43 protein-coding genes are annotated in these 55,730 nt (G+C 40.9%); 11 read left to right on the top strand and 32 right to left on the bottom strand.

Annotated elements, in window-relative coordinates:
* Positions 1–89: 89 nt before the first annotated feature.
* Positions 90–1,346 (bottom strand): lipoprotein-releasing ABC transporter permease subunit, encoded by a 1,257-nt coding sequence (locus AC4E96_RS08340; RefSeq protein ID WP_490255486.1) that lies wholly within the window; start codon positions 1,344–1,346, stop codon positions 90–92.
* Positions 1,347–1,441: 95 nt separating this feature from the next.
* Here AC4E96_RS08340 and AC4E96_RS08335 point away from each other — a divergent pair, with 95 nt between their 5' ends.
* The 8 genes from AC4E96_RS08335 (at position 1,442) to AC4E96_RS08300 (ending at position 11,334) form a co-directional block, all read left to right on the top strand.
* Positions 1,442–2,080, top strand: coding sequence for a PilZ domain-containing protein (locus tag AC4E96_RS08335; protein ID WP_490255485.1), 639 nt, complete (start codon positions 1,442–1,444; stop codon positions 2,078–2,080).
* Positions 2,077–3,117, top strand: a complete 1,041-nt coding sequence (locus AC4E96_RS08330; RefSeq protein ID WP_490255484.1) for an agmatine deiminase family protein — start codon at positions 2,077–2,079, stop codon at positions 3,115–3,117. The genes AC4E96_RS08335 and AC4E96_RS08330 overlap by 4 nt, the downstream gene beginning before the upstream one ends.
* On the top strand, positions 3,114–4,004 hold the full coding sequence (locus AC4E96_RS08325; protein WP_490255483.1) for a carbon-nitrogen hydrolase: 891 nt from the start codon (positions 3,114–3,116) through the stop codon (positions 4,002–4,004). Before AC4E96_RS08330 ends, AC4E96_RS08325 begins: the two co-directional genes overlap by 4 nt.
* Before the next feature lie 11 nt (positions 4,005–4,015).
* The gene (gene mfd / locus AC4E96_RS08320) at positions 4,016–7,528 is read left to right on the top strand and encodes a transcription-repair coupling factor (protein WP_490255482.1); all 3,513 of its coding nucleotides are present in this window, start codon (positions 4,016–4,018) and stop codon (positions 7,526–7,528) included.
* Between the two features lie 81 nt (positions 7,529–7,609).
* On the top strand, positions 7,610–9,232 hold the full coding sequence (locus AC4E96_RS08315; protein ID WP_490255481.1) for a CsiV family protein: 1,623 nt from the start codon (positions 7,610–7,612) through the stop codon (positions 9,230–9,232).
* Between the two features lie 12 nt (positions 9,233–9,244).
* Positions 9,245–10,054, top strand: a complete 810-nt coding sequence (locus tag AC4E96_RS08310; protein ID WP_488032534.1) for a purine-nucleoside phosphorylase — start codon at positions 9,245–9,247, stop codon at positions 10,052–10,054.
* Between the two features lie 4 nt (positions 10,055–10,058).
* On the top strand, positions 10,059–10,835 hold the full coding sequence (gene deoC, locus AC4E96_RS08305; RefSeq protein ID WP_490255480.1) for a deoxyribose-phosphate aldolase: 777 nt from the start codon (positions 10,059–10,061) through the stop codon (positions 10,833–10,835).
* A 43-nt stretch (positions 10,836–10,878) separates the two neighbouring features.
* Positions 10,879–11,334, top strand: coding sequence for a hypothetical protein (locus AC4E96_RS08300; RefSeq protein WP_490255479.1), 456 nt, complete (start codon positions 10,879–10,881; stop codon positions 11,332–11,334).
* Positions 11,335–11,397: 63 nt separating this feature from the next.
* On the opposite strand, the gene chrA is transcribed toward AC4E96_RS08300, so the two are convergent.
* Together chrA and AC4E96_RS08290 are read right to left on the bottom strand one after the other, a co-directional pair.
* Complete coding sequence (gene chrA, locus AC4E96_RS08295) at positions 11,398–12,606, bottom strand: chromate efflux transporter (protein ID WP_490255478.1); 1,209 nt, start codon at positions 12,604–12,606, stop codon at positions 11,398–11,400.
* Positions 12,607–12,670: 64 nt separating this feature from the next.
* On the bottom strand, positions 12,671–13,213 hold the full coding sequence (locus AC4E96_RS08290; protein ID WP_488032538.1) for a carboxymuconolactone decarboxylase family protein: 543 nt from the start codon (positions 13,211–13,213) through the stop codon (positions 12,671–12,673).
* Between the two features lie 185 nt (positions 13,214–13,398).
* Here AC4E96_RS08290 and AC4E96_RS08285 point away from each other — a divergent pair, with 185 nt between their 5' ends.
* Complete coding sequence (locus AC4E96_RS08285) at positions 13,399–14,010, top strand: TetR/AcrR family transcriptional regulator (RefSeq protein WP_490255477.1); 612 nt, start codon at positions 13,399–13,401, stop codon at positions 14,008–14,010.
* Here the strand turns inward: AC4E96_RS08285 and AC4E96_RS08280 are convergent.
* Positions 14,007–15,185 (bottom strand): sensor histidine kinase, encoded by a 1,179-nt coding sequence (locus AC4E96_RS08280; RefSeq protein WP_490255476.1) that lies wholly within the window; start codon positions 15,183–15,185, stop codon positions 14,007–14,009. The two genes, AC4E96_RS08285 and AC4E96_RS08280, sit on opposite strands and share 4 nt — an antisense overlap.
* 87 nt (positions 15,186–15,272) lie before the next feature.
* On the opposite strand from AC4E96_RS08280, the gene AC4E96_RS08275 reads away from it, so the two are divergent.
* Complete coding sequence (locus tag AC4E96_RS08275; RefSeq protein WP_490255475.1) at positions 15,273–16,817, top strand: DUF3369 domain-containing protein; 1,545 nt, start codon at positions 15,273–15,275, stop codon at positions 16,815–16,817.
* Positions 16,818–16,927: 110 nt separating this feature from the next.
* On the opposite strand, the gene AC4E96_RS08270 is transcribed toward AC4E96_RS08275, so the two are convergent.
* From AC4E96_RS08270 to AC4E96_RS08235, 8 genes are all read right to left on the bottom strand, one after another.
* Positions 16,928–17,887 (bottom strand): sensor domain-containing diguanylate cyclase, encoded by a 960-nt coding sequence (locus AC4E96_RS08270; protein ID WP_490255474.1) that lies wholly within the window; start codon positions 17,885–17,887, stop codon positions 16,928–16,930.
* A gap of 107 nt (positions 17,888–17,994) precedes the next feature.
* Positions 17,995–18,378 (bottom strand): SMU1112c/YaeR family gloxylase I-like metalloprotein, encoded by a 384-nt coding sequence (gloA2, locus tag AC4E96_RS08265; protein WP_490255473.1) that lies wholly within the window; start codon positions 18,376–18,378, stop codon positions 17,995–17,997.
* Positions 18,379–18,509: 131 nt separating this feature from the next.
* Positions 18,510–20,726, bottom strand: a complete 2,217-nt coding sequence (locus AC4E96_RS08260) for a TonB-dependent receptor (protein WP_490255472.1) — start codon at positions 20,724–20,726, stop codon at positions 18,510–18,512.
* A gap of 418 nt (positions 20,727–21,144) precedes the next feature.
* The gene (locus AC4E96_RS08255) at positions 21,145–21,561 is read right to left on the bottom strand and encodes an ACT domain-containing protein (RefSeq protein WP_490255471.1); all 417 of its coding nucleotides are present in this window, start codon (positions 21,559–21,561) and stop codon (positions 21,145–21,147) included.
* A 63-nt stretch (positions 21,562–21,624) separates the two neighbouring features.
* On the bottom strand, positions 21,625–23,256 hold the full coding sequence (locus tag AC4E96_RS08250; RefSeq protein WP_490255470.1) for an amidase: 1,632 nt from the start codon (positions 23,254–23,256) through the stop codon (positions 21,625–21,627).
* Between the two features lie 97 nt (positions 23,257–23,353).
* Complete coding sequence (locus AC4E96_RS08245; RefSeq protein WP_488032547.1) at positions 23,354–23,959, bottom strand: HD domain-containing protein; 606 nt, start codon at positions 23,957–23,959, stop codon at positions 23,354–23,356.
* 83 nt (positions 23,960–24,042) lie between these two features.
* The gene (locus AC4E96_RS08240) at positions 24,043–24,621 is read right to left on the bottom strand and encodes a thymidine kinase (RefSeq protein WP_488032548.1); all 579 of its coding nucleotides are present in this window, start codon (positions 24,619–24,621) and stop codon (positions 24,043–24,045) included.
* A gap of 151 nt (positions 24,622–24,772) precedes the next feature.
* A complete protein-coding gene (locus AC4E96_RS08235; RefSeq protein WP_490255469.1) occupies positions 24,773–25,867 on the bottom strand; it encodes an esterase-like activity of phytase family protein in 1,095 nt (364 codons plus the stop codon).
* 209 nt (positions 25,868–26,076) lie between these two features.
* On the opposite strand from AC4E96_RS08235, the gene dld reads away from it, so the two are divergent.
* Complete coding sequence (dld, locus tag AC4E96_RS08230) at positions 26,077–27,774, top strand: D-lactate dehydrogenase (RefSeq protein WP_490255468.1); 1,698 nt, start codon at positions 26,077–26,079, stop codon at positions 27,772–27,774.
* An 11-nt stretch (positions 27,775–27,785) separates the two neighbouring features.
* Here dld and AC4E96_RS08225 read toward each other — a convergent pair whose 3' ends face one another.
* The 20 genes from AC4E96_RS08225 to AC4E96_RS08130 all read right to left on the bottom strand — a co-directional run bounded on the left by AC4E96_RS08225 (position 27,786) and on the right by AC4E96_RS08130 (position 55,667).
* Positions 27,786–28,586 carry an SIMPL domain-containing protein gene (locus AC4E96_RS08225; protein WP_490255467.1) on the bottom strand — a complete coding sequence of 267 codons (801 nt, stop codon included), beginning with the start codon at positions 28,584–28,586 and terminating at the stop codon, positions 27,786–27,788.
* A gap of 19 nt (positions 28,587–28,605) precedes the next feature.
* Complete coding sequence (locus AC4E96_RS08220; RefSeq protein WP_488032552.1) at positions 28,606–29,826, bottom strand: phosphopentomutase; 1,221 nt, start codon at positions 29,824–29,826, stop codon at positions 28,606–28,608.
* The gene (locus AC4E96_RS08215; RefSeq protein WP_488032553.1) at positions 29,823–30,356 is read right to left on the bottom strand and encodes a cell division protein ZapC domain-containing protein; all 534 of its coding nucleotides are present in this window, start codon (positions 30,354–30,356) and stop codon (positions 29,823–29,825) included. Before AC4E96_RS08215 ends, AC4E96_RS08220 begins: the two co-directional genes overlap by 4 nt.
* A gap of 73 nt (positions 30,357–30,429) precedes the next feature.
* A complete protein-coding gene (gene pyrD, locus AC4E96_RS08210) occupies positions 30,430–31,437 on the bottom strand; it encodes a quinone-dependent dihydroorotate dehydrogenase (RefSeq protein WP_490255466.1) in 1,008 nt (335 codons plus the stop codon).
* Between the two features lie 116 nt (positions 31,438–31,553).
* Positions 31,554–36,383 carry an NAD-glutamate dehydrogenase gene (locus AC4E96_RS08205; RefSeq protein WP_488032555.1) on the bottom strand — a complete coding sequence of 1,610 codons (4,830 nt, stop codon included), beginning with the start codon at positions 36,381–36,383 and terminating at the stop codon, positions 31,554–31,556.
* A gap of 226 nt (positions 36,384–36,609) precedes the next feature.
* A complete protein-coding gene (locus tag AC4E96_RS08200) occupies positions 36,610–38,916 on the bottom strand; it encodes an efflux RND transporter permease subunit (RefSeq protein WP_490255465.1) in 2,307 nt (768 codons plus the stop codon).
* Positions 38,917–38,929: 13 nt separating this feature from the next.
* Positions 38,930–39,955 (bottom strand): WD40/YVTN/BNR-like repeat-containing protein, encoded by a 1,026-nt coding sequence (locus AC4E96_RS08195; protein ID WP_490255464.1) that lies wholly within the window; start codon positions 39,953–39,955, stop codon positions 38,930–38,932.
* A gap of 82 nt (positions 39,956–40,037) precedes the next feature.
* The gene (locus AC4E96_RS08190) at positions 40,038–41,402 is read right to left on the bottom strand and encodes a DUF1329 domain-containing protein (protein WP_490255487.1); all 1,365 of its coding nucleotides are present in this window, start codon (positions 41,400–41,402) and stop codon (positions 40,038–40,040) included.
* 11 nt (positions 41,403–41,413) lie between these two features.
* Complete coding sequence (locus AC4E96_RS08185) at positions 41,414–43,492, bottom strand: DUF1302 domain-containing protein (protein ID WP_490255463.1); 2,079 nt, start codon at positions 43,490–43,492, stop codon at positions 41,414–41,416.
* Between the two features lie 153 nt (positions 43,493–43,645).
* Entirely contained in the window at positions 43,646–43,879 is a 234-nt protein-coding gene (locus AC4E96_RS08180; RefSeq protein WP_488032559.1) for a DUF2835 domain-containing protein, read from the bottom strand.
* Positions 43,880–43,910: 31 nt separating this feature from the next.
* Positions 43,911–46,511 (bottom strand): aminopeptidase N, encoded by a 2,601-nt coding sequence (gene pepN, locus AC4E96_RS08175; protein WP_490255462.1) that lies wholly within the window; start codon positions 46,509–46,511, stop codon positions 43,911–43,913.
* 65 nt (positions 46,512–46,576) lie between these two features.
* Positions 46,577–48,010, bottom strand: coding sequence for a Na+/H+ antiporter NhaC (gene nhaC / locus AC4E96_RS08170; protein ID WP_490255461.1), 1,434 nt, complete (start codon positions 48,008–48,010; stop codon positions 46,577–46,579).
* A 26-nt stretch (positions 48,011–48,036) separates the two neighbouring features.
* Positions 48,037–49,419, bottom strand: a complete 1,383-nt coding sequence (locus AC4E96_RS08165; protein ID WP_490255460.1) for a sodium-dependent transporter — start codon at positions 49,417–49,419, stop codon at positions 48,037–48,039.
* A 117-nt stretch (positions 49,420–49,536) separates the two neighbouring features.
* The gene (gene prc, locus AC4E96_RS08160; RefSeq protein ID WP_490255459.1) at positions 49,537–51,594 is read right to left on the bottom strand and encodes a carboxy terminal-processing peptidase; all 2,058 of its coding nucleotides are present in this window, start codon (positions 51,592–51,594) and stop codon (positions 49,537–49,539) included.
* Between the two features lie 8 nt (positions 51,595–51,602).
* Entirely contained in the window at positions 51,603–52,223 is a 621-nt protein-coding gene (gene proQ / locus AC4E96_RS08155) for an RNA chaperone ProQ (protein WP_488032564.1), read from the bottom strand.
* Complete coding sequence (locus AC4E96_RS08150) at positions 52,223–52,507, bottom strand: hypothetical protein (RefSeq protein WP_488032565.1); 285 nt, start codon at positions 52,505–52,507, stop codon at positions 52,223–52,225. Before AC4E96_RS08150 ends, proQ begins: the two co-directional genes overlap by 1 nt.
* Before the next feature lie 4 nt (positions 52,508–52,511).
* Positions 52,512–52,985: a GAF domain-containing protein gene (locus AC4E96_RS08145; protein ID WP_490255458.1), complete on the bottom strand. Its 474-nt coding sequence runs from the start codon at positions 52,983–52,985 to the stop codon at positions 52,512–52,514.
* 147 nt (positions 52,986–53,132) lie between these two features.
* Positions 53,133–53,957, bottom strand: a complete 825-nt coding sequence (locus AC4E96_RS08140; protein WP_488032567.1) for a LytR/AlgR family response regulator transcription factor — start codon at positions 53,955–53,957, stop codon at positions 53,133–53,135.
* 27 nt (positions 53,958–53,984) lie between these two features.
* Complete coding sequence (locus AC4E96_RS08135) at positions 53,985–55,055, bottom strand: sensor histidine kinase (protein ID WP_488032568.1); 1,071 nt, start codon at positions 55,053–55,055, stop codon at positions 53,985–53,987.
* A gap of 132 nt (positions 55,056–55,187) precedes the next feature.
* Positions 55,188–55,667 (bottom strand): Mpo1 family 2-hydroxy fatty acid dioxygenase, encoded by a 480-nt coding sequence (locus tag AC4E96_RS08130; protein ID WP_490255457.1) that lies wholly within the window; start codon positions 55,665–55,667, stop codon positions 55,188–55,190.
* Between the last annotated feature and the right edge of the window lie 63 nt (positions 55,668–55,730).

Below are 55,730 nucleotides of genomic sequence, written 5' to 3'. Positions count from 1 at the left end.
AAACCTTTTAGGACTTGCGTATCTTGAACCCCCGGGTAGCGCTTTACTAGGTTTCTACATTCTATTACGTGCATCATATTTCCATTTTATTATTCATAGCGCAGGACATCTGCAGGCATCAATTTTGATGCCCTATAAGCAGGATAAACACTGGCTAACAAAGCAAGTCCGATAGCCATAATGCCAATTGATAATGACTTTCCAACACTATATTCAATCGGTAACCCGAGCCCAGGCACACCTAAAATATTAATCTGTGTTATTTCCATAATGGGATTTATAGCCAAGCACAGTGTCGTGCCAAGAGCAAAGCCCCAACTGGCTCCAACAATGCCATTTAATGCACCTTGGACCGTGAATACTTTGGCAACGTTGCTATTGGTTAACCCTAGAGTTTTTAATATGGCAATTTCTCCCTGCTTCTGGGTCACCATCATGACTAGAGCAGAAACTATATTAAATGCGGCAACGGCAACGATTAGGCTCAACATTAACCACATCATATTTTTTTCCATTTTTACTGCATCAAATAACTTGCCGTGGGTATTGTGCCAACTCGTTATGGTGTAATCGGTAAACTCACCACTTTCTTGCATAGCGGCGATGACCTGTTGTGCTTTAAAAGGGTCAGACAATACCAACCTAATTCCTTGATTGGACGTCGCTGACTTTTTTAACAGACGATTTAGGTTAGCACTTTTGGTAAATACCATTTGCTGATCAAGTTCACTTTCGGTTTCAAAAAAACCAGCAACAACAAATGACCGTTGAGACGGCATTCTCCCTAATGGGGTGTATGAGCTCGCTCCAGAGACGATCAGTCGAACTTTATCACCGATGGTTATGCCTTTTTCTAATGCTAAGAAACGTCCAACAATAATGGCATATTCACTTTCCAAAAATGCCGGCCATTGTCCCTGCACTAGGACACCTTTTACACCAAGAGGAATATGATCAATATCCTGAATACCTTGCACCATCACGCCTTTCAAATCATTTGGAAGCTGCATAATAGCAGTGCTTTCAACTAAAGGCAGAGCTTGGATTATATGAGGTGAGAATGCTTTTATTCGAGTAAGTTCAGGGCTATTGCCTGGTGCATTATTTTGATTAGAGACTGGTCGAGTTTGGCTATCGGGTGTCAATACAATATGTGGTACAGAACTAAGAATGCGCTTTTTTAATACACCCTCGAATCCATCCATTACAGATATGACTATAATTAACGCCATTACGCCTATAGCTATACCGGCTTTTGAAAAAAGAGAAATTAATCCAACGAACTTGCCTTCTTTGGATGCTTGAGCGTATCGCCGAGCAATGACTAGGCTTATAGGTAAATTCATCTAAGAGCTTGAATCTTTTTAATTAAATTAGTGAAGGAAATGCTAAGGTTCGATAATATGTCTTTAACAATAAAAGTACAAGCAGAGTGCTTATCATGAATGCAGCAGACCAAGCGATATTTGAAGAGTATTTTCAATTAGAACATCAAGTTGATATTAATATTCAGACTGGCAATCTTATTTCAGAAACGCCGACCCAAGAAGAATTTGAAGCCATGATGCCATTACCCTTTAAATTGGCATCAGATATGAAAGGCGTCGAACAAAACATGTTGCGGCCTTTGCGACAACTTGGCGACGTGATTGAGCCTTTGGCCGACTATTTAAAAGCTCAAAGTCGAAAAATTGACTTAATGATGAGTTATATATTACAAGCCCAAGATGACAACGACACCAAGCTAAAGACAGACTCATACGGCGGTGGTGGCTTTACTGTCACAAGTGAAGAAGAGTTAGACCCAGACCGTTATTATATCTGTAAATTGTTTTTTTCAGACGAAGCTTCAGCCATTTATTGCATTGGTCGAATCATTGATGTGGTTACTTTAGACAGCACTTTAGAAGACACAGAGCCGACTAATCACGACAAACCAAGGCGTTTTCAACATAAGTTAGTTTTTCATCGAATTCGTGAAGAAGATCAAGAGTTAGTTGTCCGAGCGTCACTGCACCAACAATCTAAACAATTATTGAAAAAAACCAAACAAAGACAGAACGAGAAAGAACAACAATGACGTTTACTTTGCCCGCTGAGTGGTCACGACAATCTGCGGTTTTACTAACATGGCCACACGTTCATACCGATTGGCGTCCAATTCTGAATGACATCGAATATGTCTATTTAGAACTAGCAAAATCAATCACTCAATACCAAAAGTTAGTTATCGCTTGTCACGACGAACGAATAAAGCTTCGCGTTACTGAGTTACTCTGTGATGAAGATGTAGACATGCATAACGTCAGATTGTTTATAGCGCCGTGCAATGACACTTGGGCACGAGATCACGGACCTATTACTTTGGTTAATCGCCAAAATGATCGTCAGTTGAAGGTATTAGATTTTACTTTTAATGCTTGGGGCGATAAGTACAGTGGAGAATTGGACAATGAAATCACCGGTCATTTGATGAGCCAGCCATTTGCTCATTCAGATGTAATTGAATCAAGTGATTTTATCCTGGAAGGTGGCAGTATCGAAAGTGACGGCAACGGAGTATTAATGACCACCACTCGGTGCCTCCTTAACCCCAACCGAAATTTACACTTGTCCAAAGAACAAATTGAACAAACACTAGTGCAAAATTTAGGTGTCAATAAAGTACTTTGGTTAGAATATGGTTACTTATCAGGTGATGATACTGACGCCCATATCGATACATTGGCACGATTTGCACCTGAAGGCATTGTTTATGTTAGCTGTCGTGATGAAAATGACCCGCACTTTCAAGAATTGAACAAAATGGAAGATGAGCTCAAAGGCTTCACTGACGTTGAAGGAACACCCTACCAGTTATTTGCGCTTCCAATGCCAAAACCAATATTTGATGATGATGGTGAGCCATTACCTGCTACTTATGCAAACTATTTGATCATTAATGGCGCGGTGTTGGTTCCAACCTATAATGATGTTGCAGATAAACAAGCCTTAGCTATAATCGGCGCCGCTCACCCAGGCAGGAAAATAATTGGCATTGATTGTCGTGCCGTAATTAAACAATTTGGCAGTTTGCACTGTTTAACCATGCAACTTCCAGCAGGATTAATATCATGACAACAAAACAACTTAAGGTTGCTGTTGTTCAGCACAGCAACACCCCAGATTTACAACACAACACCGATAAAACCATCGAGGGCATTCGAGAAGCCGCCGCCGAAGGGGCAAAATTAATCGTTTTGCAGGAACTTCATCGGTCCTTGTACTTTTGTCAAACCGAAGAGACCCACCTATTTGATTTGGCGGAGCCCATCCCAGGTCCATCAACCGATTTATATGGAAACTTGGCAAAAGAATTAAATGTCGTATTGGTTTTGTCTTTGTTTGAGAAACGTGCCGTAGGGATTTACCACAATACGGCGGTTGTCATTGAGTCTGACGGTACGATTGCGGGAAAATATCGCAAGATGCATATCCCTGACGATCCAGGCTTTTATGAAAAATTTTATTTTACTCCAGGTGATTTAGGCTTTGAACCGATTCCTACCTCCGTCGGAACGTTAGGTGTTCTTGTATGCTGGGATCAATGGTTTCCAGAAGCCGCTCGATTAATGGCTATGGCCGGTGCAGAAGTACTGATCTACCCTACCGCCATTGGCTGGGATACGCGGGACGACAAAGACGAGCAAGCACGCCAACTCGACGCATGGGTCATTTCACAACGCGGCCACGCGGTTGCCAATGGCTTACCTGTGATTTCATGCAACCGCGTTGGGCATGAAGGTGACCCAAGTGAACAAAGCACAGGGATTTTATTTTGGGGAAATAGCTTTATAGCTGGACCACAAGGTGAAATTCTTGCTCATGCTAGTGACAAAGATGATCAAATTTTAACAGCAAACGTATCATTGTCTCGCAGTGAAGATGTGCGCCGTATTTGGCCGTTTATGCGTGATCGTCGTATTGACCACTATTCTGATCTAACCAAAATCTACCGTAAATAAATAGGACTGTTGTGCTTCCGCAATTACTCAATCTACCTTTACCAAAACCAAATTCCGAATCCACTGCAAACAAAAAAGCAGACAAAATAACGTGGGCAAGACTTGCTGGTAGTAGTAAGTCGTTGGCAATTGCGGAAGCGGCATATCATTCAGATCACGTCACCGTTATCGTTACAGAAAATACGCCGGCAGCACATCGTTTAGAAACCGAATTAAGTAGTTTAGTTGACCCAGCGGCTATTCCTGTTTTCACATTCCCTGATTGGGAAATTTTGCCATACGATACATTTTCACCGCATCAAGACATTATTAGCCAACGTCTCTTAACACTGTATCAATTGCCGCAGATGAACAAGGGGATCGTGATTGTTCCGGTTAACACCCTTTTGCATTTCATTGCACCCAAATCTTACATTTTGGGTAATAGCTTTGTTTTTAAACCAGGTGATAAGAAAGACATTCAGCAATTAGCGTTGCAACTTCAAGAAAATGGATATCGCAACGTTGAACAGGTCATCGAGCACGGTGAATACTCTGTTCGTGGTTCAATTTTAGACTTGTACCCAATGGGTAGTGAAATGCCCTACCGGATAGACTTTTTCGATGACGAAATTGATACCATTCGTTTATTTGATACTGAATCTCAGCGCAGTAAGGACAAGGTCGAAGAAATAAACCTATTGCCAGCGCATGAATTCCCTCTTGATAAAGACGGAATTGAGTTGTTTCGCCAAAACTATCGCGAACAATTTACCGTACGCAACGAAAAAGACAGCCTGTACAAACAGGTATCTGAAGGCAGTTTTCCTGCTGGTATAGAGTATTATTTACCGTTATTTTTTGCCGAGACTAATACACTATTTGATTATCTACCGAATAATTGCCATCTCGTTCTCGACGGCGATATTCAAGCGCAAGCAGAACTGTACCTTCGAGAAACCCAAAAACGACATGAAAACTTAAATGTCGATCCACTTCGCCCACTTCTCAGTCCTGAGTGTTTATTTTTACCAATCGATAAATTGTTTTCACAGATAAACAAGTGGCCTCAAATTAGCTTACAACATGGGGTGGTAAATGGTGCCGGGAAGTACAATGCGAATACGGTACTAATCGAAGATATCAATATCGACTCACAGCTTAAGCAGCCGTTTACTAAAGTCACAGACCATTTGATCGAGATTAAAGAGCAGCAAGGTAGGATCCTGTTTAATGTCGAATCCGCTGGGCGGCGCGAGACCTTGCTAGAACTGCTAAAACAAGCTCAAATCAAGCCAACGCAATTTAAAACAATTCAAGAGTTTATCGAATCAAACGTCGACACCGGCATTGTGATCAATAGCTTGGAAAATAGTTTTGGTATTGTGACCGAGCTTGAAGGTCAGTCAGTGCCAGTTTCTTTTTTAACTGAGACTCAATTACTTGGTGGCCGTGTAACCCAACGTAGAAGAAACAAACGTGACAAGTCCGTGTCGAGTGATGCAATTGTCAAAAACTTAGCTGAGTTAAAAGTTGGCCAAGCCATCGTCCATATTGAGCATGGTGTCGGACGTTATAAAGGACTTGAAACCATTGATGCAGGTGGGCTGACCTCAGAGTTTGTTACGATAGAATACGCCAATGAAGCCAAGTTATACGTTCCCGTCGGTAACTTACATTTATTGACTCGTTATACCGGTGGCGAATCTGAATCAGCTCCAATCAATAAGCTAGGCTCCGACGCCTGGGAAAAAGCGCGTAAAAAAGCCGCCGAAAAGATTAGAGACGTTGCAGCTGAACTGCTTGATATTTATGCGCAGCGAGAAGCAAAACCTGGCTACAAATACGAACTAGACCGCGATGGTTGGCGTCAGTTCTCCGCCTCCTTCCCGTTTGAAGAAACCGAAGACCAGCAAACGGCAATCAACTCTGTCGTCAATGACATGAAATCACCAAGAGCGATGGACAGACTAGTCTGTGGTGATGTTGGTTTTGGTAAAACCGAAGTTGCCATGCGTGCCGCCTATATTGCGGTAAACGATGGTAAGCAAGTAGCTGTTCTTGTGCCGACAACCCTATTGGCTCAACAACACTATGAAAATTTTGCTGACCGATTTGCAGATTGGCCAGTTAAGGTAGAGGTCCTCTCTCGCTTTAAGACAGGTAAGCAACAAACCAAAGTGTTAGAAGAATTAGAAAATGGTCAAGTTGACATTATTGTCGGTACCCACAAACTGATTCAAGAAAACATAAAGTTCAAAGATTTAGGTTTGTTGATCATTGATGAAGAACACCGTTTTGGTGTGAAGCAAAAGGAAGCCATCAAAAAGCTAAGGGCGAATGTTGATATTTTGACATTAACCGCAACCCCAATTCCGCGTACCCTAAACATGGCAATGTCAGGCATGCGAGACTTATCAATCATCGCAACGCCGCCAGCCAAGCGCCTCGCAATCAAGACGTTTGTTAAAAATTACAGTAGTGATTTAATAAAAGAAGCCATCATGCGTGAAACGAACCGCGGTGGTCAGGTTTATTTTCTGCATAATAATGTCGAAACGATTGAACAACGCGCTCGAGAAATTGAACAATTAATGCCAGATTGCCGTGTGATTGTTGCACACGGACAAATGCGTGAGAAAGAACTCGAACGCGTTATGAGTGACTTTTACCACCAGAGATATAATGTTTTGGTATGTACAACCATTATCGAAACAGGTATCGATGTCCCAACCGCTAACACAATTATTATGGAGCGTGCCGACAAACTAGGCCTTGCTCAATTACACCAACTACGCGGGCGTGTCGGTCGTTCACATCACCAAGCTTATGCCTACTTATTGACTCCACCGCCAAAAGCAATGACCAAGGATGCCGTTAAACGCTTAGAGGCTATTGGTTCATTGGAAGACCTTGGCGCTGGTTTTGCTCTGGCGACACATGACTTAGAGATCCGTGGCGCTGGTGAATTGTTGGGTGATGACCAAACGGGTCAAATTCAAACGATTGGATTCTCACTATACATGGATATGTTGGAACAAGCCGTAGAAGCATTAAAACAAGGAAAAGAGCTGAGTCTAGATGCATTAACCAATAAACAAACTGAAATTGAACTTCGCTTACCGGCATTATTGCCAGATGGTTATATACCTGACGTAAATATGAGGCTAAGCCTTTATAAACGCATAGCGACTTGTTCTGATTCAGCACAGCTCGATGACATCAAAATAGAACTCATAGACCGATTTGGCTTATTACCAGATGCGACTAAGAACCTATTTACGATTAGTGAGTTTAGACAGCGTGCCCAAGCATTGGGTATCACCAAAATTGAAGCTGGACCAAAAGGCGGTAAAATTGAGTTCTCGGACACCACTTGTGTCGATCCTGTCTTTTTAATTAGTCTCATTCAGCAGCACCCTTCAGTTTACAAACTTGAGGGCGGTCAGACACTTAAATTCGTCATTGACAATAAAGACTCTGAAGACCGAATAAAATACATCAATGCCATGCTTAACGACTTTGAGCACAAACAAAAAACATAGAACAAATGATTGGTCTCAAGTACACTATTTTTAGTAGGCCTGTCATGTTCAATCCAAAAAACAAGGAACGCCCAAAACAGTATGCATCAAGTTGTATTGGAATATTTTAAAAGTAAATCTGCAGTGAAGTCTCTGACCGCAATCTCATCGCTAATGTGTGCCGCTTTGTTAGGTGCGCCATCGATTGTAATAGCGAATGATTTTCAGTTTAACAATACACAAAGCAACGAAGTAAACCTGGACGATGGCGAACCGACAAGAGTACCAACTGAAGAATTGATTGAAGGAATTAAATCAGCAGACGGTCGATGGTTTGACGTCGAAGTTATAATTTTTGAACGCACACGTGAAAAGGCCGTAAGAGAGCGATTCGAAAACCAAGTAGAAAACAAAAAACCACGCTACCACTGGGATGTTCAGTTACCTGTTTTATATCCTAATATACGCCCTCTTTTGGCAAACTTACCGTTATGCCATGCAAATAGTGACCCTTTCGTCAAAGCAGAACTCAGAGCAAACAATGCGTCTCGGCCGCAATATCAAAGTGAAGGTCAGGACATAGAGACACAAAACGCTGCAGCATTTTATCAGGATTATGTCGACTACGAGCAAAAAATCGACGTTAAGTGGCAGATAGCTGATGAACTGTGCCTGTTGCCGTCAGAAGCGCGAGCACCATACTGGGCGTTGTTAAAACCAAACGTTGATTTTCTTTCCAAGCAATCGTCAACAAATAGCGCTTTCACACCTAGTGCTGCGCCGTTGTTTGTTCACCATTATTTTGACAGCGTAAATTTCGCCTCGTTTCCCAAGCGCCCAACCGGTTTCGATTATGATGATTACCGCGGAGTTTACTTGCTAGATGAGCAAAACTTAAAGCTTAAAGAGCAAGCGAACAAAATAGATCAGCATTGGACGACTCGAGTTGTTTTACATATGGGCTGGCGCCAGCCAGGATTATCTCCGAACAAAGCAGTGCCAATGTATGTGCGTGCTGGAAAAAACTTCACCGACTCTTTCCGCTACGATGGTAGTGCCAAAGTTTCTCAGCAAGAGTTATTAGAATCATTAGATCTCGAAACCAAATGGCAACAAGACCAACCGAATACTGCCGATTTATTACAGGTTCAAAACTCCAATAACGTACAACAAGGCATTGAATCTGGGCGCGACTCTGGTCAGTCGACGTTACTTAAACAGGAACTGAACAACGTAAGTGCTTTCTTAGCTGACTTAGAAAATGGTGCAATAATAGATAAAGCAACGCAAACGATCATATTTCCCGACCGTAGCAAATTACCCAAAGAAACATGGGAAATAGACGGTACGATCAAAGTTATTCTCGATCATTACCTGTATTTTGATGCTGATTTTAACTACAGAGAAAAACAATCAAAAACTTATAACATTGATCAATTTGTCGCCAATCAAAGCGACATTTTAGCAAAAGACTCTACAAAACCCTTGACCTTAGATTCGCAAAACGTCTTAATAAGCGCAGCAAAAAAGGACCAATCAGTCTCAGAGTTCGACGAATTTAAAGCAGGCACGTTGACAGAAAACAACGGTGACACTTTATTGGAAGTAGAATACCTACAAAATTTCCCATTCAAACAACTAAGACGTACCTATTCAGGTGATCTACACTATTTAGATCATCCTAAGTTTGGCGTACTTTTCCAAATTAGAAAATATCGACACTAACGGGATTTTATCGTGAAAGATTTTGAAATCAGTGCAAATTATATAAAAACTCAATTAAATGGCTTTTCGCCAGAAGTAGCAATTGTATTAGGTAGTGGCCTAGCCGACCTAGCCGACCAGATCATTGACCCTATCAGTATTCCATACGCTGATATTCCAGAGTTTCCGCAAAGTACAGTCGCCGGACACACTGGACGTTTGGTTGCAGGCACACTCGGTGGCAAAAATGTTATCTGTATGCAAGGTCGTTTCCATTATTACGAAGGTCATTCGTTTGAAAAAATTGCGATTCCAGTCAGAAGCTTCAAAGCACTTGGGTGTGAGTCAGTAATTTTAACCAATGCGGCAGGTTCATTGAATGAAGATATGGGTCCTGGCAGCATCATGTTAATTACAGACCATATTAACTTCTCTGGTTTCAATCCGTTAATTGGTCCAAATGATGACGAAATTGGTCCTCGCTTTTTAGACTTAACCCAAACGTACGATCGTGAGATTGGCGAACGAGTAGAAAAAGCAGCGTTAAAATCTGGCCTCACCTTATACCGTGGTACTTATATTTGGGTATCAGGACCGACTTTTGAAACGCCAGCAGAGATTCGTGCTCAACGCACTTTAGGCGCTGACGCAGTGGGTATGTCAACCGTACCTGAAGCAATCGTAGCTCGTCATTGCGGTCTAAAAGTAACGGCTATTTCGACCATAACCAATTTGGCAGCGGGTTTATCAGCGACTAACCTTTCTCACGATGAAACATTAGAGCAAGGGCAGCTTGCGGCTCAACGACTTACTACGCTTTTGACTGACTTTTTGGCAGACTAATACCATGAATGAACTCCAGCGATACGCAAAACAAGCACTTAGTTTAATTGATTTAACCTCTTTAAACTTGGATGACACAGAGCAAGACATTATTAAATTGTGTCACAAGGCACAAACACCTTACGGGCATGTTGCTGCAGTCTGTGTTTACCCTCAGTTTGTTAGTGTCGCTCGGCGTTCTCTCAACGACTTAGGTCTTGAAAACGTTAAGGTCGCAACCGTTACTAATTTCTCACATGGAACAGACAGCATTGATGAAGTTATTGCTCAAACTGAGCAAGCTATTAATGATGGTGCCGATGAAATTGATGTTGTACTTCCCTATCAAGCCTTTACAAATGGTGACTTAGATCACTGCGAGCAAGTGCTGATAGAAAGTAAAAAACGATGCAATGGACCAACCTTGTTAAAGGTTATTATTGAGTCTGGTGAGCTTGCTGAACCAAATCTAATTAAAGCTGCGAGTGAGTTTTGCATCGATTGTGGTACTGACTTTATAAAAACTTCAACTGGTAAAGTTAAGGTCAACGCGACGCTTGAGTCGGCTGAAATAATGCTGACAGCGATTGTAGAAAATGACACAAAGGTTGGTTTTAAAGCCGCAGGTGGTATTAGAACGGCCGTTGATGCCATGGCATATCTAAAGTTGGCTGAAAACTTGTTAGGTAAAGAATGGATAAGCCCTATGCAATTCCGATTTGGTGCTAGTGGTCTACTTGCCGATATTGTCGCAACACTTAATGGCGATACTGCTAAAGACACAAACAGTAGCAACTATTAACCCCAAATGTGCTTTAATTCTAGGCAGATTATAAGGAAATAACATGACAGTGATTGACTCGAACATCGAAGCTCACGCCAATAGCTTAGGACTACCGATAACCGTCAATGTTAAGTCCTTATTTGATACAAGCGACCATAAAACGGCAGCAATGTTGGAGCGTGTTAACGCATGGATAAATTTTAAAGCACTTGGCGCGAATTGGTTTTGTGATGAGTCCAAAATCACCACTATCGAAATTACTCTATTTCCAGAATCTCACTACCTTAAAATACCAGAGCTAGCTGATCCTAATTGGTCCAAAGTACTTAATGGTGGATTCACAGGGGTGCAAAAAAACAATACGGACGCATTATCGTTTATTTGTATTGCGGCTATTGCTAACGCCGACATCAAAGAAATGATGGATAATGGCCAACTCGTAGAACAAAACCTCCAACAACTATGCCGCACCATTTGTAATTATCTTACTATCAATCAGCCACTCGAGCGTCTCTAATTTAAGAGATTGTTTCTAAATTTAAGTTCGCGAAATACTGTTCAAAACCCCATCGACCCTAGGCTAACTAAAAAACAAGCCAAGTAAAACATAACAAAGTACCAAGTATAAAACCGGTGTTTTGTGTACACGTAGAGCCATAACCCCTAAAAGTGCTAGTCCCAAGTCTATGCTTGTGTTTATACCACTTTGAACCACTGGCGTGTAAAACGCAGCCATTAAAAGACCAACAACACAAGCATTAATACCCGTAGTTGCACCCGATAATTTAGGGTTAGAAGCCAATGATAACCATGCGTTTTTAAATACTAAAATCAATATAAAGCCTGGCAGGAAGATCGCACTCGTCGCTACGAGCGCTCCAAACCAAGGAGAACTAGGTTGTAATTCGGAGCCAAGAAATGAGGCAAAAGTAAACATCGGCCCTGGTATTGCTTGGGCTGCTGCATATCCTGTCAAAAATCGATCGTTTGTTATTGAATCCGCCACTAGTTCTTGCAGTAATGGTAAAACAACGTGACCGCCCCCAAACACCAAGCTTCCTGCGTAATAGAAATCAGTAAATAGCTTTAGCCAAACGTTTTCACTACTAAATAACGGCAAACCAAACGCAAGCAGAACAAATAAAAACGCGGCGGTCCAATTAAACTTATTTAATTCGTTCAAAAGGCCATTTTGTTTATTTTCAATTATTAACTTAGGATTGTTTTGTTGCTCACTATTATTAGCGCCAGTTAAATTACGGAAAAATAACAGTCCCACTAAGCCTGCTAACACAATGAGGGCAAGTTGATGACTGATAGAAGGTTGTAAAATGAGAATAACGGCGCTAACAAAGGCAATCGACGCGGTAAGTCGTTTTTGGCAAAATGACTGATACATGCCCAATAACGCATCAGCTACTACAACCACTGCCAGTATTTTAAGACCACGGATAATACCGTCTAACGTACTTTCGTTAAGTAAATGTGAGGCTGTCAGAACCGCAAAAAGAACAATTAAAATGAAAGAAGGAAGCGTAAAGCCTATGAAGGCAGCAACGGCACCTGGCAAGCCTCCTTTTTGATGACCTATAGCAAACCCAACTTGGCTAGAACCAGGACCAGGCAAAAACTGACTTAACGCCACCAGCTGTGAATAATCATGATCAGACAGCCACTTTTTGTCTTCTACAAAAGCTTTTCGAAAATAACCAATGTGAGCAGCTGGGCCGCCAAAGCTCATCAGACCCAATAAAAAAAACTGCCAAAAGATATGAAATGTCGTTTGCATCTTGCTCTTTGTTTTCTTTGTACAAAGAGCAAGAATAAAAGACCTGTGTTTTAACTACAACAGGCTATTTAACAAATTTCTTAAATGGTTCGTCGACTGGTGTGTCCGCAAAGTGATTTACATAATTACTCATCACTTTTTGCGCTAATCCAACGACAATTTCGAGTAAATGTTTTTGGCTATAACCTGCTGCATAAAAGTTTTCCAAAACGCTATCTTCGACAACACCACGTCCTCTTACCACAGCTAAAGTGGTTTCGTGCAATGCCTGTAGCTTTTCGTTTGGCATCGACTCACGGTTTGATAACGCATCAATTAGCTCATCACTTACTCCCATAGACTTTGCTATTCCTGTGTGAGCTGGAACACAGTAATGACACTCGTGCTCAACATTAATTGTCTGCCAAACCACGGTCTTTTCATCAGCATCAAAAGAGGTATTTAAAAAGTTTTCGTGAAGTTGTTGGTATGACTTTAATGAAGTCGGAGCTTCAGCCATCACTGCGTGTAAGTTAGGTAACATACCGAACGCTTCGACAGAGGCATTTAATAACGGCTTACTATCCTCTGGTGCTGTTTCTTGTGTGTGTAGTTTAAATGTTGTCATTTGAACTCCTTATTTGAGCAACTGTTCAAGAAAGGTAAGCTTAGTTATATTTGAGCACTCGTTCAAATAACTATAAGCAGTACAATATAATATTCCGATATAAATACGTTCTATTTGTTTGTCCTAAATATAGGTTACACTCGCAAGTTAATTTAATGTCTCTGATTTGAGGAATGTAGTTCAAGGTGAGCAACGTAATAAAGTTTGATCCTATTGAAGTTATGTCTAATGCTAAAAATGTGTTTTGGCAAAAAGGCTTTTTAGGAACAAGTACACGTGAATTACAAAAGGCGACAGGCCTGCGGCCAGGTAGTTTGTATTCATCTTTTGGTAGCAAATCAGAACTGTATAAACGGGTTTTACAATCCTATGTTGACGACTTAACAAATACGCTAGAAGCTGAAGTGAGTACCGCTAAATCAACTTTAGAGGGCATAGAGCGTTTCTTATTGCGTTGTTTATCAGCGGAGGTCATCAAACAAAATAATGAATTGTGCCTATTGGTAAAAACAATTTCTGAGTTGCAATATCAAATTGATCAAGACGGCCAAAACCCCTATCAAGACATAATTGACTTTGCATCTGAGCAAATAAAAGCGATTGAATCGAAGTTTGAGGATTATTTTGAACAAGCAGTAAAAAAACGTGAAATATTTGGTGATCCTAATGCTCTCGCAAAAACGTTACAGGTACAGTTTATTGGATTGAGGCAATATGCTTGTATTACGAAAGAACCAGATTTCATTAAAAGTCAGATAGAGAACCTTTTAAAATCTATAGCTAAAATAAATAGTTAAGGGTTTACGTTTGTATTATGCAGTTCTCTATCTTTTGGTATCTGTATAACAAAATCTGAACCGCCTTGATCGTTTGCTCTAAAGAAAAGTTTACCTAGTAAGACCTCTTTACATATATTATACGCTAAGCTTAAGCCTAATCCGCTCCCTCCTTTTCCTCTCTTTGTTGTATAAAATGGTTCAAAAATCTTTTTTCGATGTGAAACAGGAATGCCAGTTCCATCGTCTTTTACGACAATAAGTACTTTTTTATCAGTCGTTTCGATTTCAATATAAACAAACCCCACATTCCTATCTTCAAATGCATGCTTAAGTGCATTTTGAACTAAAATCGTAATGACTTGCGACAACGCCCCCGGACAGGTGACTATTGATACCGGTACAACTTTAGAAACTACTAATTTATATGGACTTCTTTTAAAAAGTGGCTGAACGGTCGATATGACTTTTTCAATGTAGTCGCTCAAGATAATTTCGCGAGTGACGGGAGACGTTTGATCAACGGCAATTTGTTTAAAGTTTTTAATAAGGTCCGCGGCTAGATAGACTTGATTTAAGACTAGTTCAATTGACTTATCTGCATCATGTAAAAATAACTTGAGATCTTTTGCCGAAATTTTGCCTGCCTTTAATAACTCCTCAGTTTTAACCTTTTGTGTTTGTAAATGAGTCATGCCCGTCACTGCGATTCCTAACGGGGTATTTATCTCATGAGAAACACCAGCGACTAGCCGCCCTAAAGAGGCCATCTTTTCCGTTTCTATAACGTCCTCTTGGTTTTTTTTAACCTGTTCAAATTCAGATTTTAGGTCCGACAACTCTAAATTAAGGTTCTTCCAATTATAGTTAAATTCATCAATGACTTGATTGAAACTGTTATATATAAGTCTGTGCTCTTTATCTAAGTTATTGGTTACCTTAATTCGTTCCTCAAAATCTAGGTTTTGGACCTTATAAAGGGTTTCTAATATTTCATTAGCGTCGTCTGATTGGCCTATTCTAAGCCAGGCATAACAGCCAAAGACGAAAATCAATTGAATTGTTACGACGCTTGCCAATACAATTACCTTCGTTTCATAGCTCCACTCCATAAACCCTTTGGATTGTTCATCCACAAAAAACAAAATGATAAGCGCCACTGTCCCTACTACAAATAGTAAGTTTCCTAACAACATCGAATTAAGTTTGTTCCTATTTTGCATCTTGTGACTTTAATAAACTGTGACTACCTTTAAACGTAGATGATTTTTGAGGTATTGGTAATGTCTAATAGTGATGAATCCCCGCTATTTTCGCTTGAAGAGTTAACTGAAGAGTTAATTGAAAATAAAATAGAACATACAGGCTGGAAAATTCTTATTGTTGATGATGAAGCGTCAATTCATAACGTTACTGAACTAGCGTTAAGTGGATTTACATTTGTCGATAAACCATTGACTTTTTTGCACGCATATTCGGCGTCTGAAGCGGAGGAAATCATCAGTAATACACCTGATATCGCCATTATCCTATTAGACGTGGTGATGGAAAGTGAGTCGGCAGGGCTAGATTTAGTTGACGTAATTCGTACAAAACTAGATAACCACCACGTTAGAATTATACTGCGCACTGGACAACCGGGCCAAGCACCAGAATATGAAGTCATCAAAAAATACGATATCAATGACTACAAAGAAAAAACCGAACTAACAAATCAAAAGCTTAATACGGTGGTTTATTCTGCTTTGCGCTCCTATCGTGATATTACCGCCATTAATCGAACTCGTATTGGCCTAGAACAAATCATTGATTCCACCGCCTCTCTATTACAAATTCCGAGTTTTAAAGGGTTTGCCCGTGGTGCCCTGCAACAGATGGCAGCAATGATGCATATTGATGCAGAGGTCGTTGTCGCACAAACTACGTCTGCATTCGCTGAAAAACAAGCATCTGATATTGAACTCGTTGCGTGTATAGATCACGGTGTCGTTAAAGACGCTCACGATAAAATTACCAATAAATTACTCCAAAAATTTAGGAGTGGTAACTATCCTCGTAACGAAATGGTCGTCAATAAAGAGGAAGCATTTTATATTTCAACCCATGGTCAAAAAGAGCTTATCCTATACTTAGAGGGCCAAACTGACCTTTTAACCTTCGATCCAAATATTCTGTCTGTATTTTGTAAAAATATAGCGATAGCGCTAGAGAATATTCGACTAAATAACCAGTTAAGTAAAACCCAAGAAGAAATTGTTTATTCTATTTGTGAAGTGGCTGAGACACGTTCCAAGGAAACCGGTAACCACGTTCGTAGAGTCGCTCTTTACTCCAAAGAATTGGCATTGCATTTAGGCATTAGTGAAGATGATGCACAAGAGTTATTTCTCGCCGCCCCCCTTCATGACGTTGGAAAGATCGGTATTCCAGACAACGTATTGAATCACCCGGGACGACTTGAAGGCGAAAGTTGGGACGTTATGAAGACTCACGCAGAGATAGGAAAAAACGTATTAGCCCAATCAGATCTCCCTATAATGAAAGCGGGAGCAATAATAGCCGCTGAGCATCACGAGAATTGGGATGGAAGTGGCTATCCAGCCGGGAAAAAAGGCGACGATATCCATATCTATGGTCGTATAGTTGCTTTAACTGATGTGTTTGATGCGTTGATGACCAAACGGTGTTACAAAGACGCGTGGAGCTTTGATGAGGTAAACAAATTTATTGTCGAGCAAAAAGGCAAGAAGTTTGATCCTGATGTGGTGGATGCGTACACCCAATTAACCGACAAATTTATAGAAATTTTTGAACATTATACTGATTAATTGTTTTTTCGTTTAACAACTGAAAACTCCAATCACAATACAAAAAACAAGCTTATAATTTGACTCTGTTAAACCCGTTGTAAAGCGTTTTAAAATGTAACAGTTCAACTCTATCGTTCTGAAGCTTTTTGCTTGTACATCTCATTATCTGCCTTGGCTAGTAGTTGTTCGATCGTATCTCCAGGCATCGGTTTTAAAGACACGACGCCTACACTATATTCAAGTTGCCAATCTGCTTCATTTTGCTCATTAAATTGTTCTATTTCTTTGTTGAAGCGTTCAAGCACAATTTCTGTCTCCCGTCGGTCGGCATTTGTTAAAAATGCAACAAACTCATCACCACCAATTCTTGCAACTGCATCTGATTGCCTAAACACAGTTCGCATTGCATTTGAAAATGCAATTAATGCCCTATCACCTTCAAGGTGACCATATTTATCATTAATTGGCTTAAACTTATCAAGATCGAAAAAAAGCATACTAACGGGTTGTTCACTTCGTGTGCACGTCGCCATTAGATGATTGGCCATTGACATAAATCCACGACGGTTGTTTAAAGCGGTTAATTCATCAAGGGTTGCGAGCTGAATAGATGCAATTTCTTGCTCAACCATCAAAGCCAAATCACGAAGTAACAGTTTATCTTCTTCCGATAGTTCCCGCGGCTTTTCATCTATTAAACAAATGGTCCCTAATTTGAGACCATTTGTTGCCTTTAGCGGACAACCTGCATAAAAACGAATATGTGGCGCATCTGTGACTAAAGGGTTGTCGTAGAAACGCTCATCTTTGAGTGCATTAGGAACATCAAAAATATCATCACCTAAAATTGCATGACCACAAAAAGAAATATTTCTGGGCGTCTCTTCTGCCCCTAACCCTTGTTTCGACTTAAACCATTGCCTATCTGAGTCCACCAAACTTACCAGTGAAATGGGCACTCCGAACATTCGCTTTGCCATTCTTGTTAATCGGTCAAAACGTTCTTCTGGTGCGGTGTCTAACAATTGCATGGCATGTAATGTTTCAATGCGCTTTTGTTCTTCTACCGGAATACGTGGTTCTATCATTTTTGCCTCTTTCAAAACACGAAGAGTTAACTAACTAATGTTAAATATAGTCAATTATTGCAAAAAGTTATCTTTGAGGTGGCTTTTATTTTGTTATTTACATTTCCTCATCTTTCATAAAGCTCAAGAGGTAACTCATCAGGATCATTAAAGAAAACAAAACGGCGGTTGGTAATAGAATCAACTCTTATTTGTTGCGTTGAAATGTTATTGTTACTCAACCATTTTACTGCAGCGTCAATATCATTGACGCGAAAAGATAAGTGCCTCAACCCCTGCGCTTCAGGAAAACTCGGTCTTTCAGGTGCTTCTGGAAAGGAAAACAATTCGAGTTGTGAACCATCCGGTAAAGCCAAGTCTAGTTTATAAGAGTCTCGCTCTGTTCTGTATTCCTCGTGGATGATAGGCAGACCGAGTAATTCAGAGTAAAAGTGTTTGGATTTAGGATAATCCGAACAAATAATGGCGACATGATCTATCCCTAAAAGCATTTCATTTCCTTTTATAATTTGGCGTGAGCTTTATTCTAACGACGTGTATTTCAAGTCGTTCTTATCGAACCGATAATAACAAAAAAGCGCCCTAAGGCGCTTTTTCAAACAAGATTATTTTCTAATTCAAATTAGAAAGAGTTTGTGTAACGAACACCAAACTCACTTGCATCGTTGCTCTTAATCACTAGAAGGTAATCACCAGTGTTTAAACGTGCATCGTCATAACGCTCATCAGTGATGTTGCGACCGTAGAAAGAAACAGTCCAATCTGCATCAACTGGAGAGTATGACACGTCCAAATTAACTAAAGTGCGAGCTTCAACTACAGTATTACGCGCAGGGTCTGAGCTTGGCTCACCGTACATGTCGTCACGGTATGAGAAGTCAATACGCGTGTTGATTGTTGAACCGTCTTCTAATTCAAACAAGTATGATGGGCTGATTGATGCTGTTAACTCAGGAGTTAACGGTGCTACCGGTTTAACACCTGCTTGCTCTTCAACATCTACGTCAATGAAACCTGCGCTTGTGTGAAGTGTTAAGTTGTCAGTGACCAACCATGTGCTTTCCCATTCGATACCACGAGACGTTTGTTCAACGATAAGGTTCTTAGTGTCAAAACCTGAATCAGTTACTGTGTTAACTTGGTAAGGTAAGTCTTCGTATTCAGTGTTAAAGAAAGCAACGCTCATATTGAAGTCACTTGTAACTTGACCTTTAAGACCTACTTCGTAGTTAACAGCAGTGATGTTATCAGAAGCAACGAAACACTCTGGGTTGCCGAATAAGCAGTATGGACGAGCTGGGAACTGACCACCTTGATAGCCACTTTGAATGCTCGAGTAAAGGTTTAAACCGTTTTCCATTGTGTAGTTAGCTGAAAGGTCGAAAGAAACCTGGCTCCAATCGTCTTCTGCATATGCAGGGCCAGTTGCTTGACCAACAAATGCCGTTGCTTTTTTCTCATCGCTTGTGTGACGTAAACCACCAGAAACACGTAGCTCATCCGTTACGTCATAACCAACGTTTACGAATACGGCACGACTTGTCGTTTCTTGATCAAGTTGAAGTGTATTTGACCAACCGTTAAAGCTAGAGTCTTCACCCTGACGGTTTTTACCTTCTTCTTTAAACCAGTATAAACCAGAAACAAAGTCTACTTCACCTAAGTAGCCGTTAAGTTGTAATTCAACAGACGTTTGGTCTGCTTCACCACGCTCTGGGTAATGGTCCATGGCATAAATCGTTGCATCATCGTCCAAACCAGCTTTGTACTCAGAAGTACGGTTACTGATAATGAATTTAGCGCCTAGGTCAGCATTAATGTCGTAGTCAGCAGTGAAAGATAAACCACTTGCCTTGTTTGTTACTTCAGTAACCTCGATAGTGCCTGTTGCATTATCATAAGGGTCTGCAGCGACATCGCTATTGCGAAGTGGGCCAGCTGGCGTTGGAGAACCAAAACGCATGCCTGTGTAATAAGCACCATTTGGGACTTCGTTAATTTTAGTTGTGTAAGGACGTAAACCACCTTTACCGTCGTTTGCATCTGCTGTTACAACAAAAGACAAGTCATCCGATGCTTCAACTTTAACCGAGAAACGACCATACATTTCTTCGCTTTCACCTACATCCCATTTCGCTTCTGGAAGGTTGATGAATTTGCCTAGACCGTCACGGCGGTTGTAGCCAGCATTAAAGTTAAAAGCAACGCCTTCAGAAATTTCACGATTAACAAATACGTCACCTTTTAAGCGACCACGTGTACCAACTTCAGCAGATACTTTAGTTTCAGCTTTCGCGTTAGGCTGTTTTGTGATGATGTTGATCGCACCACCAATTGAGTTACGCCCGTATAGTGTGCCTTGAGGACCACGTAATACTTCGATGCGGTCGATGTTGTTTAGGTTCCAGTTTTGACCAACTTGACGGCCTAGATAAACGCCATCAACGTAGATGCTTACGCCTGGATCCGTTGTGATTAAGTGATCTTGCAGACCAATACCACGAATAAATGGGTTAGCTGAAGAAGTGTGACCGGCTGAGAAGCCCGTGATGTTTAAGTTAGGAACAAACTTACCTACATCTGTGATGCCCGTAATACCTTGCTCAGCAAGTGCGTCACCACTAAATGCACTCATTGCAATTGGCACCTCATAAATAACTTGAGAGCGCTTAGTTGCAGTAACTGTGATCGCCTCCATTTTTGACTCTGTTTCTTTCGCTTGAGCTTCCTCTGCGAAAGTTGGTGCCACAAATGCAGACGTAGTTAATGCAAATACCGTAGCCGCTGCTACCGGGTTTAATACTCGCACACGTGCGCTCGAACCATTATTTGAGTTCATTTTTGTTCCTCATTTAAGACGATGATTACAATGTTTGTATCTCAGATGCTCGTCAGTCGTTACTGAAGGAACGCCCAACCTGAGATGACAGTATCAATGACTAAACACTCAAATCTGCATAAATCACGCGCACAAAAAAATACCATCCATAAGAGGTGGTAGGTAAAAATCATACATTTGAAAAATACAGACGAGTAGCCTAGAAAACCTTGCTACTGTTCGGTTGGGCAGACATTTTAACACCACTTAAAAAGAGATCGCAACAATTATTAACAAAAATGTCACATTTACGTTAATTAAGTATTTTTAAAGGAACCTGTTTTTAAAGATAACGTTTCTAAAAACCTTATAATTTTAAACTCTTATTTTAGGTTCGATAGACAAACTGGAAAATGTGGAACTCCGCTGAATGAATCCATTAAATCGGCTTGGTGTTATTTTTACTCGCCAGCTCATTTAACACTTTTAATGCTTCTTCTGCCCTGTTTGTTGGCACAAAAATATGGTCGTGATAATACGCCGCAATGACATTAGCGCTTATATTGGCATTGGTCAGTGCCGCCGAAACAGCCGCAGTCAGACCCACCGCCTCTAAACTGGAGTGAACCTGTAGGGTGAGCATACTAAAGGTGCTAGTTGTGTCATGACCTAACTGTTTGGCTTGTTTGTCAGTTAACACCACAGTTAGCCCTTCTTCTTCATAAAACAATGCTTTTGGTTTTATGCCTGTGGCAAAAAATGCATCTCCATCAAAACAACAGAAAACAAACTTTTCATCGTGTAAAACGGGATTTATATTAGTAAGTAGTGAGTTTAGGTTTGTTTCACCTGACATTGTGATCCTTAATAGTCCAGTGCAGAGAGAAATCTGCACTGGACTTCAATAAAAAAATAAGCGCTACTTCTTAATTAGCGACGCTAAAGTAGCTGCAACATTTAACGCTTTTTCATCTTCACCGTGATTAGTCATAACTGAAATGCCTAGTGGTAACCCATGAAGCTTACCCATCGGAATTGTCACATGCGGATAACCCGATATAGCCGAAAACGTTGACACACCACCATTACTGTTGTCGCCATTAACTTTATCAATCTTCCACGCAGGTCCTCGTGTGACCGCAATTAACGCATCCAAATTATGTTTTTCAATGAGTTTAGTGATGTTCTCTTTTCCAGTCACTCTTTGCAATTTAGCCTTTAAGTTTTTAAATCTCTGTGTATTCATTCCGTCTGTCGCTTGCGATTTTTCAAATATCTCTTGTTGAAAATATGGCATTTCTAACGCTTTATTAGCGTTGTTAAATTCAATCAATTTTTTTAGTGTTAATGTATTGAACTCATTTGGAACATCGCCCGGCAAGGTAGAAAAATAATGATTTAGAGATGTTTTAAACTCTCTTAAAAGTTGCTGATAAGAATCCGCCCAAAAGCCATCATAACTTTCAAATTTTAAATTAGGCTCGAGTTTTACGCCATTTGTTGTGAATGTCGTCAATATCTCTTGAAACACGTCGTCAACTTGCTCGTGACTTTGAGCAGATGAATAGACTACACCAAGTCGTAGGCCATCTACTGGAAGTGTTTTAACATTTTCTGTTACCTTTTTTATTCCCTCTGCAGCCGTTTGTTTATCAAGTTTGTCTCTTCCTTGCATTGCAAAAAGAATACGTTTTGCATCGCCTACAGACTTAGCCATTGGACCTGCAGTATCTTGTGTTGGGGAGATAGGTACGACACCGAAGCGGCTCACTAAGCCAACGGTAGGCTTCATTCCTACAATACCATTAACAGCAGCAGGACAAGTAATTGAGCCATTGGTTTCGGTCCCTATTGCAGCTATTGCTAAATTGGCGGCCACCGCAGCTCCAGAGCCAGAACTAGAACCGCAAGGTGTTCGACTGACATCATGAGGGTTCTTTGTTTGGCCACCGATAGCTGACCAGCCACTAGAAGAGCGTTCTGAGCGAAAGTTTGCCCACTCACTTAGGTTTGTTTTACCGAGAATTATCGCCCCATGCGCTCTTAAATTTGCCGTTAAGGTGGCATCGCGTTTTGTGAAATTATCCTTTAAAGCAAGTGAGCCAGCTGTTGTCGCATTTTCTTCAGATTCAATATTGTCTTTTAATAAGATTGGCATACCAAATAATGCAGGTAACTTTTTACCTTTGTACTGCTCTAACGCTGCATCCAGTCTTGATGCGATGTTAAGTGCCTCTTTGTTGACAGCTATCACCGCATTATATTTATGATCTTCGTTTTCTATTTTATTTAAATAAAACTGAGTAAGTTGCACACTCGTCAGCTTTCCTTCCAACATTAAAGATTGAATTTCTTCGATGGATGACGTCTTAGTTAGGGCTTCTAACTCTGTTTGTGTATATGTCTGTGCTACAGACACTGGTGCAACAAATAAAGAGGTGGTCAACATCAATGCCACACTTTGAGCGATAACATTCATTCGACGACCTAGAGTGAAAGGCGCGGAGTTATTCTTTTTTTTCTTAAAAAAGTGAGTTTGGTTTACGTTCATGTTGAGACCATGTTGTTATTATAATTAAAACCAAAATAACAACTGTCATGGCCTCGTGCAATTTTTAATCAAGGGTTACTAGGATGAACGACTTGAATTATTCGTCAGTTAACCAACCTTTCTCACAGGCGATCTCAATTTGTGACTTAGCAAAGGTCCAAAGTTTTGGTGCTAATTCCTCAAGATACTGATTACGCGCCAAAACTTGAGATTTTTTAACACTATGTTGAGCCCAGCTACCACCTTCATTTTGCATATTTTGAATGAGAGGTAAGATTCTATCGATTGCTTTAGCAAAGCGGCCATCTGCTGTTTTACTCTCTTCAAATTCGATAAACAACGCTTTAAAATATTCAAATTGACCACCCGGTAGCAAACCGAAAATGCGATTTGCCGCCGCTTCTTCTTTCTCAGCTTGTGCGTCCAAATCCACTTGTTCTGCAAACGCAAACGTATCACCAGCGTCTATTTCTACAATGTCATGGATTAGCAGCATTTGGGTAACGCGTGACAAATCCACTGGCTCTTCTGCATATTGGTGAAGTACTTGAGCAGCCATAGCAATATGCCAACTGTGCTCTGCGCTATTTTCATATCGATTATCATCGCATTTTATCAATGCTTTGCGTTTTACTGCTTTGAGCCTATCCAACTCTGAAATAAACTCGAGCTGTTGAGTCAGTCTTTCATGCACAGTCGTCATGTCGTTAAATTACTCCGAAGAAATTAAGTGTTTATAAGGGGTTATTCCTGACCTGATTCATAAGAAAAGCGAACCAATATCAACTAATTCCCTAATGCTTCTTTGTAGTGCTTGCGACACATAGACACATATCGGTCATTGCCACCAATTTGAACTTGGTCACCATCAGCGATTGCATTGCCGTTTTCGTCAGTACGTAGGACCATATTTGCTTTGCGACCACAATGACATACCGTCTTAAGCTCAATAAGTTTGTCTGCCCATGCTAGCAAATATTGAGACCCAACAAACAACTCGCCTAAAAAGTCAGTGCGCAAGCCATAACACAAAACAGGAATGCCAAGTTGGTCAACTACGTCCGTCAGCTGCTTTACTTGTTCTTTAGCTAGAAATTGACACTCATCTACCAATATACAGTCGATTTTACGGCTCTTGAGCAATCGCGATACATCATCATACAAATTGGTGTTTTCACTGAAGACTTGGGCTGGAGCTTCAAGTCCGATTCGCGACGTCACTTTTCCGACGTCATAACGGTTGTCTATGGCCGCTGTATAAATTAGTGGCTCCATGCCTCGTTCTTTGTAGTTGAAAGACGACTGTAATAATGTCGTAGATTTACCTGCATTCATTGCAGAGTAGTAAAAATATAGCTGGGCCATGAATTACTCTTTTTTGTTTTTATTCGAGAATTTAATTTGCTGATGAGGCGATGATGCTACTCAAAAATAACTGTCTTTAAAAGTGGTTTAGGTGATCTTGTTCTATAAGTCGCCTTATTCTGTCCAAATAAGGCAAATGCTTTAGTGGTATTTAATTTCTATTCAGGAGTCGGTTTACTTCAAAACCGACTAACAAAGTCTTTTGTCTTGGGATCCCTTTATCTTCAAAATGCCGACGAGGCCAATCCCCATTGTCATCTGAAACGATAAATATCCACTCTTTGTTGTTCATAGTACAACTCGCCATTCCCTCAAAATTATCATAAAGAACTGACGTATGATCGAAGTAATTGGTTTGTTCCATTTTGTCGATATGTAATTCGCTTAGTCGTAATCGTGAGCCTTTTTTACCTAACCAATCTTTTTCCAATACAATAACGGTTCCATCGTTAAGTACCGTGAGGTCTTTTGGACTAGAGATGGCCGCATATTCAGTAAACTTGGATGCCGTTATTGCAACATTTTTATCCGCTTTACTTATTTTATGAATGCTAACTGGGACACTATCACTGCTTTTTTTATTCTTTTCCCACACTGACAAAAAAGTGCCGTCAGCAAGTCTAGCAATAGATTCCAAGCCAGCATTGCCTTCACCAAAGTTGGGTTGTTGGATAAAGAGAGTCGGAGTTTGGTTTAGAGGATGATTTGATGCGTTAAAAGAACGAGAATGCGGTTCCATATTAGTTGTTGGAGCATTGTAAAACCACAAGTCACCGGTATCATCAAAAGATATTACAAAGCCCTCTTCGAATGTTGTTATCGACTCTGCTGCACCTTTCAGGTTAGTCGAATTCAAATGCTTTAACACACCTTGATGCTTTATATCGAGCTTGATTAAGCGACCATCTTCATCAAACACATTTTGTGTGTGATACCACCCCGAACGTTTTACCGGTTGCGCTAGTAATTCTGTTTCATTCACTTGGCTGTAATCAGAAACAAAAATAAACTCACTGCAATCCGCGCTGGCCCACAACGCAGAAAACCCTCCAGATTCGACCCTGTCTTTATGAGTAATTTGGGTTGCGTATTTAATATGTGGTAGCTGAATGTGTTCAATTGAAAATATTGGGTCAGCTTTATCTTGGCCTTGTTCACTTTTAGCGATTACCTCGGGACATAGAGTTGCTAAAGAAAGGTAACACAGCCCTAACTTTGAGTAATCTAACCATCTGCGCTTTAACATTCTTATACGACCTATTATGACCCAACATTGTACGAGTGCAGCAAATATTACACTTCTGTTTGAATATACAATAATCAAACGTTAAGAAAAATGAATAATTGATGACAATTAATTTTACCCTTTTGTTTTTCGCTAAAACAGGAAAAAGTTATCACTTAGCACCATTTTAAATTAGCATGGGTGCAGAATAAAAACGATTGAGTCAGATTATGGAAAACCCTAAATTAATTAAACGACTAGCTGAGAAATTAGGTCCTTCGAGGCTAATAACAGGCCATAATCAAAGCAAACACTTTCGTCAAGGCTGGCGCTCTGGTGAAGGCGATGCTTTGGCCGTCATTTTTCCTGACACGCTCTTAGACTGTTGGCATTGTTTACAGATATGCATTGATGAAAATGCAATCATCATTATGCAAGGTGCAAATACCGGCCTTACGGAGGGCTCGACGCCAAGTGGCGTTGACTACGACAGGCCAATTGTCATCATCAATACACTCGCTATGAACAAGTTGTTTACGCTTGGAAACGCCGAACAAGTAATAAGCTTTGCGGGTGCGACGTTAAATCAACTAGAGAAAACGTTAACAGCCTATAACCGAACTCCTCATTCAGTCATTGGTTCTTCTTGCTTAGGTGCATCCGTCATAGGTGGAATCGCGAATAATTCAGGTGGAGCTTTAGTAAAAAGAGGACCGGCTTACACTGAACTTGCTCTATACGCCCAACTTGACGAGCAAAGGAATTTGAAACTAGTTAACCATTTAGATATTGAACTAGGTAATGATCCAGAAACTATTTTGACCAATTTAGAAAACGGCGAATTTGATATGTCAGTCACCGTTTCGGACAAATGTGCAAGCGCTCAGGATTACGAAGCGACACTTAGAGATATAGATGCAGATTCACCAAGTCGATTTAATGCCGATCCGAAAAGACTTTATGAAGCAAGTGGTTGCGCGGGCAAATTAGCCGTCTTTGCCGTTCGATTAGATACATTTAAGAAACCACAAAAGGAACAAACTTTTTATATTGGTACAAATGACGCTACCGTTTTGACTAAATTACGTCGTCATATTCTAAGCGAATTCGAACACCTACCTGATATAGGTGAGTATCTGCATAGAGATATGTTCAATATAGCGAAAACGTACGGTAAAGATCTCTATTTAAGCGTAAAGAAACTGGGAACAAACAAGTTACCTTATTTGTTCAAATTAAAAAATAAAATAGATGGTTTACTGAATAATATAGGTTTATTTCCAGCAAACACTACAGATAAGTTTTTCCAGTTTTGTAGCCGATTACTCCCTACGCACCTTCCCAAGCGTCTCATAGAAATGAATCAAAACTACGAACATCATCTTATCCTCAAAATGACTGATGATGGGATAACAGAGGCACAACGATTCTTAACGGAATTCATGACTGAACACCATGCAACAAGTCATTATTTGATTTGCGATCAAAAGGAAACGGATGCAGCCTACTTGCATCGATTTGTTGCCGCGGGAGCGGCAACTCGCTATCAGCAAATTCACACAAAAGAAGTTGGTGAGATACTAGCCTTAGACATTGCACTTAAACGAAATGAACACAATTGGGTCGAAAATCTTCCTGAGCACATTACCAGCCGTCTTGAACAGCGCTTGTATTATGGTCATTTTTTCTGTCACGTTTTTCACCAAGACTATATTTTAAAAAAAGGAGTCAATCCCGAGCGACTAAAAGCCGACATACTTAAGCTTCTGGATGAAAAAGGCGCCAAATATCCAGCCGAGCATAATGTTGGGCACTTATATGAAGCTGAACAAACACTTAAGGATTTTTATCGATCTTTAGATCCGACAAATACATTTAACCCTGGGATAGGTAAAACATCAAAACACAGTAGGAATTGTGGTTGTTAAAGATTATTCATTTAATCTGACAAAGGTACCAAATCAAAGACCACTTGTAACTTAGCATCAAAGGTTAATTTTTCGAACAAGTATTGGCCCTGCCCCATTTCACCTGGTGAACTGCGTAATTGAACCGCTTCTATGTTATTCGACATGCGTTTAACATTGTGCCCGTGTGAGAGCGTGTCGATTTTTCTTATTGGCCCTAATTCGGCTTTGAAGGCAGACGCTAGCCATTTGGCTTGTTCGGTTGCATTTTGAGTCGCTTCCCTTAACGCACTTTGCTTATATTCATCGGCGTTTGAAAGACTGAGCTCTACGCCGTGAATGCTATTTATTTGCATTGAAAGTGCTAGGTCCATCACTTCATTTAAAGTATCGAGTGGAAAGAGCTTAATTGAAATATTTCTAGAGGCCTGGTAACCAATGATTTGACGTTTTGAATTCGGCAAGTATTCGTACTGAGGTGAAGTGCGCAGTAATCCAGCATTTATCACGTCAGACGTTATGCCAAGTTTTTCAAGGCTCATTAAAAATTGATTTACTTTAGTGTCGACCGATGACTTCGCTTCTAGACTCGTCAATCGAGTATCCTCCACGGATAAGCGAAGGGTTGCAGTATCGGCCAATGCAGTGGCCTGCCCCACTCCCGTTACAGTGACCGTTCTCGGCATCGCCGCTGTATCAGAATGAACAAGTCGTTCTGGGTTACTTGCAAAAATAGAACAGCTAGTAAAAACCAGAAATACTAGGGGCAGTTGTCTTGATAAGTAAAAAAAGAATCCAAAACGTTTTAATCTCGCTTTGTGTTCAAATTGCATAAACTGCCCCTTAATTTGGCTAATTTAGCTGACTGAAAAAACTCGTACCGTATTCCGTTTTTTGAATATTGAGTTTGTCAGCGATGGTCTGCCCCATATCGGCAAACGTATCTCGAAGCCCCAAATTCACTTCTTTCATACCATGACGGTAAGCCAAAATAGGCACATACTCACGGGTATGATCCGTACCAGGCCAACTTGGGTCACAACCGTGATCGGCTGTGATTAATAACAAATCGCCGTCTTGTAACTGTTCAAGGACTTCTGGCATTCTCGTATCAAAGTATTCGAGTGCTTCTGCGTATCCTTTAATGTCACGGCGATGCCCATAGTCCTGGTCAAAGTTGACCAAGTTAGTAAATATTATACTGTCGGACGGGGCTTGGCCCATCTGTTCTATCGTCGTATCGATTAAAGCTTCTAATCCCGTCGCTTTAATTTTTTTGGTAATGCCTTGATGAGCATATATATCACTGATTTTACCAATGCTAATCACTTCGTTTCCGGCTTCCGTGTTGCGTTGTAATACCGTAGGCGATGGTGGTAAAACTGAATAATCACGGCGGTTTCCTGTACGCTTAAATTCGTCTTCCGCCTCACCGACGAAAGGACGTGCGATGACACGACCGATGTTGTACTTATCAAGTAACTCACGAGCAACTTCACAAAACTCGTAAAGCCTATCAAGCCCAAAATGAGACTCATGAGCCGCGACTTGAAATACGGAGTCCGCACTTGTATAACAAATTGGTTTACCTGTTTCGATGTGCTCTTTACCATGCCACGTTAATACATCTGTACCTGGAGCATGACGATTGGCAAGAATCCCCGGTACACCTGTCTTCTCAACTAATTCATCGATGAACTCGCTCGGAAAACTGTTGGTTTTTTCTTTAAAATAGCCCCACTCGAACAGCACGGGTACACCAGCCATTTCCCAATGTCCACTTGGTGTATCTTTACCCGTAGAAAGTTCTTGCATGTGTCCATACGCGCCCTCTACTTGGTGAATTGGAAAGGCATCAAATGACAAATTATTGGCTTGTTCACACGCTTTGACCAAACCTAGCTTTGCTAAGTTGGGTACTTTTAAAACATGGTTATGTTCGGATAACATGTGCTGATAAATGTGAAAAAAGGTGTTTGAACCAACATCGCCAAAGGCATCTGCATCAGCTGCACTGCCAATACCTAACCCGTCGGCGACTAATATTACGACTCGATTGCTGTTACTACTCACAATTGATGCTCCTGTATTTCATACAACACTGGATTGAGTCTATCGTTATGAACACGGAGGGTTTTACCTCTTACAAACACACGTTGGTCATCTATTTGGTGTTCAGAACTGACTAACATAATGTCAGACGCTGTATTATCTGTGTTTAAAACTAAATATATGGCTTCATTAATGGCATTCAAGCTGACCCAGTCACCTGCTTGAACAGGTCGACATAAATCATTATTTGCTAGCTCAAAATACCAGCTTTTTGTCGCTAAAGGCCTTAAATAATGAGTCGCCACTGTGGCATTGATGGCGAGAGTAAAGGCATGCTCTTCATTGATAGGTAATGTCGCGAACTTGTCGCGATGCAAACTATAAACAAATGCATCAGAAGTGGTAAAGCATCCACCATCATAACAATTACCATTAAGTTCTGAACCTTTAATACCTGTTTTAAATGTTATGTTGTCTGCTAACTTTAGCTCCAAACCATTCGTATCTGAGTTGATCAACCAATTCCAATCAACTTTTGTACTTGTCGCCAAAACTGCCTGCCCTATTTTTTTGCATATTTGTTATACAGCAGAATATTAAGGGCAGGATCTCGTGTCAACTATATTAGAGAGACTCGACAATATCTTTAATTAATTTAGGGCCTTGATAAATAAAATTAGAATAGATCTGAACTAGGTTCGCACCGGCTTCTAACTTTTCCTTTGCAGCTTTCGCACTACCAATACCGCCAACGCCAATAATAGGAATCGTCGCGTTAATATCGCGAATTTTTCTGATGACTTCGGTACTCATGTCACGTACAGGATCACCGCTTAAGCCACCCATCTCTTCACTGTGCTCTAAGCCTTTAACCGCATCACGAGATAACGTCGTATTAGTGGCAATAATACCGTCCATACCTTCTGTAACAATACAATCAACCACTTGCGCAATCGCGACATCGTCCATATCAGGTGCTATTTTCACCAATACTGGTACGTATTTATTATGCGTGCTTTGTAACTCAAGCTGAGTGGATTTTACTGCAGATAATAAAGTCGTTAATGACTCACCAAATTGTAGATCGCGAAGTCCAGGTGTATTCGGTGAGGAAATATTTACAGTAATGTAATCGGCGTATTCATACACCTTATGCATACATTTTACGTAGTCTTCATGACCGAGCTCATTTGGCGTGTCTTTATTCTTGCCGATATTAATGCCTAAAATACCTTTGTATTGTGCTTTTTTAACATTTTCCACAAGTGCATCGACACCGCCATTATTAAAACCCATGCGGTTTATGATGGCGTTTTTCTCTGGCAGCCTAAAAATTCGAGGCTTGTCGTTGCCAGGCTGAGCCAATGGTGTGATTGTACCGATTTCGATAAAACCAAAACCCATTTGTCCAAACCCATCAATACAGCGACCATTTTTGTCTAATCCAGCAGCCAATCCAACTGGGTTGGGAAATGTCATTCCAAGAAGTTCAACCGGCTTATTTGGCAAGCTCTGCTTCCATGCAAGACTAAGTGGTGTATGAGCAAAACGACTTAAATTATCTAATGCAAAGTCATGAGCCCACTCTGGGTCTTTACTAAACATAAACTTCTTTGCCAAATCGAAAAACATGCAGTGTTCCTTTTAAACGGTACTTATAGAACGGTAAATAGGTTTTGGGTGGTTAATGACTAAAACAAAAACGCCCCGACGAGTCGAGGCGTATTTTATTCGAGTTACAACATTATTTAAACTGCTGTATCACAATGATGGCTTAATAACATCAGCTCACGTAATGCAACAGAGAATTTAGCGAATTCATGACTTTCAGTTGTCTTGAACTCCGCAATCATATGTTCCCAACGTCCCAAAATGTGATCGAATGACGCTCGCCACTCATCGTACATAACATCTAGATCATTACTAGAGGACTTGTAATGCAATACCGCAGCAGTTAGTGCGCGTTGTTGCCAATCTAACTCTTCTCGATAACTCGCACGAGCAAGTGCTTGCCAGTGGTTACCAACAGGTTGATTAGTGATCTGATCCAAGAACCAGTGCAGGCCTAAATCAGAACCAAGCTTGAAGTATAACGAAGCGACTTCTTCAACATCTCGTTTTGTAGACGAAGCAACATCAGTAATATCCATCACTGAGAAGATTGACGAAAGTTGTGCTACGTAAGCCGCGATGTGGCTTGGAACGCCTTCTTTCTCAAACCCTTTCTGTGCTGAGTCTAGTTGCGCTTTTTCACCTGCAACTAAGTAATCACCAAGATGCGTAGAAAGCTTGTCAAAGTTCGCTTTGTAATGCTTGATCGTTTGAGCTAAGTCCATTTGCTTGTTGCGATGACGTAAGAACCAACGTGATGCACGGCGTACTGTACGGCGCATTTGGTGCAGCATTTCCGTTTGAACAATAGCAGGTACTTTATTGTCTAAGTCTTCAATTTGTTGCCAAATATCCGAAAGACCAAATACTTCTTTCGCCATCATGTAACAAGTAAGGACTTCATCGACCGATGCACCTGTTTCTTCTTTCATTCGAATAACATAGTTAAGGCCCATGTCATTAACCACTTCATTAGCCAGCTTCGTAGCGATGATCTCTTTACGAAGTGGATGAAGCTGAATTTGCTCAGAGTACTTTTCCTGCAACTTAGGCGGGAACGACTTGATCAATAATGGTGTGTAGTACGGGTTATCATTGATCTCATCAATTGCAAACTGCTCTTTAAGAATCATTTTGCCGTATGCAACGAGTACAGACAGTTCAGGACGAGTAAAGCCTAAGCCTTTTGCTTGGCGTTCAGCAATTTCTTCATCATTAGGTAAAAACTCTAAATCTCTATCGAGTTTGCCCGCTTTTTCTAACTCGTGGATAAAGCGCAATTGCTCTTTTACAAGACTTACACCTTTGAGTTCAGTAATAGAAATCGTGTGTGTTTGACGATAACAGTCTTTTAAAACGATTCGTGATACATCATCTGTCATATCGTATAACAACTGATCACGATGTTTCTTAGTTAGCTCACCTTCGTTTACTAATTGGTTAAGCAAAATTTTGATATTAACTTCGTTATCCGAACAGTCTACACCACCTACGTTGTCGACGAAGTCTGTGTTAATTCGACCGCCGTTTTGGGCAAACTCAATACGACCAAGCTGAGTTAGACCTAGGTTGCCGCCTTCACCAAACATCTTAGCTTTTAGCTCACAACCATTGATACGTACTGCATCATTTGCACGGTCGCCCACTTCTGCATCTGTTTCTGACGTTGCTTTAACGTAAGTACCGATACCACCATTCCAAATCAAGTCGACCTGCATCGTCAATGCCGCACGAATAAACTCATTTGGTGTTAGGCTCGCCTTTTTGGTGCCTAACATTTTCTTGATCTCAGGTGTTAACGTAATAGATTTGGCACTTCTTGAGAATATGCCACCACCTTCAGAAATCAGAGACTTGTCGTAGTCTTCCCAAGAAGAACGCGGTAATTCAAACATACGCTTGCGCTCAACATATGAGCTTGCTGCATCAGGGTTAGGGTCGACAAAAATATGCATGTGGTTAAAGGCAACTTGCAGTCTAGTGTGCTCTGATAACAACATACCGTTACCAAAAACGTCACCAGCCATATCCCCGATCGCCACACAAGTGAAATCAGTCGTTTGACAATCTACGCCCATTTCTCGGAAATGACGTTTGACTGATTCCCATGCACCGCGTGCAGTAATACCCATTTTCTTATGGTCATAACCAACACTGCCACCTGATGCAAAGGCATCGCCTAACCAGAAATTATATTCGTCTGAAATCGCATTGGCGATATCAGAGAATGTTGCAGTCCCCTTATCCGCCGCAACAACCAAGTATGTATCGTCTTCATCATGACGCACTACATCTTTTGGTGGTACTACTTCGCCGTGAACAATGTTGTCGGTAACATCTAATAAACCACGAATAAAGATTTTGTAACACTCTTGCCCTTCTTGGAAGAAGGCATCACGTCCACCAGTCGTAGGAAGTTGCTTACATACAAAACCACCTTTTGAACCGTTAGGTACGATTACTGTATTTTTAACTTGTTGCGCTTTTACCAGGCCTAATACTTCAGTACGGAAGTCTTCCATGCGGTCTGACCAACGCAATCCACCACGAGCAACTTTACCACCACGAAGGTGAACACCTTCAATACGTGGGCTGTAAACAAAAATTTCAAATTTAGGTCTCGGAAGTGGGACTTCTGGAATTTGCTCTGGCAATAGCTTAAATGAAATGTACGGCTTATCCGTGCCATCTTCTGCTTTTTGATAGAAGTTAGTGCGTAGAGTCGCGTCCATCAATGTGATGTATAGACGAATAATACGGTCGTCATCTAGGTTCGCTACATTATCTAACTCAAGTAGTAACTTATCTTTTAGCTTGTCGTATTTCTTCTCGTTGGCCTTTTTAGGCTTAAATTTAAGCGTGAATAACTCGACCAATTGCGCCGCAATCTTAGGATAACGATCAAATGTACTCTCGATGTAGCTTTGAGAGAATGTCACACCAATTTGACGCATATATTTAGCATATGAACGGATAACCGAAGCTTCACGACCGCTTAGTGTTGCACCTAGGATAAGGCGATTGAAGCCATCGTTTTCTAAATTATTTTTCCATACATCATCAAACGCGGTCTGGAATAACTCTTGAGTTGTCTCAAAATCTGAGTTACTTCCATTGGTTAAACGCATGGTGAAATCCATCACCCAGCTCGTGCCTTCCTCAGTTTTAACTTGATATGGCGTTTCACCAATAACGCGTAAACCGAAGTTTTCTAGAATTGGTAACACATCAGAAAGGTGAATCGGCTCGTCTTTGTGGAACAAACTCAAACGAACTGCATTTTTATCACTTTCTTCTTGTGGTCGATAAAACAACATGCTCAGCTTGTTTTCATCTGTAAGTTTTTCTAAATGCTTAATATCTACGGTAGCCGTTGATGGTAATACTTGATCTTTGTAAGACGATGGGAATGCTTTACCGTACTTTGTTGCAAGCTCTTTGCCTTTGGCCCCACCAAAAGATGAAATTAATGCTGATGATAATTTATCATCCCAAGTTCGTGCTGCTTCGTTTAGGTTGTTTTCTATTTCTTTCACGTTAGGTTCAATATCCTGATCTGTCGCTCGAACGATATAATGAGTACGAGCTAAAGGTGACTCTGAGAAGAAGGTCGTAAACTCGACTTCGCCTTCACTATTCATGGCTTGTTGCAAAATCTGTTGCGTCTCTCGACGTAGCGCAGTGTTATAACGCTCACGACGAACAAACACCATACAAGAATAAAAGCGACCAAAGATGTCTTTTCGAATGAACAATTTGGTCATATCGCGTTCTTGCATTTGCAAAACACCCAACGCCACTTCGGCAAGGTGTTGCTCACTAGCTTGAATTAGTTCGTCACGTGGATACGTTTCTAAAACATTCATTAATGCTTTGTATGCATGACTGCCTTTTGCAAAACTAGACTTCTCAGCGATTCTTTCTATCTTTTCACGCAACATTGGAATTGATTGCACACTTGCATTGTAAAATGCAGCGCCATAAAGACCGATAAAGCGGTGTTCGCCAACGACGTTGCCCTCTTTATCAAATATTTTAATGCCAACATGATCCATATAAGCAGGACGATGAACTCGAGAACGAGCACCGGTCTTTGTGATAACCAAAATGTTATCCGAAAGTGCTTCTTGACGAGCAGCATTTGAAAAACTAGACAATAACCGCGTTTGCTCGTCTCTGTTTTTGAGCAGGCCTAATCCTGAATCAGCGACAGGCTTAATCTCCATGTCACCTTTAACTGGCGACACCTTGTATTCACGATAGCCCATTAAAGTAAAGTTGTGGTTTGCTACCCACTCCAAAAACTCGATGTTTGTTTTTAACGTTTCTTTGTTTCCAACTTTAGACTTCTTAGCAGCAGCAATACATTCTTGAAGCTTCTTTTGAACTGGTTTCCAATCGTCAACCGCTAGGCTTACGTCTTCTAAAACAGACTCTAACTCCGCTTCAACTGCCTTTAAGGCCTTTGCATCTGTTTGACGATCAACTTCAATCAAGAAAACCGTTTGTTGGTGGGTCGATTTAGAGTCAGATTTTAGCTCAACGAATTCTTGTACCTCACCGTTCTTGGTTCTGTTTACGCGAATAGGAGTATGAATTAATAAATGAGAAGTAATATTTAAACGATTTAGGGCCATTCGCACCGAATCAACCAAAAACGGAAGATCGTTCACTACAATTTGAATGATAGTGTGTTCTGATTCCCAGCCATGTTTGCCTAATTCTGGGTTATAGACTTTTATGAACGGTTGACCAGTATGAGCCTCATTGAATGCATTAAACAAGCTCAAAGCCGCCCCGTATAATTCGACATCTACTCTTTTTTCTAAGTCTTGTTGTGAGATGTTTTCAAATAGGATTGAAGCAAACTGCTCGACGAATTGTTGACGCTCGATCGGCAACTTGTCTGCGATAAGCTTTGAGACATTTTTAAGGATCACGGAAGAGGAATTACGTAACAAGGTCATTACAGTTTCCTTATAACTATTAAATGCTGATATTTGTTATATTTTTTTTGACACAACAAGTGTAGCTCTAATATGGATTTAATTAAAACGAATTTTTTCAATGCGTTCGCATTAGGATCACTGTTCAGATGTGTTAGATAGGCAGATATGCATTACCGCTAAATAAAAAAGCGACTAAACGTCGCTTTTTTAATTAAATATGCAGAAAAAATTTCAATAATTTTTTTTAATCTGCAGTGTTTTGTTTTCTCCACAAGAAGGCTGCGAGCGCTGGAAGAACAATAATCGCACCCAACATGTTTACTAAGAACATGAATGTTAACAAAATACCCATGTCTACTTGGAATTTAAGAGCTGAGAATACCCAAGTACTTACTCCGATTGCTAACGTCAATCCGGTAAATAATACTGCGCTACCGCGCTCTTTCAATGCATTGAAGTAAGACGTTCGTAAACAGTTACCATTACGAATAGACTCAACCATTGTTGACAGAATATAGATGCCATAATCCACACCAATACCAACGCCTAGCGCAATTACTGGCATAGTCGAAACGGTCAATCCTATCTCTAAGTAAGTCATTAATGCTTGCGCCAACGTTGAAACCACAAAGAGCGGCAGGACGACCGCGATTGTCGCTTTGACTGAACGGAAGCTGACTAAACATAATATAATCACTGCACCGTAAACATACCAAAGCATTGGAATTTGAGCTGCTTTAACGGCCTCATTAGTTGCAGCCATAACGCCTGCTGTCCCTGAAGCAAGCCTAAACTTAACTTCATCTGTTTCCATTTCTAAACGCGCTTGTTTGACTTCATCAACAATGCGTTCAATGGTTTCCGCTTTATGATCTTCTAAGAATAAAACGATAGGCATAACGCTACAGTCACGATTCAGTAATCCTGTACTCGTCTCTACACGCGCGGTCGACTGTACTAATGATGTCGAGTTGCGAGGTAAAGTACGCCATTTTAGGTTACCTTCATTAAAGCCAGTGTTAACCACCTTTGCTACCGAACTCAAACTTACCGCAGACTGAACACCTGGAACGTTTTCTAAACGCCACTGGAATTGATCAATCGTGTCCATTACAGAATGGTAGGTACAGCCGCTCTCTTTTGTTTCAACAATGACTTTCAGAATGTCAGTACTGATCGCGTAGCGGTCTGTAATTAAGAACGTATCTTGGTTATAACGCGAATCTGAATGAAGCGCTGGAGCCCCCGCTTGCATGTCACCAATCTTCATGTCTTGGCTCTTCACATAACCAAAGACATACAACAATGCAGTTACTAGTAAGATTCCAGATGCAACTTTTGGCTTTGTTAAAGACGACATTGCACGCCAGATATGATCATGCGAGTCATGCTCTGTCTTCTTAAACTTGTTTTCAAAGTCGATATAAGAGGCTAACACTGGAAGGAGGAATAAATTGGTGAAGATAATGACCGCAACACCCACACTCGCGGTGATCGCTAGCTCTCTAATGATACCGATTTCGATGTTTAGTAGTGTTAAGAAGCCGACTGTGTCTGACAATAACGCAATTCCGCCAGGGATTAATAACTTAACAAAGCTCGCACAACTCGCCTCTTTAGCCGTCATACCTTCGTGCACACGTTTGCCGATCGAGTTGATCATTTGCACACCGTGACTAACACCAATGGCAAATACTAAGAACGGAACCAAAATGGACATAGGATCCAAGCCAAAGCCCATGGTATGTAACATACCTAACTGCCAAATCACTGCGATAAGCGAACAAGCGATCGGTAATACGGTTAACAATGCTGAACGACAGAATATCCATACCATCAAACTTGTGATTGCAATGGCGATGGCAAAAAAGACTAATACGCCTTTTGCACCAGCAGCTACGTCACCAATCATTTTCGCAAAACCAATAATATGAATCGAGATTTTCTCATCTTCATATTGGCCACGGATCTGATCTTCTAGTTTGTTTGCAAGAGCAATCGAGTCTAAGGTCTCACCCGTTTCTGGATTTACTTCCAACAGCTGACTCGAAACCATCGCACAAGAATAATCATCGGCAACACTACGACCAATAATGCCTGCCTTTTCGATGTTTTGTTTAACTTGCGCTAAGCCGCGTTCGTCAGCTTGAAAGTCTGCTGGAATGACAGGACCACCTGCAAAGCCATCTTCAACGACTTCAATGAAACGTGTGCTAGGTGAATATAAAGAGTTAACAGTGGTTCGGTTAATACCTGGAATAAAGAAAAGTTGATCATGAACTTTTTTGAGCGTATCAAAAAAGTGAGGATTAAAAATATCGCCTTCGCGGTCACAGACCGAAATATAAACCGTGTTCGCACCACCAAATTCTTCACTGTACTGCACGTAAGTCTGCATGTACTCGTGTTTCAAAGGAATATTCTTATTAAATGACGCATCCAAACCGATATTAGAAGCTTGGAATCCCAATAGTGCTGTCAACACAGCAAATAGCGCAATGACAAACAGTCGTTGCCTAAACAAAAAATTCTCTAAAGAGTGAATAAACATCTATTTTTCTCTTTTATTTTAATTCTGAAATTAATAGGGTCTTTACGCCTGACTCAGTTGCCAGAACCAACTTGTCACCAAGCACTTCACCAGCCATAACAGCCTTACCATCTTCAAAAAGATGATGACTAACGCTTTCACCTGATTGGGTAAAGTACATGTTGCCTGAATTACCAAACAAGAAAATCTTGTCATTCAGTATTAAAATGTCATTTAGCGTTGCTTTACCTGGTAAGACTTGCCCTTGCCATTCGAATTGTCCTGATAACACCGCATCTTGGATAAACATGTTTCCGCGAAGACCAGCCACAATTAGTTTGCCTTCGTACTCTTCTACGGCAAAGAAAGAGCCGTAATACTCCATATCAATACGTTGCCAGTCTTGACCTTGATTTTCACTTTGCGCTAAGAAACCGGCTTCACCAGCCATGTACCAAGTGTCGTCAGTTATCAAAATTTGATTAAAGTGAGGCAATAAATATTGGCGTTCTTTTTCATAGTTCTCTGGTTCGAACTCTTTTATGTCTTGAAGGTATAAACGGTCGTCTTCTATCAACAGCTCATCTTGGAATACATTTTCCCAAGTTACACCGTTGTCTTGACTCTCGTAGTACATACCATAGGCGCCAACTACTACTACTTTATCTTTACTAGTTGAGACAGAAAGAAATGGTCTGTCTAATTCTGGTTGGTAGTTTAATAGCGTCCAATTTTTACCACCGTCTTCTGTTTTCAAAATCGTGGCGTCATGACCAACTGCATAGCCCACAAGCTCTGAAGAGAAAGAAATCGAAGTTAATAATACGTTTACAGGTACGTTGGCCTGTTCCCAGTTTGTTCCATCAGTAGACAATAAAATATGCCCACGTGCTCCTACCGCAATAACAGTGTTGTTTACTTTTGTAATGTTCGTTAAGAGCCTTTGCTCTGCCAATTGACTTTTTACTGCTGGAACGGCATCAGCACTTTGTTCAGCAATGCTAGAGAGACTAAAAGTCAATAAGGAAAATAAGATTGAAAGTTGCAGAATGTTTTTCATGGAACTCTAAATATAAATCAATAAAGGGGTTGTAATAGAAAGGTAAAAACGGTTGGCTAGGCCAACCGTTTTTGATACTAGCTTATCGGTTAGCGCGTCGAAGCGCTGCCGGAGTAAAGTCACTAGATTTTTGTTCCGTTTGGAAGTCATACATTTCTTGTTCATTATCTAAACCAATCGCAATATAACGTCTTGAGTTTAGATCATAATACGCATCTAGCGTACTCCAATGTGTAGGAACTTCGTAGTAGTTGATGCCATATGCAACACCTACACGATATAACTCATCTCGGTTATCGTATAAATCTGCAATGTGGATCTGCCAGCTATCTTCATCGATGTAGAAAGTACGCTTTTTGTAAACATGGCTGATGCCATCTTTAAGCGTTGCTTCTACAACCCAAACACGGTGTTTTTCCCAACGAACTAAGTCACTGTTAATGTGGCCAGGTTTAATGATGTCTTCATAGCTTAAAGAATCGCTGTGTAACTTGTAGCTATTGTAAGGAATGAAAATTTCTTTCTTACCTTTTAGCTCCCAGTTATAACGATCTGGCGCGCCATTGTACATATCGAAATCATCCGTTGTACGTAAGCCATCAGACGCTGTTCCTGGCGCATCATACGCTACGTTAGGTGCACGACGAACACGACGTTGACCTGAGTTATATGTCCACGCTTGACGAGGCTTTTTAACTTGGTCCATTGTTTCGTGAACTAGTAGTGCAGTACCAGCTAGACGAGCAGGCTCAGTTACGTTTTGCTTAAAGCGGAAAAGGATGTTGCTCTCTTCTAACTCAGCCGGCGTAGCGCCTTTCTTTGAGTACTCAATAGAAATCGCTTCATCAAAACCAATGTAAGTGAAGTCGCCATCTGCTGTAGGGACAGCTTGACCACCGTTACGCGTCGTTTGTTCGCCACGATATCGTAGTATGTGGTTCCAGATTGCTTCTAGACCGTTTTGTGGAATCGGAAAAGGAACACCAATCGCTGCGCCAGTAATACCATTACCACCTTCAACTAGTTCTGCGCGTGTCGCATTTGCGATAGTCGCGTCATAAACGTGTTGCGGGAACGAGGCTGTACGACGAGTCTGATAAACGTCCATTTTGTACGTTTCAGGGTACGTTTCGAACATTTTGATGATGCCCGGAGTCAAGTGTTCTTTGTACTGGTCTTTGTTCGCATTTGTAATCGTGAACAATACCTTGTCGTTCGGGAACGGATCAGGGTGGTGCATACCAACTGTGTAACCAGCAGGTGCTTCTGTAATACCACCCTTCCATGCTGGGATTGAACCATCAGCATTTGCACCCATAACGGCGCCGTATGGCGTTAATTCTTTACCTAATTTAGCTGCTTCAGCTGGAGCAACTTTGGCGTCTGCCGCTGCAGAGGCAAAAGCCAATGCAACAACAGAAGACAATAACGTAATCTTATTCATAATTTAGTTATCCTTTACAGCGAATATTTAACATTGAAAGAGACGTAATCACGATCTTCTTGAGTATTTGAGTTACCAACACCGCCGTAGAACGTATTATAAGCAAAGCCAAATGAGAAGCTGCTTTGGTACTCAACTTCAACAGCTAAGCTCGCTGACTTCTTGTCTTCAATGAACAAATAAAGTGGATCAGGTGTTACACCATCAACGTCATGTGAGAAAGTAAAACGAGGTTTTACATTGAATGAACCCATTACACGGTTAATTTCACCCGCTAGAATCACGCGGTAACCCCACGCATCTTCAGTTGGGAATGTTTGGTTTTCAGCAACACCGTTTTGTACACCATTAAGTACACCAGCTGCCACTGTATCGTAGCCTTGACCACTTCGGCCAGTACCTGGTGCATTAAAGCGTAATAATTCCGGAGCAGGCATGTCTTCAATCTTCACATAACCAACTTCAAACACAGCATTGAAGTTATCCATGCCTAGGCTTGGACCAAACGAGTGAATCGCTGTTGCTTGAGCTTGTAGCGTATCAAAACGACAGTAACCGTCTGCAGTTTGACCTAGCTCTGGAGATTGAATGTCACAGCCTTCGATATTGTGACGACCGTATTGTGATAAACCGTCCAATTCACCACGAATTCCAGCGTTTGCTAACTGTTGTGGCATTGCCGCAAACAATAGCTCAGCATCGTCGATTTGGAATGGCTCATCTTTACGGTAAGAAATTTCACCAGAAACCGCTGTTGTACCGACAGTCGTGTTGAAACTAAAACCGTATAGTTCGATATCTTCTGGGAATACGATAATACCCTTTGTGAAGGCATTTAGATTATTAAACTGGTCTACCGTTAAGCCACCATTTGCTTGAGATGATGCCATTACCGTCAAATCAGCGCCTATTGCCTGCTGACTAAAGTCAGATGCAACACCCGAGATCAATGGACGACGACTGTGGTAGTTAATGTAATAAAAACCGAACTCAGTGTAGTTTAGTTCTTCTGCGAACCAACCTAATTTAAGACCGAACTGGCCACTATCACTTGCAAACTGATCGCCTTGATCGTTACGAATGGCAAATTTGGTTGCATAACCTAAGTACATATTCGCTGCAGTTTCTTGGTCAACTGCACCAGTACCTAACATCATACCAACTTCGTTTAAACCGGCAATTAGGCCATCACGGTCTAAGTCTGGGTTTGACGCGAAGTTTAATTGAATATTGTTGAATTGACCGCCTTCACCGGCAAAGTCATTACTTGAGTGATATGAACCTGGCGCAGGAAGGTAAGTTTCTTGCCATTCATATTGATAAAACGCTTCTAGAGAGAACGCATCGCTCAGACCTACATTGGCCCAAACCATACCTACCGGGATAAACGCTTCTTTAAGGTCAGCACCTGGTGCTCTTAAACGAGCGATATCAACAGGGCTTACATTAATACCGTGAGGGATAAGCGTACTTTCACCCCAAGATAAAACTTGCTCACCAACACGGATTGATACCGGAGTCGCACCGTCATTGAAGTCGAAGTCAGCGTAAAGATAGGCATCTAATACACGGAAGTCTTCACAAACAAGCTCTTTTGCTTCTTTGTCACGACAAATGTCGTAAGATTGACCTGTAACAGGGTTTTGGTAACCAATACCTTCTGCTGCAAAGTCTTTATAATACATAAAGCTTAATACTGCACCGTAGTTGTCACCGCGAACATTAAGCTCGTGGAAACCTTTTAGTACCTCAGAAAAAGACTCACCTGAATCGTAATTTAGGTTACCTAAATCACCATTGGTCGAGTATGAACCCGTTTGGGCCCAAACTTGGGTGTTTGGATAAAGTGGTGCATATCCTTTATAACCACTCCAATCAAACAACTGGTTATTTGACTTACCAATGTGTTTGTTAAAGTCTCGTTCTTCGATTCGATAAGCCGCACCGGCTGAAAATGTCGAGTCGAATGTAACGTCAAAATTACCCAGTTTAAAACTTGCAGCGCTTGCCCCAACTGAACTCATCGCCATTAACGCACCAGCAATACTAAGTGCTAACGGTTTGAGCGCAGTCCTGCGTTCCCCTTTACTCATATTTTTCTCCCCTGTCCCCTTTAGGTTTATTTTTTATAATTAATTGAGGATATTAAGCTCATCGGATGAGCCAATTATTATTAATAATTACACCATTTACATAGCCACGCAAGAGCTAAGTGCAAAACATCCCAACTAAAATTACCGCATTCTTTAATTTTTATTCAATTTTTCTAGTTTTAAGAATTTATTATTGCTGTCTAAATAAAGAGCAAAATGTCCATTTACTCCATTATTTGTCATAAAAGGCCTGATGTGATGTGCTGGAAACATCACCGTTTTTCCAATGTGAGACATTACTTTAATAGATGTGTAATGTCCCTGATAATATTCCATGCACTCCTGCGCCGTTAGGCTCAACGAAAAACGATATACTTGATTTGCCACTATTTGATCCGCTCAACTATTACAGGTCTTACTATTTAGCCAAACTAGCTTGGACCTTTTCAAATAGGTCTTTCGATAACTTTGTTGATGCCAATGATTCTAACACTTCTTGCATTTTAGAAGAACGATTGGAATCAAATTGCTTAAAGGCCAACAAAGGGTCAATCAAACGAGCAGCCAATTGCGGATTAAACTCGTCAATTTCAACTAATAGTCTTCCTAAAAACTCATAACCCCTTCCGCTTTCATGATGGAATTGCACAGGGTTACGCATTACAAATGCGCCATACAATGAACGCATTCTATTAGGGTTTTTACGATCAAATTCACTGCAATGCGACCACTCTTCCATCATAGAGTAGACCGTGTCTTGTTCGGTTGAACCTACAAGCTGGCAAATTTTGTCGAACACTAACACTTCGCCTTTGAACTCTGTATAGAGCTTACCTAACAAAGGTGTTAATACTGCTTGTCCAATCACTTGTGCAGCTTGCAATGCCATGATTCTTTCAGTCATATTAGCGGCGTTGTTAAACGAAGTCTGCACTGTTGAAGTCACAGTTTCTTTGTCATCACTATAGGCAAGTAACAACAATACTGAGCTCTTGAGACTACGTTGCCCAATTAACTCTTTATCATAGCCGTTCGTTATTGAGTTTAACCTTTCGACAATTTTAGTTAATACTCCAGACGTTTCATTTGCCAATTGTGAAGCAATTGCCTTGCGATTCGATAGGATTTCATCGACATCAACGGTCTCATAAGCTTCAGCCAAAGAATCAAAGCTAGGCAGTTTTAGCAACTCTGCTTTGACGGCTGCACTCATTGAGTCATTGTTTATTATTTTGGTTAGAACTTCTATTAACACTTTGGTCGCTGCGCTAGCTGTTTTCTTTTTAACCGCTAACTGCCACAAGCTCTGGACCATATCCCATCTACAGAAGTCATCAGATGCAGACTCAGCGATCACTTTCATATTTTCGAGGGACATTTCACGCTTAACCTTTACTGGAGCTGAAAAGTCTTCAAATAATACGACGGCAACTGGAACGCCGCTTAGGATCTCTAGTGTCGCTTCGTGCTCCTCAAGAATAAAGGTCCCGGCTTCAATACTATTTCCAGTGCCCTTCTCTAACACCTCATACTTAATTGGGATAGTGAGTGCCTGATAGGCATCTGAACGGCCGTAAATACTTTGCCTAAATGTAACCAAATGGCGCTCTGCTTCCGCTACTTCGTCCACTTCGATTTGCGGCGTACCTGATTGGCTATACCACCTCGAAAAACGACTCAAGTCCTGATGATTTGCATCTGCCATTGCTGATACAAAATCATCACAAGTTACGGCTTGACCGTCGTGGCGATTGAAATAAAGGTCCATCCCTTTTCTAAATCCATCTTCGCCTAATAACGTATGCATCATACGAATCACTTCTGCACCTTTGTCATAGACAGTAACTGTGTAGAAGTTATTCATTTCGATGACTTTATCTGGACGAATTGGATGGGCCATTGGTCCAGAGTCTTGCGCAAACTGCATCGTACGAATTATTTTTGCATGACTGATACGCTCTATGACTGGCGTGCCCATGTCGGCACTAAATTGCTGATCTCTGAAGACGGTTAGACCTTCTTTTAAACTTAACTGGAACCAGTCACGACACGTAACTCTATTACCTGTCCAATTGTGAAAGTATTCATGAGCGATAACAGCTTCTACACCATGATAATCCGTATCGGTGGCCGTTCTTTCATCGGCCAATACATACTTACTGTTAAATATATTCAGCCCTTTGTTTTCCATCGCCCCCATGTTGAAAAAGTCAACCGCGACAATCATATAAACGTCTAAGTCGTACTCTAAGCCATACTTTTCTTCATCCCACTTCATGGACTTTTTTAGAGAAGACATAGCATGGTCGGCTAAGTGCAGATTGCCTTTATCAACATAAATTTCAAGATCGACCTTTCTACCTGAACACGTCATAAAAGTGTCGGTCAACACATCGAAATTACCGGCAACCATAGCGAATAAATAACTTGGTTTTGGGTGTGGATCATGCCAAGTGGTAAAGGTCATTCCCGTTGACTCTTCTACCTCACGCTTTATCAAGTTTCCGTTCGATAAAACATGATTAAACTCACCGCCGTTACATTTAATCGTTACTGTAAAAGTAGAAAGTACGTCTGGCCTGTCCAAAAATGGCGTTATTCTTCTGAAGCCTTCAGCTTCACATTGGGTGCAGTATGCACCGCCTGACAAATACAACCCTTCTAACGCAGTGTTTTCAGATGGGTTTATTATTGAGATAATGACTAATTCAAATTCGTTCTCAGTCGTGAAAAGGACAACTTGATTAGCGCCAATTTTAACATCATCACTCGCTAGGGGCTTACCGTTAACGAAAACACTCTCTACAGACTCCACTTCTGAGTCTAAGATAAGGGGCTCTTCGTGTTGACCGTTTCGACGGACCTGCAGCGTCGCCGTGACTTTAGTTTTTTTAGAGTCTAACTCTAAAAGGAGTGATGTTGTTGGAATTAAAAACTCTGGCTCTTTGTAATCTTTACGATATTTGGCTTGTACTTGTTGAGATTGAGAATCAGGGTGAGAAACTGGATTACTTGCCATAAAAACCTCAAATAATGACCAAGAAGATAACAAAACGGACTATAACAATAGCCCGCTTTTTATGATTATGCTGTTTGCTTTTTAAGAACTTTAATTCCTAAGTAAGCGAATAAAATTGCAAGACCTACATTAATTAAGTTAAAGAATGCGTAAGGCCAAAACTCTAAAGGGCTGATTAGCAACACACCCGCCATGTAAGCACCACAAGTGTTCCATGGAATAAGTGGACTCGTAATGGTACCGCCATCTTCCAACGCACGAGATAAGTTAACGTTATCCAGACCTCGACGCTCATATTCTTCGCGATACATGCGGCCAGTCATAACCAAGGACATGTATTGGTCTGCCGTAACCACGTTGATACCAAACGCTGTGCCAATCGTCGCAGTGACCAAAGAACCTGACGACTTAGCTGCCGAAAGAATGCTTTTTACGAATACGGCCAGTAAGCCAAGCTTTTCCATAACCGCACCAAACATCAGGGCTGTCATGATTAACCACGTTGTATTTAGCATTGATGACATACCACCGCCGCTCAACAACTTATCCATGTTGTCGTCACCGGTCACCACAGAGAATCCATCGAACATAGCTTGCCAAATGACAGAGATAACGGCTACAAAGCTGGAATCTCCAGCCACGCGTTCTAACAGCTCTGGTTGGAACAAAAAGCCCCAAATTGCGCCAATTAACGCACCAATAAAAATCGCAGGAAACGCTGGTACTTTTTTAACCGCCATAATGACAAGAGCAACTAAAGGCAACAAATGCAAAAGTGAAATGTTATACGTCGCCAAAATAATCTCTTGAACATTGCCAATACTTACTTCTTGAGCTGCTGAGTCTTGAGTAAAGCCGATAACCGTAAACAGAACTAAAGCAATTACAAAAGCGGGTACAGTCGTCCACAGCATATGACGAATATGGTCGAAAAGATTACTGCCTGACACTGCTGGTGCTAGGTTCGTCGTTTCAGAAAGCGGACTTATTTTATCACCAAAATAGGCACCTGATACCACCGCACCGGCTGCTACCGCAGGCGACATACCAATACCCGTTGCAATACCCATCAATGCCACACCTACTGTTGCGGCTGTCGTCCAAGACGATCCAATGCTCATCGCAACAATAGCACTCAATAAACATGCTGCAGCATAAAACCAATCTGGGCTTAAAATTTGTAAACCATAATAAATTAACGTAGGGACGGTACCGGCTAACAACCAAGTACCAATCAATGAACCAACCGCTAATAAAATGAAAATAGCCCCCATAGATACCGAAATACCATGGATCATTGCGTCTTCTAGTTGTTGCCATTTATAGCCATTCTTAAGACCAATTAAGCAGGCAACGCCTGTCGCCAGCAGTAATACGATTTGGTTTGGTCCGTATGAGCTGTCACCACCATACAAAGCAACCGACGCTGCCAGTAACAGCACCAAAAATATCAATGGTATCAGAGCGTCAATAAAAGAAGGTTGTTGTGTTGTTTTCAACGTAAAATCCTCGAATACAAGAACAGTTAGCTAAAGCTAACTATTCCAACTAAATTTAAGAATACAAATAAAATGGCGATTGGCGTGAACCAGCGTAAAGTAATATACCAAAGTGTAAATTTACCATCGCTTAAGTTTAATTCCTCTTGAACCACGTCACGTTTCATTACCCAAGCAACAAAAATTGCGGTAGCAAGTCCGCCAAGTGGCAGTAAAACGTCAGCCGTTAAATGATCAATAAGTTCAAAGTAGTTATTAACGTGTTTGCCAACAAAGACAAAATCTAACTTGGCCCACTCAGCACCAGTAAAGCTAAAGACGGTTAGCATGCTTACAGCCCATAAACTGACAACAGCGATTAGTGCCGCTTTACCGCGCTCAAGAGACAAACGCTCAACTAACCAAGCTACTGCCGATTCAACCATTGCAATAGCAGATGTAAATGCGGCAAAACCTAGCATGACAAAGAAAATGGTTCCGAATATTGTGCCGCCCCACATTTGACCGAAGGCAATAGGTAAACTTACAAATACCAAACCAGGACCTGCTGTCGCTTCTAAGCCATTACCAAACACAATCGGATAGATCGCAATACCGGCAATCAAGGCAATCACAGTATCCGCTATCGCAATCGCCATAACAGACTGACTGATGCTAGTTTTCTGTGGCAAATAAGCCCCGTAAATCATCATAGCACCAGAAGCCAAGCTCAGAGTAAAGAAGGCATGGCCCAACGCAATCAAAACACCAGAATAGGTTAATTTGGAAAAGTCCGGATAGAACATAAACTTGATAGTCGTGGCAAAATCACCATTGATTGCCGCATAGCCAGCAATAATAAGTAATAACACGAACATAGTCGGCATGAGGTAAGTTACCGCTTTTTCTAAGCCATCTTTCAGACCTTTACCTACGATAATACCGGTTATACCTAAGACAATCGTTGTCCAGAAGACTAACTCACCTGGGCTACTTAGAAGATCGTTGAAAATACCTTGGATTTTTTCAGGAGAGGCTTCGACAAAATTACCAGAGCCCGCTTCAAAAATATAAGAAACCGCCCAGCCGGCAATAACAGCATAGAAAGACAAAATGAGGAATCCAGCAAGAATACCTACCCAACCAACAATACTCCATTTGGTATTGGCACAGGCTTCTAAAGCCAGAGTACGTACCGAGTTGCCTGGGCTTTGGCGTCCACGGCGACCAATTAGTACCTCCGCCATCATCACTGGTATACCGATAGATAAGATGCACAGCAAATAGACGATAACGAATGCACCGCCACCGTTTTCACCCATGATGTAAGGGAATTTCCAAATATTCCCTAAACCTACCGCAGAGCCGGTGGCTGCTAAAATGAACGCTAGTCTACTAGACCATTGACCATGATCAACATTTGTTGACATGTGTCCCCCTTGAAAGTTTTGTTGTTTTTATTATTAATAATTATTATTTTGTTGTGACTTACGTTCACAAAAAAGCAGCCGATGGCTGCTTTACATCGATACTACTAATTTACTTTTTTAGTTAGATAACCTACTAACATTGGCAAATTGGCCCGTTGCGATAAGGTCTGAGACTATCCTTGCAGACTCTTCTAAAAACGGATCTAATTCGTCAAGTACGTCTGGTAAGTCATCTTCAACAGATGCTACTGGCTCAAGCCCCAAACGTTTGAGTCGCTCATTGATTCGAACCAAGCGTTTTTGTTTATTTTCATCACGTTCAGCGATACGCTCCGCTTCATTTAAAGAAATAAACTTTTGATCTTTTTTCTCTTGGTAATCAGCGATATCTTTAAGTAAATATTGAAATTCTGGCTCTGCAGCGATTCTTGCCTTGTGGCGTTCCGTCAGCAGATTAACCTGGCTCGATATAGTAGCAATTGGCTTGTAACGAGCTGGTCTGATGTTATCCCATGGAAGTGCATTTTCTTCTTGGCTTTCTCCCCAATCTGCCGCGTCAATGGCTGACGGGAAAAGAATGTCAGGAATCACGCCTTTATTTTGGGTACTACCACCGTCGATACGATAAAACTTAGCGACGGTAAACTGAATAGAGCCTAGTTTATTATCAAAACTATCGAATGCACGGCCTATGCCTCGGTGTTCTTGCACTGTACCTTTGCCAAACGTTTGCTCGCCTATAACTAAAGCACGACCATAATCTTGTAACGCTGCGGCAAAAATTTCAGATGCAGAAGCACTATAACGATCGACCAAAACAGTAAGCGGGCCATCATAATACGTCTTACCATCGTAGTCTCCGCGTTGGCTTATATTGCCAACACTGTTACGGATTTGTACAACTGGGCCTTTATCAATAAACAAACCGGTCAGTAAGGAAGCTTCTGAAAGTGAACCACCACCGTTACCACGTAAATCAATGATTAAGCCCTCAATGTTTTGATCTTTTAACTTAAGGACTTCTTTTTTAACATCATTTGATAAATTGTTGTAAAAACTAGGAATCGTAATCACGCCAACTTTAGCATTTAGATCGCCAATTTTAGATTCGAATACCTCTGAGTCAGCAGCTCTGTCTTCTAGACGAACTTTATCGCGAATGATCTTAACCTGTTTTGAATTACCGGCAATATTGTCTCCGCGCACAACCTGTAAACGAACCTCTGTGCCCTTTTTACCTTTAATTAATTCAATGACGTCATCCAAGCGCCAACCAACGATATCAACAAAGTCATCATCACCTTGAGCCACACCAATAATCTTATCTTCAGGCTTTAGCTCATTAGTTTTGTCAGCCGGACCGCCTGGTACTAGACTGCGAATAACAGTAAATTCGTCCACTGGTGATAACACAGCACCTATGCCTTCTAGCTCAAGGTTCATTTCCACCTTAAAACGGTCTGCACGACGCGGAGACAAATAAGAAGTATGCGCTTCGATGCTTCTAGAAAACGAGTTCATAACAAGCTGAAAGGCATCTTCGTTTTGAGTCTGAGTCAAACGGCGAATGGTATTTGTGTAGCGTTTTGTGAGTGTCTCCTTGATACCCTCGGCATCTTTACCCGCAAGCTTTAAGTTTAATGCGTCATACTTTAATTTCTGGCGCCAGTACTCATCGAGTTCATCGTTAGATGTAGCCCAATCTGCGTCTTCTCGATCGTAATAGAACACTTCTTTTTTGGTGAAATCAAAAGGTTCTTCCAACCATTTTATGGCTTGTTCGTATCGTTCTACTCGACGCTTTAGTGACTCTTCATATAAGTCAAAGGTAAAACCTAACTTGCCTAGGCTAATAGCCTCATCAAATTGGAATTTGTATTTATCAAATTTTTCGATATCAGCCTGTAGGAACAAACTTTTGTTGTAATCGAGGTTACGTAAAAATCGATCGTAAATTTTTGCAGACAGGTCATCGTTTAATTTCACTTTCTTGTAATGAGAACGTGAAAACCATGCCGTAATCCTTTTCGACGCTACTTTATGTTGAGATTCTTGAACCAAATCAGGAACAACAAACTCATCTAAATTAGTGACTTTACTCTCAGCGACTGAAGCGCCTGAAAATAACAGAGTTGCTAAAATAGAGCTGGTAAATACGTGCTTAACTGTCTGCATATAAGCTCCTACGCTTTAAAAATACTATCCTTTGTAACTTTCATGACCATTCCTGACGTCAATTGAACTGAAACTTCGTCTTTAGACGTTTCGACAATTGTTGCGGCCATTGGTTTCATACCAAGCTTAACTAAAACTGAATTTCCAACTGAGAAATCTTCGTTAGAAACTAATTCCTTAGCAGGCTGAGCTTCTTGAGCTTTTGGTTGAGCTGGCTTTGGCTTTCTCTTTGGTGGGTTTTTAACGGCTTTGGCTGGTCGCTTAGGCGCGTCTTTTTTAGCATTTGCCTTTCGTTTTTCATCGAACTTGGCTTTGCTTTCTGCAAGTTGTGTAGTTGCGTGTTCGATATGTTCTGCAGTTAGCTCTTCAACGTCCTGGCCATCTAGATCAACACGCATGCCGCCTTTTTTAACTGCTTCCAAATATCTCCAGCTGTTCGTATAACGACGTAGCGCATGGCGAATTTGTGTTTTAGAAACTGGGTCTTCTTCAGTGATACGTTCTGCAATATCAGTGAAAATACCAATTTTTAGCGGTTTTGCGTCGCCTTTAATGCTAAAGCTTTCAGGAAACTTTTTTGCTAAAAATTCAATTACTACTTTTAAGTCTGTTTTTTGTTGAGATTGCATTAATCGTTCTCTATTTCATCTAATTTGTCTTGAACAAAGCTGGTTACCCAACTTTCAAGTTCATCTAATTCATTTTCAATTACAAAATCTTGTCCGGCGACCGCTTCCCACAACTCGTCAAATAGCTGTTCGGCCATAAATTGATCAGCGTGTTCCGGTAGCATGCCATAGGCGATGTAAATCATTTCATTGATTCGTTCGACGACTTCTTCTTCTTCGCCATCCCAATCACCGACGATTTCAATACCAACTAGGAAATCGCGAACATCGATCAGTTCTTTCATGTCTCTACCAGATAGTTTGGATCATATCGACCAACTGCTCAAGGCCGTTGGCATCTTCTTGGTCAAAACGATTGATTGAAGGACTATCTATGTCTAACACAGCAACGACCTCGTCATTTACGATAATCGGCACAACGACTTCCGAATTACTTGCTGCGTCACACGCAATATGACCTTCAAACTGGTGCACATCTTCGATCAACTGAGTTTGTCGTTCTGCTACGGCAGTGCCACAAACACCTCGACCTACAGGAATTCGAACACAGGCAGCTTTCCCTTGAAACGGGCCTAACACTAATTCTTGAGTATCTTGTGCTAGGTTTGGGGCCATAATATAAAACCCAGCCCAGTTTATGTCATCTAAGCGCTCATACAAAATAGCACTGATATTGGCTAAGTTAGCAATTCTGTTCGGTTCACCATCACACAACGCTTTGCTTTGCATGACAATTTCTCGATAAAACTCTTTTTTATCCAAAGTTTTGCCTTTAGAAATAATGTGGATTTAAAATTTAGCCTGCTAACTTACTCCTAATCACCTTAAATTTAAAGCCATAGGACGCATTTTATCAGTACTCACAGCCTTAATTGGCTGTTTTTCCGTCACAGTTAGTCAGTTTCTTACTTAAAGGAACAATGAACGTACTTTATCTCTGTAACTGCGACTGACTCTGATTTCATGTTCATTACTCAATTGAATAACGTATTCGCCATTACTTAATGTTAATACTTTCTTAACCGCATCATTCTTTACTAGTACAGAACGATGCACTCGAACAAACAATTTGGGGTTAAGTTCTGTTTCTAGTTGTTTCATCGTTTTACGCAAAATATGAGTTTCACCATCTGAACAGTGAACACACATATAGTCACCAGCCGCGTCTACCCAAAGAACATCGTGAACAGAAATACGTGTGGTTTCTCCCACATCTTTAACAGAAATGTAATCTCGATATTCATCGACGTTTAACGGTTGGCCTTTTGCCAGGCTATCCAAAATGGTATCCGAATCAGCACCGGTTAACTCTGACATCATGTTAACCAGCTTCATTTGTTGATCGCTATCTACGTTACCGCCAAATTGTTTGGAAACTTTTTCGATACATTCACTAAGCCTATCTTCGTCTACCGGTTTCAGTAAATAATCAATGGCATGAACTTCAAAGGCCTGCAGAGCATATTGATCGTAAGCCGTCACAAACACTATTTTAGGGAGAGGCGTTTTGGTTGCTTGTAATTGCTTCAGTGCTTCAAACCCTGTCATTCCTGGCATTTGGATATCAAGAAAAACCAAATCCGGTTGCAGTTCATTTATCTTTTCAATGGCTTGTTGACCGTTTTTGCATTGCTCAATAACTTCAATTTGTTCGAATTTATTCAAACGAATCGTGAGACCTTTTCGAGCTAATGGTTCGTCATCAACAATGATAGTTCTTATTTTGTGTTGCATGGTATTTCCCATATTGAAAAACTCGCTTTATTCATTGTCGAATTCTAGTGGAATTCTAATATTCACTTTTAAACCTGTCGGTTCTACCGATGACAACACAAAAGAGTGGTCATCATATAACGTAAGTAATCTTTCCCTTGTATTTGCGATTCCCACCCCTACTCCATTGGATTTCGTAGCGGTTTGACTCGTATCCAGTCCTGGACCATTATCTTTAACTTCTAATAATAGGTCATGCCCAAACGTCTTTGCGCTAATGGCAATAACCCCGCCGTCATCCATCGCAGCGATGGCGTATTTAATTGAATTTTCAATTAACGGTTGTAACAGCAAGCTCGGAACAAGGGCTTGTTTGGCGTCCTCTGTTACATTCCATTCCACGCTTAATCTATCTTCAAAACGAATTTTTTCAATTTCTAAGTACAGTGACAACGCCTTTATTTCTTGTTGTAACGGTACTTTTTTTATTGGGTCTGTGTGTAACGAATAACGTAGGAAATCACTTAATTTGGAAACCATACCGTTGGCGGTTTTGTTTTCTTCACACATGACCAAGGTTGAGATAGCGTTAAGCGTATTAAACAAAAAATGTGGATTTAACTGGTATCTCAACATTTTTAACTGCGCTTGGTTTGCCATGTTGGCAGCTTTTAGTGCTTTTTGGCGCTCTTTCTCAAGCATTTGATAGTATTTAATACCAAAATAAAGCCCGCTCCAACATAGAACAATATAAAAGCTACCCAAGGTATTCCTAAAGTACCCTAGCCAATCTGATGGTGTATACCCAAAACGATAAAACTCAAAAAAGCTATAATTTTGAATCACACCCCACAACGTTCCTATCACATAGGACGCGGTTAAAATCGTCAACACTAACCACCGCGGTGACATATCCCATACTCTGCGATACAAATACCTCAGTGGAAGGGTCAGCATTGCACCTAAATATGCGTTGGAAATGATGATGAAAATATAAGCATCACGCATATCATTTACGAATGAGCCGATGTAATGGACCAATGCAAATCCAATCCATCCACCAATATGTAAAATCCAAAAAAACTTATTTCGTTCGTCGATTAACTTCTGAACATTCAATTTAATGCGCCTCACATTTGTGGGAGTCTTCTAAAGTCATTATAAGGACAATAAAAGCAATAATACGGTTAATGAACCCGACTTCGAGTGCATTTATCGCATTATTACTCTTTGGAGAAACTTAAATAGGGGTTATTTTTTAACAGGCTCTGTAACCGGGACACTAACGGGAAACAGGTGACAGAAAATCCAAGCTGGACCAATTAATAAGAATTGAACGTCTTTAAAAAATGATGGTTTTTTGCCTTCGATTTTATGCCCAATAAACTGAAGTATCCAAGCGACAACAAAGACAACTAAAGACATGACTAACACCGACACTGGCATAGCAACCTGCCACCACCAAACAAAGCCAAGACATATGGCAGAGAATAAAATCATTCCTAAACCGAGAACAAAAGATAAGCGCAAATAAAATAAGCAAGCAGGAACTAACAAAACCAAAGACCAGTTAACCAAAGGGTGAGCGGTTTCTATTGGAAATGGAATGGACCACAATAGTCCGATAACGGTCATATAAATGGCCGGTACACATAGGTAATGAATCAGTTTGTTAGTGTGATTTTGATGGCTTTCACTATATTCCGAAAGCCAAGTGTCTAATGTTTTCATGACTGACCTGCTTTTATGATTTTTGTTATAACAAGGTTTATGTTTGCACTTTATAACGACTTG

This window comes from Psychrosphaera sp., assembly GCF_982872775.1.
The sequence above is the reverse complement of the archived record's forward strand: the minus strand, read 5'-3'. Positions and strand labels throughout refer to the sequence as shown.

What these genes read in the sequence shown, in the direction of transcription:
- prc (WP_490255459.1), bottom strand. Translation starts at nt 51,594, where the DNA reads ATGCAGACAGTTAAGCACGTATTTACCAGCTCTATTTTAGCAACTCTG.
- AC4E96_RS08130 (WP_490255457.1), bottom strand. Translation starts at nt 55,667, where the DNA reads ATGAAAACATTAGACACTTGGCTTTCGGAATATAGTGAAAGCCATCAA.
- AC4E96_RS08270 (WP_490255474.1), bottom strand. Translation starts at nt 17,887, where the DNA reads ATGATAGAACCACGTATTCCGGTAGAAGAACAAAAGCGCATTGAAACA.
- AC4E96_RS08300 (WP_490255479.1), top strand. Translation starts at nt 10,879, where the DNA reads ATGACAGTGATTGACTCGAACATCGAAGCTCACGCCAATAGCTTAGGA.
- gloA2 (WP_490255473.1), bottom strand. Translation starts at nt 18,378, where the DNA reads ATGCTTTTAGGGATAGATCATGTCGCCATTATTTGTTCGGATTATCCT.
- AC4E96_RS08335 (WP_490255485.1), top strand. Translation starts at nt 1,442, where the DNA reads ATGAATGCAGCAGACCAAGCGATATTTGAAGAGTATTTTCAATTAGAA.
- AC4E96_RS08195 (WP_490255464.1), bottom strand. Translation starts at nt 39,955, where the DNA reads ATGAAAAACATTCTGCAACTTTCAATCTTATTTTCCTTATTGACTTTT.
- AC4E96_RS08240 (WP_488032548.1), bottom strand. Translation starts at nt 24,621, where the DNA reads ATGGCCCAGCTATATTTTTACTACTCTGCAATGAATGCAGGTAAATCT.
- AC4E96_RS08185 (WP_490255463.1), bottom strand. Translation starts at nt 43,492, where the DNA reads ATGAGTAAAGGGGAACGCAGGACTGCGCTCAAACCGTTAGCACTTAGT.
- pyrD (WP_490255466.1), bottom strand. Translation starts at nt 31,437, where the DNA reads ATGTTTTTCGATTTGGCAAAGAAGTTTATGTTTAGTAAAGACCCAGAG.
- AC4E96_RS08150 (WP_488032565.1), bottom strand. Translation starts at nt 52,507, where the DNA reads ATGAAAGAACTGATCGATGTTCGCGATTTCCTAGTTGGTATTGAAATC.
- dld (WP_490255468.1), top strand. Translation starts at nt 26,077, where the DNA reads ATGGAAAACCCTAAATTAATTAAACGACTAGCTGAGAAATTAGGTCCT.
- AC4E96_RS08165 (WP_490255460.1), bottom strand. Translation starts at nt 49,419, where the DNA reads ATGTCAACAAATGTTGATCATGGTCAATGGTCTAGTAGACTAGCGTTC.
- AC4E96_RS08245 (WP_488032547.1), bottom strand. Translation starts at nt 23,959, where the DNA reads ATGACGACTGTGCATGAAAGACTGACTCAACAGCTCGAGTTTATTTCA.
- AC4E96_RS08290 (WP_488032538.1), bottom strand. Translation starts at nt 13,213, where the DNA reads ATGACAACATTTAAACTACACACACAAGAAACAGCACCAGAGGATAGT.
- AC4E96_RS08340 (WP_490255486.1), bottom strand. Translation starts at nt 1,346, where the DNA reads ATGAATTTACCTATAAGCCTAGTCATTGCTCGGCGATACGCTCAAGCA.
- AC4E96_RS08330 (WP_490255484.1), top strand. Translation starts at nt 2,077, where the DNA reads ATGACGTTTACTTTGCCCGCTGAGTGGTCACGACAATCTGCGGTTTTA.
- AC4E96_RS08235 (WP_490255469.1), bottom strand. Translation starts at nt 25,867, where the DNA reads ATGTTAAAGCGCAGATGGTTAGATTACTCAAAGTTAGGGCTGTGTTAC.
- AC4E96_RS08260 (WP_490255472.1), bottom strand. Translation starts at nt 20,726, where the DNA reads ATGAACTCAAATAATGGTTCGAGCGCACGTGTGCGAGTATTAAACCCG.
- AC4E96_RS08275 (WP_490255475.1), top strand. Translation starts at nt 15,273, where the DNA reads ATGTCTAATAGTGATGAATCCCCGCTATTTTCGCTTGAAGAGTTAACT.
- AC4E96_RS08225 (WP_490255467.1), bottom strand. Translation starts at nt 28,586, where the DNA reads ATGCAATTTGAACACAAAGCGAGATTAAAACGTTTTGGATTCTTTTTT.
- proQ (WP_488032564.1), bottom strand. Translation starts at nt 52,223, where the DNA reads ATGCAATCTCAACAAAAAACAGACTTAAAAGTAGTAATTGAATTTTTA.
- AC4E96_RS08280 (WP_490255476.1), bottom strand. Translation starts at nt 15,185, where the DNA reads ATGTTGTTAGGAAACTTACTATTTGTAGTAGGGACAGTGGCGCTTATC.
- deoC (WP_490255480.1), top strand. Translation starts at nt 10,059, where the DNA reads ATGAATGAACTCCAGCGATACGCAAAACAAGCACTTAGTTTAATTGAT.
- AC4E96_RS08200 (WP_490255465.1), bottom strand. Translation starts at nt 38,916, where the DNA reads ATGTTTATTCACTCTTTAGAGAATTTTTTGTTTAGGCAACGACTGTTT.
- AC4E96_RS08255 (WP_490255471.1), bottom strand. Translation starts at nt 21,561, where the DNA reads ATGTCAGGTGAAACAAACCTAAACTCACTACTTACTAATATAAATCCC.
- AC4E96_RS08250 (WP_490255470.1), bottom strand. Translation starts at nt 23,256, where the DNA reads ATGAACGTAAACCAAACTCACTTTTTTAAGAAAAAAAAGAATAACTCC.
- AC4E96_RS08140 (WP_488032567.1), bottom strand. Translation starts at nt 53,957, where the DNA reads ATGCAACACAAAATAAGAACTATCATTGTTGATGACGAACCATTAGCT.
- AC4E96_RS08325 (WP_490255483.1), top strand. Translation starts at nt 3,114, where the DNA reads ATGACAACAAAACAACTTAAGGTTGCTGTTGTTCAGCACAGCAACACC.
- AC4E96_RS08315 (WP_490255481.1), top strand. Translation starts at nt 7,610, where the DNA reads ATGCATCAAGTTGTATTGGAATATTTTAAAAGTAAATCTGCAGTGAAG.
- pepN (WP_490255462.1), bottom strand. Translation starts at nt 46,511, where the DNA reads ATGGCAAGTAATCCAGTTTCTCACCCTGATTCTCAATCTCAACAAGTA.
- chrA (WP_490255478.1), bottom strand. Translation starts at nt 12,606, where the DNA reads ATGCAAACGACATTTCATATCTTTTGGCAGTTTTTTTTATTGGGTCTG.
- AC4E96_RS08205 (WP_488032555.1), bottom strand. Translation starts at nt 36,383, where the DNA reads ATGACCTTGTTACGTAATTCCTCTTCCGTGATCCTTAAAAATGTCTCA.